Source organism: Nocardia sp. (genome assembly GCF_025465275.1).
Taxonomy (GTDB): Bacteria; Actinomycetota; Actinomycetes; order Mycobacteriales; family Mycobacteriaceae; genus Nocardia.
Genome location: NZ_JAODNK010000192.1, coordinates 1 through 57671, shown reverse-complemented (window position 1 = coordinate 57671; position 57671 = coordinate 1). Strand labels below are relative to the sequence as shown.

Genomic DNA, 57671 nt, shown 5'->3' with positions numbered 1-57671 from the left:
CCGCCGACTGCGACGCAAGCAGCGCATGTACATCGAAGAATGGGTGCATCTGCTCGACGAGTTGCGCGAGGATCTGTCCGATGCGGACGCTCGAGCCGTCGTCCATGCCGCGATCGGCGCGATCCAGTCGACGCTGTTCCACAACACCGGTCTGCCCGAGGATCGCCTGCGCCGGCTCCTGGCCGACGCGGCCCGCGCGGTGCTGGGCGTGTGAGGAGTTCACCGCGGGCCCGCGCCGAGGAGCGGCAGCACCGCGCGACATTCCACCGCGCCCGCGTGCGCGGGATCGAGAGCATTGCGCACCAGGCGAATCACATTCTCGTCGTACGAGATTTCATTTGTGATCGGTCAGATCGGCAGCACAGCTATCCTGCACGACGGCATCGGTCACACCCGGCCCCGCAGGCAACTGTGATTCGCCAACGGCGACAATAAGATCCGTGCGCGAGCTGACCGTCAGGTAGGTGACGCCGGGCCTGGTCATCCCACTCATGCCCGTCTCCCGAACGAAGGCTGAACCCGAGGTTCCATCTGCCACAGCGGGAATCACGGCACCGACCGCATCACGCACGGCAGGGTTGGTGGCAATCGCGTTCAGCAGTCCGTAGGCACTGATCCCGTTGGTGATCGGGGCCAGCCCGACCATAGTGGCGACCTTGTCCGACCCGCCGAGCTGATTGATGAAGTACAAGCCCACCAGGCCGCCTTCGGAATGCGCGACAAGATCCACTTTGGCCGCCCCGGTCGCGCTCCGCACCCGATCCACGAATGCGCCCACTTCACGGGCGGATTCGCGCAATGGCCCGACTTGGTGCAGCCCACCGACGGTGCCGTAGTCGAGTCCGAACACGCAGTATCCCTCTGACCGCAGCAGTGGGGCGAGCATCGACCAGTTGACGTACATGCTCTCGAATGCCCCATTGACCAGCACGACCGGATTAGGATGCGCGACCGCCGGCGTGCACGAAAAGTCGTTGATCCCCTGGGGAACTGCCGCAGGATTCAGCACGGAGTACGCGAGCGCCGCCGACCAATTGTCCTGGACAGGTCCGATAGCCGGCTCGGCCGAGGCTGCCACCGGACCGAGTAGCGCCAGGCATACACACACAACGAACACCACCAGCGCGCCGCAATGTGAACGGACGGACATCTCTTCGCCTCCCGATTCGTCCGACGAACTCAGCTGGGCCGCAGTCGGTATCACCGCGCTCTGCGGACCACCTCGATATCCTTGCGAGCGAGCGCGCGGCCGAGCCAATCCACCAGGTCGGCCGTGACCTCGGCGCGATTGACCTCGTTGAACAATTCGTGCCGCGCATCCGGATAGACCCGCAACGTCACATCCTCTACACCGGCGTCTCGCAACCGCTGCACCAGCACCTCGACCAGGACCAACTCGGCGTTCACCGGATCCTTGGATCCGACCGCGATGTAGATCGGCAGGTCGAAGCGAATCTTCCCAACTTGCGCGGGATCGCCCAATCTGCGTGCGCCCGCGAACATCGCCTTGGTCGACGCACGATCGATTCCGAAGCCGCACAATGGATCTGCGAGATACGCGTCCACGGCCACATCATCGCGCGACAGCCAGTCGAAGTCGGTCCGGGCGGGTTCGAAAGGAACGTTGAACATCGCCAGATCGAGGTCCCGTTCCAGATCGAGGGCAGGTTCGAGCAGGTCGAGCGCCGCCGTTCCGGTCAGTGCGACAGCGTCGACGGACCAGCTGTTGTCGAGTAGAAACTGCTGGGACGCGAACGACCCCATACTATGGGCGATCAATACGATTGGAAGCCCGCGACTTTCGGCACGGACATGGTCAACGAACACTCCGATGTCCGCGACCAGGGCCGACCAGCCGCCGGGGCCCAGATCTCCCCGCGCGCCGGGATCCGCTGTCGCGCCGTGCCCGCGGTGGTCGTAACCGTAGACGACGTACCCCTGCCCGGTCAGCTTCGCAGCCAACTCGGCATATCGCAGACCATGCTCACCCATGCCGTGCACAAGCACGACCGCGGCAACCGCCTGCCCCTCCGGATTCCACCGATAGCCGGCCAGGCCGATGCCGTCGCTGGCGCGAAATACGAACTGGTGGTGTGACATTCGATTTCCTTTACTAGACATATTGCTCACGCAACTGGGCCTTCAGCAGCTTGCCGGTCGGGGTCCGCGGCAACTCGGTCACGAAGTCGATACTGCGCGGCACCTTGAAGTGCGCGATCCGCTCCCGCACGAACTCGATCAATTCGGCTTCGAGCTCCGGCCCCGGTTGCTCCCCCGGGGCGGGCTGTACGACGGCCTTCACCTGTTCACCGAATTCCGCGTCGGGAATGCCGATCACCGCGATGTCGAAGACCTTGGGGTGCAGGGTGAGAACATTCTCGATCTCCTGCGGGTAGATGTTCACCCCACCGGAGATGATCATGAACGCTTTGCGATCGGTGAGGTAGAGGTAACCGTCGTCGTCGACTCGACCGATGTCGCCGCTGGTCGTCCAGTTCGGGTGCGCGGGATGCTGCGCGGACTTCGTCTTCTCGGGGTCGTTGTGATAGGTGAACGGCAGGGTCTCGCGTTCGAAGTAGATGGTGCCGACCTCACCCACCGCGACTTCCTTGCCGGCGTCATCGCAGATACGCAGAATGCCCATGCCTGCCTTGCCCACCGATCCCGGTTTCGCCAGCCATTGCGGCGAATCGATCAGGGTGATGCCCATGCCCTCGGTGCTGGCGTAGTACTCGTGCAGGATCGGCCCCCACCAGTCGATCATTGCCTGCTTGACCTCGATCGGGCACGGCGCGGCGGCGTGAATGGCGACCTGCAGGCTCGATAGATCGAACCGCGAACGTTCCTCTTCGGGCATCTTGAGCATGCGCACGAACATGGTCGGCACCCACTGACTGTGCGTGACCCGGTACTGCTCGATCGTCCGCAAGGCCGCTATCGGATCGAAGCGCGGCATCACGACGACCGTGCCGCCGAGCGCATGCACCCAGCCACCGAACCGGAAGGGGGCCGCGTGGTAAAGCGGTGCGGGACAAAGGTATACGGTCTGTTCGTCGAAGCCGTACATCTTGCCGAAGACCGAGACGTAGGGATCACCCCGCTCAGCCAGGCGTCGCTCCGGCAGGGGCTGTTTGATGGCCTTGGGCAATCCGGTGGTTCCGGACGAGTACAGCATGTCGCCGCCGACTCGATCGTCCGGGACCGGAATCGCCTCGGTCCCTGCCAGTTCCGCCTCGAGGTCGGCGTAGCCCGGAATCGTGCCGTTGAACGCCAATCGTCCTTCGACGTGTGGGGTCAGCTCGACGATCGCCGTCGCTGCGGCCGACTTGTTTGCCGAAACGATCAAAACCCGCGCACCGCAATCATTCACGATGTAGGCAATTTCATCGGGGCTGAGATTGTGGTTGATCGCTGTGATGTACAGACCACTGCGCCTGGCCGCCCAGTAGGCCTCGTAGTAGCGCGGACCGTTCTCCGCGAGCAGTGCGAAATTGTCTCCCCGGCGCAGCCCCCGCTCGTGCAGGAGCCGGGCCAGCCGGATCGAGCGTTCCTCCAGTTCGGCGAAGGTCAGCGTTTCACCGGTATCGGACATGATCACCGCGGGCCGATCGGGTGTTCGCTCGGCATAGACGCCCGGATACATGGGACCTCCTCATGCACTTCCCAGCGCGTGCCTCATCGCCGCGCCGTGGATAGAGCGTGCCGCACATCACAGCAAGAGTCAATGCTGACTGTCGCTCAAGTCAGCGTTGACTGCAGAGCGCGGGAGGCCTACTCGCCCAGTAGCACACGCGCCATATCGCGCCACTGCGCCAGATGCGGATCACGCGAGGGGGTGCGCGGATCGAATCCGTAGGCCAGCGAAACCCCCCGCATGCTGGATAGCAGGATGTCAGCCATTTGCCGGTAGCGCGGGCGGGCCGCCCAGACCGACCCGAACATGACCTCCAAGGTTTCGTAGATCGCCCTTTGCAGATGATGTTCGGAGGGCCGCAACGCATCCCGGAGTGCTTCGTTGTGCCGCGCGGCGACCCAGAGTTCGATAGAGGCCCAGAAGAAGGGCTGATGGAAATTGGTCCACATCGCCCCGACCGCTTCATCGATGCGCGCCGGATCGTCGTCGGCCGCGACGATCGTCGCCCCTACCTCCTCCCGCAGTTCCGCCACCCGGGTGGATGCCAGGTGCTGCACCGCCCCGACCAGCAGTTCGTCTCGGGAGGGGAAGTGGTGCAGTAGCCGACCACGAGAGATGCCTGCCAACTCCTGGATCCGCAGCGTCGACGCCCCGGCATAGCCGTTCTCGACCAGGCACTGCACCGCCGCATCGAGGATCTGCTGACGGCTGGCTCGACTGCGCTTCTCCTGCAGTTGCAGATAGTTCTCGGCTCGTGAGGCGGTCATGCCCCGATCCTACGGCCCGCCGCCGATGTACAGTCAGAACTGACTGTTGTCTGTCGTAGAAGGAACGGTGCACATGCTGGTCGACGGAAACATCGGCGGCTCGATCGATGGAACGGGCGGTGGCGATCTGACCGTCATCAATGATCAGGTCGATTTCGCCGACCGCTTGGGATACGACGGACTCTGGTCGACGGAGGTTGCCCGGGACCCGTTCCTGCCACTGCTCGCTGCCGCGCAACGTTCGCCGCGGATCCAGGTGGGCACCGCCGTCGCGGTGGCCTTCGCGCGTAACCCCATGACGATGGCGATGGCGGCGAATGACCTGCACGCCTTCAGTTCCGGGCGTTTCATCCTCGGCTTGGGCTCGCAGATCGAGGCCCATATCGTGCGCCGGTTCAGTATGCCGTGGTCCGCGCCGGCGGACCGTATGCGCGAGTTCATCGGGGCGCTGCGTGCGATCTGGCGCAGTTGGGAGTTGGACGAGCGGCTGGACTTTCGTGGCGACTTCTACCAGCACACGCTGATGACTCCGATGTTCCGCCCCGAGCCCAACCCTTGGGGCACCCCGCCGATTCTTCTTGCCGCGGTGGGACCCAAGCTCACCCGCGTCGCTGCCGAAGCAGCCGATGGCCTGGTCCTGCACGGATTTACCACCGAGCGCTACCTGCGCGAGACCACACTGCCCATCATCGAATCGGGCCTGGCCGCCTCCGGACGCTCCCGCGCCGACTTCACCATCAGCTACCCGGGGTTGCTCGCCACAGGCACCGACGAGCAAGCCCTGCAGGAGGCTGTGGCCGCGGTCAAAGCCCAATTGGCCTTCTACGGAGCCACTCCCGCATATCGCGGCGTACTCGATCTGCATGGGTGGGAAGGTCTGCACACCGAACTCCATCGCCTCTCGAAGGCGGGCGACTGGTCCACCATGGCCGGCCTGATCGACGACGAGATGCTCGACACTTTCGCAGTCGTCGGCGAACCGGCGACCATCGGCCCCGCGATCGAACGCCGTTTCGGGGGCATCGTCGACCGATTCACCCTGTACACGCCCTACCCGTTGGAAGAGTCAGTGCGGCGCGTCATCATCGACGATCTGCATGCTTCGGGCTCACCGGCGCTTCGGCCGGAGTGACCGGCCCGGAAGCCAACGGCAGCAATGACGCGGCCGCGCGGATCAGCACCGCCGCCGCGACAATGCTGGCCACGGCGCCGAGCCTGATGAGAGTCTCCGAGACGTGATCCAGGTGTAGCGCAATGATTGTGGGCGCACCGGCTCCGAAGTTGGCCATGAAGAACGTGCAGGGGAAAAGCACGAACAGCCCGAGCAGCTGCCAGGGATTCGTTGCCCGCTTCCGCAGTAGCGCCGCCGCCACCGCGAAACAGATCACCTGCGCCGCCTCCAGCACACCGATCACGAGCGGGTACTTGAAAATCCGGAAAACATGCGGACCCCAGTAAGCGTATGCGCCGCCATTGATTCCGACCATCTCGAAGACCGAGGACATGACCAATTCGAGACCGGCGAAGGCGTACAGCCCACGGCTGGTCAGTGTGCCGCGGTGAATCGCCTGCGCGATAAACATCGCCGCACTCGCGTAGAGGACGGCATAGCCGCTGTGCGTCCAAATCGGCTGCGGCACACCGAAGGCAGTGAAATGCGTGTACATGCCGTCCGTCGAGTAGAAATACAGGACCAGCGCGGTGTCGTAGAGCGGCTCGGCGAATGCCGCCACCATCGCGGCCAGCACCATCAGCACGTAAAAGGGCGTTCGTTCGCGCAGCCCCATTCTGATCGCGAGAGCGATCAGTACGACGGTGATACCCCAACTGCCGTAGGTCAGAACGGCTTGCATCGTGAGATTGAGCGGGTGATCGATCGGTTGCATCGGCATGGGGGGTCTCCTATCGAACACGTCGAATGTGTTCGGCCCATCGGGTGATTCACTCATCGGTTCCGATACGGAACCGGCATGAGCTCGAACCTATGCCGGACGTCACAGCTGCGCGATCTCCCTCAGGGGGAAACCTGTCCCCCAGGAGGGGGACTCGGCCGGCACCTGCGGATGCGATCAGCCCCGGACTAATCCGCCAGTTCCAGCACCTCGTCGAATCCCGTCCGCAGGCAGTCCGCGAACCCGGGTACGTCCGATATCGCCTCTGGGTCGAGATTGACAGCTACGCAGCATGTTTCGCGATAGGACACCATCGTCACCATGGCGGCGACACCAGGGCGCGGACCGACCGGATAGATGTGGGACACCCGAGCACCGGCGAGATAGAGGGTCCGGCCGACCCCGCCCATATTCGATGCCTGCACATCCGTGCCCTCGGTCATGGTGGCGGCGATATCGGTGAGCAGGGCACCCGGCAGGCGGCTCAGCAGCGGTGCGATGAGGTCGGGGAATCCGATCGCGGGTTCGGCACGCGCACCGGCGATCACGTCATGGATAGCCATGATCCGGGCCCGCGGATCGGCCTCTCCAGCGGGCGCCGCGAAACGCGCACCAGCGAATCGGTTGCCCCCCAGCGGATCACGATCGGTGCGAAGACTCACGGGGATGGCCATCGGGATATCCCCGACCACTGCGCCGACGCGCTCGTGGTAGTGCCGAACGGCACCGAGCAGCGCAGCAAGGAAGGCATCGTTGACCGATCCTCCCGCAGCCCTCCCGGCAGCCTTCAGCCCACCCAACGGCACGTTGAGGGTGAGTACCCGGTATCCGATCCCCCGGTCGCGCCAGACCGCTGAGCCCGACGCGGGCGGAGTCGCCAGTATTCGGCGCAGGGAATCCGCGAACCGAAGTGCCCCGGCCGCTGCTCCAACCGGGTCGGCCCGGAAACGCGCAGCGGCGTCGACAGAAACGCGCAGCAATTCTCCTGGGGCGGAGGCCAATTGGTCACGAAGGCCCCGCACGAGCAGTCTTGCCGGATTATCGGTCGTACCCCGCGCAGGTACAGGCACGCGGCCGAGATCCCGTGATTGCGGGCCGTGCCCATGCGTGAGGTCCAGCAGCTGCAGCATCCCGAGTCCGTCGCACAGGCTGTGGTGCAGCTTGAGTAGATAGGCCGACTTTCCCCCAGCGATACCGCAGACCAGCACGGCCTCCCACGGCGGACGACGCGGATCCCGCGGCTGCGCCGCGAAGGCCGCCACCAATTCGTTCAACTCCTCGAGCGATCCAGCACCTGGCACACGCACCTGCTGCAGGTGATAGCTCAGGTCGAAGGCCGGGTCCGCCGCCCACACCGGCATCACCAGCGGCAGCAGTGGTTCCACCACGCGCTCCCCCAGCCGGGGGATCCTCCGGATCAGCTTCCAATGCGCGGCAACCAGCCGTTCCCACTCGGGTTCGGATTCGAGCAGCTCGACGACGACACCGGCCGAGCGGGTGCGCGGACTGCCTTCGGCACGCCACATGAGTGCTTCCCAAGCGCTCAACTGTGGCGCGCCACCCCAGTCCGAGAGGGCTCGGTCCGCCGTCGCCATCGAATCGTCTTGTCTCCCCGGAGCATCGCGCATGACCGAACTATAAGGTCACTTTGTTGGATATCCAACAGTATGTGACCAAAGCTTTGTGTTACCGTTTCTGCTGTACAGAGCCTGCATCGGCGCGGGACTTCATATGTTTTGGCGGAGAATAGGAGTCGCCGTGTCCACAGTCGATGAGGCGGTCGCAAGCATCAAATCCGGACCGCCCGGTCCTCATGTAGCCGCGTTCTTCGATTTCGACGGAACAGTGATCGATGGCTACTCGGCCGAGGCGCTATACGCCCACCGGGCCCGCAATCTCGAGATCGGTCCGGATGAACTCGTCCGGACAGCCCTTGCGGCACTTCGGGGTTCGCTCGACGAATCGGAATTCGCGGATCTGATCGAGCGCGGCGTTCGCGGCTGGGCGGGCCGTACCGAGACGGAGTTGCTCGAACTGGGCGAGAAGTTGTTCTCGAGGGATATCGGCGCCACTCTGTTCCACGGCGCCTGGCGACTGGTGCGCGCGCATCAGAACCGCGGCCACACGGTGGTGATCGCCTCGTCGGCTACGCGAATGCAGATCGCGCCGATGGCCCGGGAGCTGGGAATCGAGCACGTACTCTGCACCGAACTCGAGATCTCCGAAGGCATTGCGACCGGCCGCATCTCGGGACGTCCGCTCTGGGGCGAGGGCAAATCGGCGGCGGTGCGCGAATTCGCGGCGCGCCGGCGGATCGATCTCGACGCCAGCTTCGGCTATGCCAATGGAGACGAGGATGTCCCGTTCCTGTCCTCCGTCGGACAGCCCCGCACTATCAACCCGCAGTCGGAGCTTGCCCGCCAGGCGAGCGAGAAAGGTTGGCCTCGAATCACTTTCGCCACCAAGCCAGGAAGCCTCGACCCGCTTCCAGCGCTGCGCACCACAGCAATGTTCGGCACCCTGCTGGCCACCGCAGGGGTGGGTATCGCCGCAGGGTTGCTCACTCACAGCAGGCGCGGGGGCATGGATCTGGCCACCACACTGTTCGGCGATATCGCGAGCTGGGTAGGCGATATCAATATCGTGATCACCGGCGAGGAACACGTGTGGTCAGAGCGCCCGGCCGTGTTCCTGGTCAACCATCAGAGCACCCTCATCGACGCGCTCGTCACCGCACGGGTGCTGCGGCGCGGGTACACGATGGTGATGAAGGCGGAGGTACGCGACATGCCGTTGTTCGGGCCGATTTTCGACCTGGCCGGTGTCGCGTTCGTCGATCGCTCGAGCACCGCACGAGCAGTGGCCGCACTACAGCCCGCGGTGGCGATGCTGCGCTCCGGCACTTCGATCGCGATCGCGCCGGAGGGCACCCGATCGTTGAGCCCGAAGGTCGGCCCGTTCAAGAAGGGCGGGTTCCGCCTGGCCGTTGAGGCCGGTGTCCCGATCGTTCCCGTCGTGATCCGCAATGCCGGCGAAATCATGTGGCGCAATGCGCGGGTCGCGCGGCCTGGAACGGTCGAAGTGGTTGCACATCAGCCGGTTCCGACACTCGGCTGGACACACGCCGATATCGACGAGTGGCTTTCCCGTACACACCGGCTCTATGTGGACACCCTCGACGACTGGCCGGGCATCGAGGCCGGGCAGCAGTGGTCCAAGGCAATTGCGAATGCACCCGGAACAGGACTCTGATATGACTCGACTGCTACACACGGCACTGAACACCGGACTTGCCCTGCGGCGGTTCGGGTGGCGCGACGCCGGCAAAGCCGACATCGTAACGTCACGCCCCAGCTACCTCCCCGACGGAGCCCTGGTCCATCCCGCCGAATTCCACACTGCCACCGCACAATTGGCTCAACAACTCGGGCGCGACCCCGAAAGCGTCCGCGCCGAGGCCGCCGACTATCTACGCGAGATGGCCGCCACCCACCAACCGGCAGTCGTGAAGAGCTGGCACCGCATCGCCGAGTGGCTGGTGCGCGGTTACGACGTCACCACAGACGAAGAGGAGCTGGCCGAGCTGCGCCGGCTGGACCGCAGGCACACGCTGATCTTTCTGGTATCGCACCGTTCCTATCTCGACGAGTTCGCCCTGCCCCCAGCCCTGGTCAAGGCAGGCCTCTCACCCTGCTACGGAATGGCCGGCGCCAACCTCGACTTCTTTCCCTTGGGCACGCTCGCGCGGCGCAATGGAATCGTCCATGTCCGAAGAGCTTCCGGCGATATGCCGGTCTATCGGCTCGCGCTACGAGCGTTGGTCGGGCGAATGGTCACCGACGGGAAGAACCTCGTCTGGTCGATCGAAGGCGGACGCACCAGAACCGGCAAACTACGCCCGCCTCGGCACGGCCTGCTGCGCTATGTCACCGACGCAGTCGAATCATTCAGAGCCACGAACGCTCTCATTGTTCCGGTGTCGATCATGTACGACCAACTCCCCCTGCACGAGATTCAGCTGATGGCCTCGGAATCCCGCGGATCTCGCAAGCAGCCGGAAAACTTGCGCTGGCTGGTCGAATACGCCCGCGGACTCGAAAACCGGCTCGGGCGAATCTATCTCGATTTCGGCACGCCGATCCCGCTGTACGACCGGATGTCGCAGTTGCGCGCCGAGGGTGTGGACGACCGGCAGATCGTGGAGCGCATCGCACTCGAGGCCTGCCATCGGATCAATCGGGCGACTCCCGTATCCGCCACCGCGGCAGTGTGTGTCGCGATGCTCGGCGCCGATCGGGGCCTCACCCTCGAACAGGTCTGCGCGACCGTCGCGCCGCTCGCCCGCTATCTGTCGGCACGCAAGTGGCCGGTCGCGGGCGCAGCCGATCTCACCAACCGCGCCACGATCGCACGGACCCTCCAGGATCTCGTGCGGTCCGATGTACTGACCCGATACGACGGCGGTCCGGACACGGTGTGGGCCGTCGGTGACAACCAGCACCTGGTAGCGGCCGTATACCGCAATAGCGCGGTGCATGTTCTGCTGGTCCGGGCGATCACCGAGCTCGCGCTACTGGCGATCGTCCGCACACCGAATGGCGACGCCCGCACCGGCTGGACCGAGGCACTGGCGTTGCGGGAGCTGCTCAAGTTCGACTTCTTCTTCGCCGGCCGCGCCGACTTCGCCGACGAGATATGGGACGAGGTGGGGATCATGAGCGGCGTCGGCCGACCTGCTCAGGTACGCCGGTCAGATGCCGCGGCCTGGCTGGCCGGCAGTGCGCCGCTGGTGGCGCATCTGGTATTGCGGCCGTTCCTCGATGCCTACCGGGTGGTCGCCGAGGAATTGATGACCGGAGATGCCGACGACACGTTCGACGAGGGCCGGTTTCTCGATCGCTGCCTGCGGCTGGCCACCCAGTGGGCCTGGCAGCGCCGGATCGCCAGTGCCGAATCGATATCCAGGGAGATGTTCACGACCGCGTTGAAGATGGCGAGGCACCGCGGGCTGGTGCCGGATATACCCGGAGATGCCGGAATCTTCGACGGCCGTATAGAACTCACGCAGCAGCTGGACACGCTGCTCGAGTCGGTCGAGCTCCTCGCCAGCGGCACAATCGCCCCAGTACCGCACGCTGCGAGCAACGGCCATCCCGTCGCCGCGAAATGACCCGAGGAACACCTACAGTCAGTGTTGACTGTAGGTGCCCTGTTGCGATACGTTCGGCTGACCACCGCACCCGCGTGGATATCTGACAGCTGCCCGGAGCACACGATTCGTCGTTCCTCCTCCGGGCCGCCACCGCGGCCGATGTACGTCCATCGATCCGGCCGCAGGCTGCAACAAGGAGAGCCCGATGCCGAATCAGGCAATCGTGTACGAGGCGATTCGCACCCCCCGAGGTAAGGGAAAAGGCGGTGCGCTGCACAGCGTCAAACCGATCGATCTCATAGTGGGACTGATCCACGAGATGCGCACGCGCTTCCCCGATCTCGATCCCGCCGCCCTCGACGACCTGGTGCTCGGCGTGGTCACGCCGGTCGGCGACCAGGGCGGCAATATCGCCAAGGCCGCCGCACTGGCCGCTGGACTGCCGAATACCGTTGCAGGCGTTCAGGTCAACCGGTATTGCGCATCGGGGCTGGAGGCGACGAACCTTGCCGCACAAAAGGTTCGTTCGGGATTCGAGTCCCTGGTCTTCGCCGGTGGAGTGGAATCGATGTCGCGCGTTCCGATCGGCACTGACGGCGGACCCCTGTTCAACGACCCGGCCACCGCCTACGACCTGCACTTCGTGCCGCAGGGCATCGGAGCGGACCTCATCGCGACCATCGAGGGATTCACCCGCGAGGACGTCGACGCCTATGCGGTCCGATCGCAACGTCGCGCCGAAGCCGCTTGGAGCGGTGGGTATTTCACCAAGTCCGTGGTTCCGGTGAAGGACTTCAACGGAGCCACCGTGCTCGATTATGATGAACATCGGCGTCCGAGCACCACAGTCGAGTCGCTCGCCGGGTTGAAGCCCTCGTTCGCGACGCTCGGCGCAGCCGGCTTCGATGCTGTTGCACTACAGAAGTATCCGGCTGTCGAACGAATCAACCACGTCCACCACGGCGGCAACAGTTCCGGCATCGTCGACGGTGCGGCGCTGGTGCTCGTGGGAAACGAGCTGGCGGGCAAACAATTCGGGCTGACACCGCGTGCCCGCATCGTGGCCACCGCTGTCTCCGGCGCCGATCCGACGATCATGCTGACCGGGCCGCGCCCGGCCACGGAGAAGGTGCTCGGCGTCGCTGGGCTGACCCTCGACGACATCGACCTCTTCGAACTGAACGAGGCATTCGCCTCCGTGGTGCTGAAATTCCAGCAGGATCTGCACATCCCGGACGAGAAGCTGAACGTCAACGGCGGCGCGATCGCCATGGGTCACCCGCTCGGCGCTACCGGCGCCATGCTCGTCGGCACCGTGATCGACGAACTCGAGCGGCGCGGGGACCGCCGGGCATTGGTCACGCTGTGTGTCGGCGGCGGCATCGGCATCGCGACCATCATCGAACGACTCTGAGCGAAAACGGAATTCTGCAATGACGCACACAACAACCATCGGCTGGGACCGCGGCGAGGACGATATCGTCGTGCTCACCCTCGACGATCCTGCCGCCTCGGCGAACACCATGAACAACGAGTTCCTCGTGTCGCTCACCCTGACGCTGGATCGCCTTGTCGCAGAGCGCGACTCCCTGCGCGGAGTCGTCCTCACCTCTGCCAAGAGGACGTTCTTCGCCGGTGGCAATCTCGACGACCTGATCTCCACCACACCCGCTGACACCCGGCACTGGACCGACTTCTGCAACGGGCTCAAACAGCAATTGCGGCGGCTCGAGACGCTCGGCCGGCCCGTAGTAGCGGCCATCAACGGCGCCGCGCTCGGCGGCGGACTGGAGCTGGCCCTCGCCACCCATCACCGGATCGCCTGCGAGCGCGGAGTGGTCGTCGGCCTGCCGGAGGTGGGCCTGGGGCTGCTGCCTGCCGTCGGCGGCGTCACGCGCACCGTGCGACTGCTGGGCGTGCAGCGGGCGTTGGACGAGGTGCTGTTGAGCGGGAAACGGCTCCCGGCGCGAGAAGCACTGGCACTCGGCCTGATTCACCGGATCGTCGCCACCACCGAGGAACTCGTGCCCGCCGCCAAGGCATGGATCGAGCTGAACCCGGAGGCAGCTCAGCCCTGGGATGCCAAGGGCTACACCATTCCGCAGGGCACCCCGGCCGATCCCGCTCTGGCAACCCGGCTTCCAGCACTGGCCGCACACCTGCGCAGCCGGTCGAAGGGCGCCCCCGCGCCCGCTCCGCGTGCGATCCTGGCGGCCGCGGTCGAGGGCGCCCAGGTCGACTTCGACACGGCCGCACTCATCGAGACTCGCTACTTCATTCCCCTGGTCACCGGCCAGATCGCGAAGAACATGATTCAATCGGCGTTCTTCGACCTCCAGACCGTGAAGGGCGGCGCCAGCCGACCGACCGGCATACCGAAGTTCGCGGCCCGAAAGGTCGGCATCCTCGGCGCCGGGATGATGGGCGCGGCACTCGCCTACGTCTGCGCGCAGGCCGGGCTCGAAGTGATACTGAAGGACCTCACGCTCGCCTCCGCGATACGCGGCAAGGCATATGCCGAGACGCTCGAGGCCAAATCGGTGGTACGCGGGTCGACAACCGAGGCGGACGCACAGCAGTTGCTCGACCGCATCACGCCGACGGCATCTCCCGATGATCTCGCGGGGGTGGACTTCGTTGTAGAGGCCGTGTTCGAGGACGTCGAGGTCAAACAGCGTGTGTTCCAAGAGATTCAGGACATTGTCGAGCCCGATGCGGTTCTCGGGTCGAACACATCGACACTGCCGATCACCACGCTCGCCGAAGGCGTCCGGCGCCAACAGGATTTCATCGGCATCCACTTCTTCTCCCCCGTCGACAAGATGCCGCTGGTCGAAATAATCACCGGGAAGAACACTTCCAGGGAAACCCTGGCCAAAGTCTTCGACTTCACCCAGCAGATCGGCAAGGTGCCGATCGTGGTCGGCGACAGCCGGGGTTTCTTCACCAGCCGCGTGATCCTGACATTCCTTGGCGAGGCCGTTGCCGCGGTCGGCGAGGGCGTCGATCCGGCGGTGATCGAGCAAGCCGGAATGCAGGCCGGATACCCGGCGCCGCCGCTGCAGCTGATGGACGAACTGACCCTCACATTGCCGCGCAAGATCCGCCAGGAGCAGCGGGCCGCACTCGAGGCTGTCGGCGGCACCTGGATGCCACACGGCTCGGAGGCCGTGATCGACAGCATGATCGACGAATTCGCGCGCGAGGGCCGGTCCACCGGTAGAGGCTTCTACGACTACGACAAGTCCGGCAAGCGCACCGGCTTGTGGTCCGGGATGTGCAATGCCTTCGGGTCCGGCACCACCGCGATTCCGTTTCGGGATATGCAGGAACGCATGCTGTTCGCGGAGGCGATCGAAACCGTGCGGTGCTTCGACGAAGGCGTGCTGACTTCGGTCGCGGACGCGAATATCGGTTCGCTGTACGGAATCGGCTTCCCCGCCTGGACCGGCGGTGTGCTGCAATACATCAACGGCTATGACGGCGGCCTGCCCGGCTTCGTGGCACGGGCACACGAGCTCGCCCAACGCTATGGCGACCGTTTCACTCCCCCGGACTCCCTGGTGGCCAAAGCCGCTCGTGCCGAGTCCTACCGCTAACGCAGTACCTCGGTCACGAATGCCTCCGGCAGTCCCCTGCCGGAGGCATTGTCACGTGCGACGGCCGCCAGAATCTCGAGCACCGCGGGGCCGCCGTGTCGGAGCAGTCCGCTCAGGGAGTGCTCAGCGCACTGGCGGGCGACCGGGGCCAGCGTCGCCATCGCCCGGTCATTGTCGCCGAGTGCGGCCAGGCACGTGGTCACCAACAGGGTTGCTTCCAAAAGCGCTCTCGGGCGGCCCTGCCCGGCAATGCGGTGCATTCGCGCCGTGGCTCGCTCATATGCCTTGGACGCCGCAGCAATGGATTGCCCGGCAAGAAGTTCCCGGATTGCCGAATCCTCCTCGAGCTCGGCGGTGGCAACTTCGATGCCGTTCGCCCCAGCGGCCGGGTCGAGTTGCACATAGAAGGCCGGATCTCGCTCCCCCGGTACCGGAATTCCGATCCGGATGCCCGCGTTCCGAATTCCGGCCGCGAGGCGCGGCAGTGACAGTGTGGTCGCGATACGCCAGCCCTCGTCCAATCGCTGCCGTGCCGTTTCCAGATCACCACGCAAGGCTTTGATGCGCGCGCCGGTTCCGTAGATGGCGAGCATGGGATCCACGGTGCCGCCCTCGCTGCCGAGTTGGTACCCGTCATCGAGCAAACCTTCGGCCGCATCCAGATCGCCTTTGTCGAACAGCAGGTCGCCCAGCAGCGCGCTCGCGATGCGTGCGGCATGGGCGCGGCCACCGCCGGTCTGCTCGGCGACTTGCACCGCTTTGCGGAAATCCGCTTCGGCGGTCGCGATGTCGAGTTCCTGGTTCGCGGCAAGGCCGTCGAAGCAGTATCCGTACATAACACTGAACGGACCGTGCGCGCGATGGTGATACTCGGTCGCCCACTGCTGCCAGCGGTGCGCCGACGCGAAGTCGAACCGGTGGAGGGCCACCAAGGTGGCCATGTCGGCGGCTGTGGTGACCACCCAGGGGTGCAGCTGTTCGGGATGGGCCAGTGCGCCGGACACCAACTCGTCGACACCGTCGATACGGTCGGCCGATACCCGCATGGCGGCATCGACCACCGCAGCCTCGATTTCGACCGCATCGGACGACTCATCGCCTGGGCGATCGGGGGACTCGTCGCCGCGCCTTCGGAGCAGTGAACGCACTTGAGCCAGAGCGGAGTTCGCCGGCGCGGGCCGCTGCAGTAGTAGATTCGCCCACACCGTAGCGAGCTGCAGTCGCAGACTCGACATCACCGCGGCCGGTGGGAGTTTCGCGATCAGCGCCAGCAAGGTGGACATCTGCGACTGTTCGAGCAGTCGCGTGCCGTCGGTCTCGACCAGATCGACTGCCCGTGCGGGATCCCCCGCCGCCAAGGCATGATCGACCGCCTCACTCACGTAGTGGTGGTCGGCGAACCATTGAGACGCCGTTCGCTGCAGATCCGGAACCCGCTCTGGGTGTTCGCGTTCCAGTCGGCGGCGCAGGAATTCGGCGAACAGGTGGTGGTAGCGGAACCACTCGCCATCGGCATCGATCCGGCTCAAGAACAGATCGCGCGCCTCGACCTCATCCAATAACGCTGTGCCATTGGGTATCTCGGCCAGTACCGAGGCGAGACCGCCACACAGCCGTTCGGTGACCGACGTCCGCAGCAGAAAGTCGAGCAGTCGCGGCTCCAGTCCGTCCAGCACGTTCTCGGCCAGAAAGTCGCCGATCGGCTGATGCCGCCCGGACAGATGGTCGATCAGGTAGCTCGGATCGCCGGAACCGCGCAGCGATAGCGAAGCCAGTTGCAGTGCGGCTGCCCAGCCTTCCGTCGACGCGGTCAGTCGGGCGATGTCGTCGGGAGCGAGCTCCGGACCGCCCCCGGCGAAGAACGAGCGCGCCTCGGAAACATCGAAACGTAGTGCGTCGGCGTCGATGTCGACAAGTTCGCCGTGCACTCGCAGCTTGCCGAGCGGCAGTCCGGCCCGACTGCGGCTGGTCACGATCACCTGCAGGTGGTGACAACCGTGATCGAGCAGATAACTCAGCGCGGCGATGGAGGCGGCATCGGTGACCCGATGCCAATCGTCGATCACGACAGCGACTTGCTCACCACCGGAATGGATCTCGTTGATCAAAGCTGAGAGCACATAGACGTCCGGCTCCGCATCGTGTAGCTCGAGCTGCTGGCTCAGCGTCTCGGCCAGAGTGGGTAGCGCCGTCCGCAGTGCCTCGATCAAATGGGCGAGAAACCACACCACATTGTTGTCGTCACCGTCGACGCTGAGCCATACGACCCGGGCGCCTTCCGCAACGCGGATGTCGCGCCATTGGGCGGCCAGGGTGCTCTTGCCGAAGCCGGCCGGGGCGTGGAGCACGACCAGTCGCCGATGTTTCCCGGCACGCAGCATCTCCAGCAGCCGATCGCGCACGACCAGCGGGCGCGCGGGCGTCGGCGGGCGGTACTTCGTCGATGCGGTCGGCGGAGTCCGCACGGCAGTCAGGCGTGAGGGCCGATCGGCGGTGCGGGGTGCCGTGAACGGCGTATCCGTGGCCACAATCGCGGAATCCTGCTGTTTGTCCGATTCCTCGCCGGACGGCAACATCATCCGATCGACAGGAATACCGTGCCGCCGCTGGATCTCGCACAGCTCCCGGCCGAAGGTCGCGGCAGAGGCGTGGCGGTCACCGGGGTGCTCGGACATCGCGCCTTCGATGGTCCGGCTCAGATCGTCGGGAATATCGTGAACGCGAAGGTCAGGGACCGGCTCGGAGGTAATGCGCAGGAACTGTGACACGACCTTCTCGCCGGTACGGCGTTCGAAGGCAGCGTGCCCGGTGATCAGGCAGAACAGCGTGGACCCCAGGCTGTAGATGTCCGAGGCGGCGGTCGGCGGACGCCCCCTCAGGACCTCCGGCGCGGTGAAGGCGGGCGATCCGGTTATGACTCCAGAGGTGGTGACGAAACCGCCGGAGACATGCGCGATTCCGAAGTCCGTCAGCTCGGGCTCACCGTATTCGCTCACCAGGATGTTGCCGGGCTTGACATCCCGATGCAGCACACCTGCTCGGTGGGCTGCCTCCAGCGCACCGGCCAACTTGACCCCGATCCGCACGGCGTCGCGCCACGGTAGCGGCCCCTCACGCTCGATCATGTCCTGCAACGACTTTCGCGGATGATAGGGCATGACGATGTAGGGTCGCCCGGCCGAGATCACACCGCTGAACAGAATGCTGATGATGTTCGGGTGCCCCGAAAGTTTGCCCATCGCACGCTGTTCCCGCAGGAAGCGTTCGAGGTTCTCCCGATCGAGGTCGGCGGTCAGCACCTTGACCGCCACGGTGCGGTCCAATTCCGGCTGCTGACAGCGGTACACCACCCCGAACCCGCCCTGGCCGATCTCGACGGCGCTGTCGAATCCGGCCGCCTTCAGTTCCGACGCAATGCTCGACGCGAGATCACGTTGCGTCTGCTTCGGGTCGAAGCTGACCATCGACCGGCCCAATCTCCCGGCATCCACCTCCGCAGCCCGGGGTGGGGACTCTGCTGATACCTGGCCGGGCAATCCGCTCGCCTGCCAGCTTATGGCCAGCATACCGCGCCGCATCGGCTCAAATCGGGCGATCGGGACGACTAGGGAACGGTGACGCGGCGCGAACATGGTGTACTCCGAACAACTATCCGTCCAGCGGGATGGCGGCAGCGTAGGTGCCCCTGTGGTACACCAGCGGCGCGTGCGGCGGCTCGCCGTCCTCGTCCTGGTGTATGCGTACCACCTCGCAGATCACCAGCACCGAGTCGCCGGCCGGGATCAATTGCTGTACACGGCCGTGCACCCAGGTCGGGGTTCCGTGCAGCACCGGTTCCCCGGTGTCGAGCGCGGACCACAGCGATTCGTCGGAGAACCGCTCTTCCGCACTGCGCGAAAACCGTTGCGCCAGCGGCAGTTGATGGGCACCGAGCAGGTGAACGACGACCGATTCCGCCGCCTGCAGCGCACCGATGCTCGACGAGGTGCACGTGATATTGAACGAGACGAGCGGTGGATCCAGCGACAGCGAGGCAAAAGATGTGGCGGTGAATCCGACCGGTCCGGTGCGGGCATTCAGTGTCACGATCGTGACGCCCGCCGGATGACGCCGCAATGCGGCGCGGTAGTCGGCGGCCGTCACGCTACCGAAGCCTGCTGGCAGAGGCGAGCGACCGTCGGGTTTCTCGAGCGAGCTCGACATCAATTCCTCCTGATGATTGTGTCCGAGAAGGTGGTTGGTCCGGAGAGTCGGCTGCCGGGTCACGCCCGATTTCCCCGCGGCGACGGACGGATCGGCGCGACATTGAAGCGCCTTCCCCAGAACTGCCGCCACCTGCCCCGGCGACAGCCGCGCACCAAGGGCTTCCATGAAGGGCAGTGTCTGAAAAGCGATGTGCCCGAGTACATCCGGGTTGGACAGCGGCAGCAGAGTGACGCCATCGGCACACTGCACGGCGTAGATATCGGAAATCAATACGGCCAGCTGTTCGGGTGTCCCGACATACCGTATCGACGTCGCGGGCGGGGGCTCTTCGGTGCGACTGTCCAGCTGCGCCAGGATCCGGCGAGCGGTCGGCGCGTCGTCCGCGATCATCACCTCTACGTCGACGAGGACGAGAACGTCAGCCGGATCGTGCCCAGCCCGAATTGCGCTGTCCTTGATGCCGGCGGTCCGCCGTTTGGCGGCGAGCATATCCGGGGCCTGGATGCGCACAACCTTGCGTGACCGTGAATCGATCGGGTCCGGGGCGGTCAGGTTCCACCACACGTCGAGACCGGCGGTTCGCTCGTCGCTCTCCGTAGCGGCGTGGTGACCGGCACCGGCCAGCTCGATTGCGACACTCAGTGGGGGTCTTTCCCCAACTATCAACCCGGACATAGTGATTCCTCTTCCTGTGTCGCGCGATCCCGCGCTCCCGCCCCGGATGCGGTGGTCTCCGAACTCCCTCCGGAGACCACCGCTCGCTGCCGGAGCCAGGCAGCGGCTAGCGGGCGATCGGATCGATGACGAGCGCGAACGCCTTGTTCTCGATTCCGCCCGACCGATCGAGCGAGATGAACTTCTGCTCGGTGTACTCGTCGAGCGCATCCGGGCCGCCTTCGCGCCCCAGACCGCTCTCCTTGAAACCGCCGAACGGATATGCGGGGTGGATGACGTGCCAGTCATTGACCCACACCATGCCGGCGTCCAATTGCCGGGCGACATCCAGTGCGCGATCCTCAGTGCCCCAAACTCCGGCCGACAGACCATAATTGGTGTCATTAGCGATCTTGATCGCCTCGTCGACCGAGTCATATTTGAGCACCGTCAGCACCGGCCCGAAGACCTCCTCGCGAACAATCCGCATGTCATTGGTGACGTCGACGAAGATGGTCGGCTCGACCCAATAGCCATTGTCGAACTCGGCACCCGACGGTGCGCGACCGCCCACTATCGCAGTGGCGCCCTCTTCGGCCGCGATCCGGAAGTAGTCGAAGATGCGGTCACGCTGCACCCGTGAAGCGATCGGCCCGATGTGGGTCGCCGGGTCGAGCGGGTTGCCGACCTTCAGCGTCGAAGCACGCACGATCAGCCGTTGCACAACATCGTCGTAGGTGCTCGCCGGAACCAGCAGCCGGGTACCGGCCTCGCAGGCTTGGCCATTGTTGGCCATGCAGGCGAAAAGCGCACCGTCGATGGCGATATCGAGGTCAGCGTCATCGAGCAGAATGTTCGCGCCCTTGCCGCCGAGCTCGAGGGTGACCCGCCGGATCGTCTGAGCTGATTGGCGCAGAATGCTCTTGCCGACCGCCGTGGAACCGGTGAAGGCAACCTTGCGAACATCGGGATGCCCCGCGAGACAGGCGCCGACCGGATCACCGTCACCGGTGATGACATTGAGCACTCCGGCCGGCAGTCCGGCAGCCTCGAACTCCTTGGCCAGTTCCAATGCCAGCAGCGGCGCGTGCTCATCAGGCTTGAGTACCACGGTATTTCCGGCCACCAGGGCGGGCGCGATCTTCCACACCGTGGTCAGTAGCGGGATGTTCCAGGGCACGATGGCCGCGACCACGCCGATCGGCTCGCGCCGCACAATGCCGACTGCGGGGATCGGGCCGATCTCGGGTCCCTTGCTCTCCCACTCGTAGTTCTCCGCGAGTGAGGCCAGGTACTGCATCTGCGCCACCGACAGCCCGACATGGAGCGCGCCGGTGATGCGGATGGTGGCGCCGTTCTCCTGAGTCTGCAGTACCGCGAGCTCGTCGATGCGTCCGGCGAGCCGGGTGGCGACCTCGTTGAGCAGGGCCGCCCGCTCGGCCGGCGGGGTACGACGCCAGGTGCCGTCCTCGTGCGCGGCTTTGGCGGCGGCTACGGCCTGATCGACCTCGGCGATACCGCCCTTCGCGACTGTCGCGACGAGCTCTTCGGTTGCGGGACTGCGGATTTCGTAGAGATCGTCGGTGTCGAGCCATTTACCGTCGATGAACAGTGAGTAATGGGGTGTACTCATCGGTTACTCCTTGTGCTGTGAACCGCGAGGAAGGCGCGGCCGCCTCATCCGATTTGTCGTGCTCGCCCTTGCCAATACGGCGCACGAATCGATTTCTTGTCGACCTTGCCCGCCGGATTGACCGGCACGCTGTCGGCGAATTCGATCGTCTTCGGGGCGGGAACACTGCCGAGCTCGGCCTTCACATGGTCGATCAGTTCGCGCTCACTAACTCGCGCATCCGGTTTCGTCACCACGACGGCGTGCACGGCTTCGCCCCACTTCTGGTGTGGCACACCGATCACCACCGCTTGCGCGACCGCCGGATGACCCGAGAGCACATCCTCGACCTGTCGTGGGAAGACATTGAAACCGCCGCTGACGACCATGTCCTTCTTGCGGTCGAGAATGTAAAGGAACCCGTCCTCGTCCAGTCGGCCGATGTCGCCGGTGTGCACCCAGCCCTCCCGCAGCGCCTCGTGGTTGCGCGACGAATCCAGATAGCCGAGCATCTGGCCGAGCTGCCGCGAGCAGATCTCGCCGACCTCGCCGACCGGCAGCAGACGGTCATCGTCGTCCTGAATGCTCACCCGTACCGGGAACATCGGCCGGCCCGCGGAGGCGAGACGCTTGACCCAGTCCAGCGAGTCGACCCGATGCTCGTTCTTACGCAGGCACGAGATGTATCCCTGCTCGGTGCCGGCGTAGGTCTGGATGAAGATCGGTCCCAGCACCTCCAGCGCCTCACGCAACCGTTCCGGCGCGATCGGCGACCCGGCGTACACCATGGTCCGCAGCGTCGACAGGTTGTAATCGCTGCGATGCGGATGATCCAGCAACAGGTAGACAATGGTCGGGACGACCGCAGTCGCCGTCACGCCATGGCGCTCGATGCTGGTCAGCAACCCATCGACGTCCAGTCCGGGCAGCATGACATTGGTGCCGCCGCGCACGAACGTGGGCATGACGAAGATCTGTGTGAAATGCGTCAGGGGCGCGCCGTGTGCGAACACCTCGCCGAATCGGATATCGCCGATCTCGAGTCCGGCTGAAATGCTGTACTGCGCCCAGGTGAAGTGGGAATTGACCACACCCTTCGGCTCGCCCGTGCTGCCCGAGGTGAACAAGACGTACGCCTCGTCATCCTCGAACAGATCGACCTCCGGACGTGTGTCCGGCTGAGGGTCGAAGGTCTCCGAATAGTCCTGGGCAGCATTGGGATTCGACTCCGGGGTACCGCCGAGCCGGATCAGGTTCTGCAATTTCGGCAGCCGGTCCCGAATCTCGGCGATCTTGTCGTCGAACTGCGCGTGGTAGATCAGTGTGGTGGCATCGCTCTGCGCAAGATTCGATCGGAAACCGTCCGCAGACGACCGGGTCGGCAGCTGAACGAGGACGCCGCCGGCCGCCCAGATCCCGTGCTGAGTCGGGATGAACTCCAGGCAGTTCGGCAGCAGCAGCCCGACCCGCTCGCCCTTCTGCAGACCGAGACCGACCAGGCCATTGGCCACGCGGTTTCGCCATTCCTGCAGCTCACGGTATGCGATGGAGCGTTCGCCATCGATGATCGCAATAGCGGTGGAGTAGTAGGTGCACGCCCTGTCCAGGACGTCCGGCAACGTACCCCACATGGTCAGGAACCGACGAGAGTCGACGGGTCGAAGCCTTCAACCCAGTATTCGGGGGTGATGATCGGCAGACCCAGCCCCTGCAGGATCGGGGTGTCGTTCCAGTAGGTGGTCTCGCGCGCGACCTTGCCCTCTGCGTCGAGCTGGTGCCACGTAATACCCTGGGTGGTAAGGTTTTTGCCGCCCGTAGGCACGCCGCGATAGGTGTCGAGGCCTTCGCCCGTCCAGTACCAGCGGATCACTACGGCCGGATTGCCACCGACGCCGGCCACCGTGAAGCTTTCGAAGACCTCGAAGCGGTGGATGCCGACGCCATTGCCCGCATCGGTATTCGCGAACGGCGCCAGCCGGGGCGCCAGATCGGCCTTGGTGATCGCGGTGGACAGCACGTGATCGCGATCGGCGTGGTCGTCGTAGACCAGATCATCGGCGTACAGGTCGACAGCGGCATCGGTGTCGGTGGTCAGCGCCTTGACCCAGCGCTCAGCGTGCTCGTCGTGCGTGCTCATGATTCGGAATTCCCTTCGGAGAGTGCGCGTTTCAGGCGTTGACAAACGACTTGGCGACCGAGTGCGGCTCGATCGGCAGGCCGAGCTCGGCGACCGCGGTGGCCACGTCCCAGAGACTGGCCTCCTTCACGATCAGGCCCTCGTCGTTGTAGACATGGAAGGTGATGCCGCGGGATCCGGGCACCTTGCCGTTCGTGGGTACACCCACGAAGGCGGTCGCCGTCGGCGCCTCCCAGGTCCACCGGTAGATCGCTGACTTCTCGTCGCCGACGACCTCGTCGATGCGGAAGTTGTTGATACCGATGCCGTTTTCGGGGTCCTTGTTCGCGTACGGCGCGAAAACGCGAAGCAGATCTGCCTTGTCGGTGATCGTCTGACCGAGAATGGGGTCTTCGAAAACGAAATCGTCGGCATAGAGCGCGACAACTGCCTCGGGGCTTTCCCGGAAGGCCTTCAGCCACTTGATCGCAAAAGTATGACTCATGGAACTTCGCTTTCCTCGGTTCGTCAGGAACGCATTCAAGGTATGGCCGAACGACGGGGCGAATCGCCTTCCTCTCGGAGGAAATGCACCGCTCTAAGGGGGGATACCGGGGGTAGGCGGGCGCTGGCTAGACTCTCGGGAGCCGCGCGAAGGAGGAGGATCGTGACCGACCGCGAAACGCAGGAACCGACCCTCGACTCCGATCCGATCGAGTTCGTTCGGCGAAACTGGGAACGGACCGGGCAGCGCCGGCCGGAGCAATTCGCCGCCGCCGTATCGATTCTTCGGCTGCACGAGCTCGTCTCCGCGGAGTTCATCCGTGTCTTGAGGCCCTTCGGGCTCAACCGCACCGCCTATCACGTGCTATCGGCGCTGCTCATGTCCGACGACAACACCCGTCCGCTGGGACAGTTGGGCAAGGCCTTGATGGTGCATCCGGCGACACTGACGCTGGTGGTCGATCAGTTGGAGAAACGCAACCTACTGCACCGCTCGCCACACCCGACCTCCCGACGCACCACACTCGCGATCCTGACCCCGGCGGGCATCCGCATGGTCACCGAGGCCTCCGCCGCACTCGCTGACGCCAACTTCGGTTTGGCATCCACAACCGACGAGACGGCGCGCAGGCTCAACGACTCCCTGCGCCGCGTCCGTAAGCCCCTCGGCGACGCGGTCGAGTAACGCCGGGACCGCTTTCTCCCCCTTCGTTGGTCTTAAATCCCTCTTCCGGGAGGTGTGGCGGCACTGTGCCCATTGCCAGACTGGCTGCACACGCACCCAGAGGCAAAGGGTTGATTCATGAGCACATTCAGAAATGCCGACGAGGTCTACACCTATATCGGCGGAATTTTCGAAATCGCCACCAAGGAGCAGTCGTTCATCGATGCGACCGCTGGCACCGGACTGGTCGTCAAACTGATCCAGACCGATCCCGACGCCGTACTGGTGATCGATTTCCCCGGGCAACAGGTCACCACGGGTGACGCCGCACGGGACCTGGATTCCACTGTGCAGCTACGGATGTCGTCGGACAACAGCAACCTGTTCTGGCAGGGCAGGCTCAACTTCACGCTGGCCATGGCGCAGCGGAAAGTGAAGCTGGAAGGCAAGCGCTCGGTCGCACTGAAGCTGCTTCCGCTCACCAATGGATTGTTCGGCGTCTACAAGAAGCTGCTCGTCGACAACGGTCGTGTCGATCTGCTGATCCCTTAGAAATCCCCTCTATCCCAATACATTCCACCAACGCGCTAGGAGCAGACATGCTGGTTCCGGACATGACCGACGAGGAATTCCGGCCGTACTTCGAAAAAGCACAGCAGGTGTCGGAGTTCTTCCGGGAAATCGGCCCGAAATACGATCGCGAGAACACCTTCGCCACCCCTACCATCAAGGTGTTCAAGGAGTCCGGGCTCGGCGCGTTGCCGGTGCCGAAGGCCTTCGGCGGACCCGGCGGCAATCTGCTGCAGGCCTCGAAGGTGATCAGCGAACTGTCCAGGGGCGATTCCGCCATCTCCCTCGCCTACAACATGCACTACATCATGGTCGGCATCGCCGGCAATCTGATGAGCGAGGAGCAGAACAAGTACTGGCTGGGCCGGGTCACCGAAGGTGAACTCATGTTCGGCCCGTTCTCCGAGCAGCGCGCCGGATTCAGCGGCCTGGCCGACATGAAAGCGATTCCGCAGCCCGAGGGCGGCTGGCGCCTGTACGGCAAGAAGGTCTGGGGCACGCTCTGCGAAGCCGCGGACATCGTCACCACCAATGCGACCATTACCGACGCCGACGGCAACCTGCCCGAGGACTTCCAGGAGCGGGTCAACGCCGAGAGCTTCTTCATCGGTGAATTCAAACTCGACGAGAACGGTCAGGGCGACGGCGTCCGGATCGAAAAGACTTGGGACGCTTTGGGAATGCATGCCACCGGCACACAGACCGTCCATTTCGAGGGCTATTACGTCCCTGCGGACGGGTTCATCTGCGAGTGGCGAACCGGCGCCTTCGGCGTGCTGGAGTGGGCCTCACTGATGTTCGCCAGCATCTACCTCGGCATGCAGTACCGCGTGCTCGAGGAATCGCGCGCCGTGCTGTCGAAGAAGACCCTCGGCGCCACCTTCGGTGCCATCGTCGCCGCCGACACCAAGGTCTCCGGTGTCGGCCACATCATCGACGGCATCGGCGATATGGCCTCTCGTGTCGAGCTCAGCCGCCGGGTGCTGTATCAGACCTGTCAGGAGCTCATCGATGGCAAGGACGACGACTGGCCGATCGAGCTGCGCTTCCCATACATCGGGCTGGCCAAGACGTTCATCGCCGACAATGTCATGCATATGACCCGGCATGCGATGAGCATGGTCGGCGGCGGTTCCTTCAAAAAGGGCGCTATCTTCGAACGCCTCTACCGCGACTCCGCGGCCTCGATGTTCCAGCCCCTCAATGGCGACCAGTCCCGCACCTACATCGGTGAGCAGCTGCTGCAGCCGGAACAACTCAACGACTGACCTGGTCCGCGCGCAAAAGAACCGTTCCTGATCAGTGTCCAGGAGTGCGTCTTTCGAACTCATATCCTGGTACTGCGCGGATCCCGAACAGTATTGGACGCGATGCCCGTACCCATCGCTCCGGTGGGTACGGGCATATCTCCGGTTCGCGACATCGTCGCCCGGGACTGGGCGCCGGGTGCCAGGAGTGAGCTCAGGAGCACGACCGGGTCATGAGGTCCTGGACTGCCACATAGCTGAGTGCGGTGCCGGTGCCTCGACCGTCCCGCACCGCCTCCGCCGCCTGCACCGTCGCTTCGAGGGCTGTGCGAAACAGCAATGACCCTGTGCTGATCCGTCGCACGCCGATGTCGTCCAACGTTTGAATGTCACGCTGTGCCAGGGCATTGACAAGCACGGGAACGGCCCGCACCAGCGCTTCGATTTCGCGAGCCGTGCTCAGTCCCGGAACGAAGATCCCGTCCGCACCGGCGGCGGTGTACCGCGACGCGCGATCGATGGTGCTCTCCGGGGCGACGCCGAGCCACTAGGTGTCGATGCGGGCGTAGACGAACAGGCCCGGCGCGCCATCCTTCAACGCTCCGACAATCCGTTCGTGTGTCGCCGTATCTCCAGCCGTGTCCTCCACATTGACCCCGGCAACACCGATTTCCCACAGCTCGGCGGCCAGTTCCCGTGGGTCGGCACCGAATCCGGCCTCGATGTCGACTGTGATCGGCACGGGAAGGCGGACCAGCTTGCGAACCAGGTCTAAAGTTTCGATCATTGTCGTTCCCGCCGCGTCGATCAGCCCGTGTGCCGCGGCGACGCCGAGACTGGTAGTACCGATCGCCGGGAATCCGGCTTCGACCAGCGCCGAGGCCGAGGCGAAATCCCAGGCATTGGGCAACACCAATGGCTGATCCCCGTAGTGCATGCGATGGAACTCTCCGACCGCCAACGCCAATGCGTGCGTGCGCCCGGGGCAGGCATGCCGGCCTTCGCCGAATGGTCTGCCGGTGAGGTCGACTTCGAGAACTTCGCCCGAGGGGGCGAGGCGGCCGGTGGTGGGCACCGGCGGGTTTCGTCCCTCGATCAACGCCGTGGTGGCAGCGTGGGCTTGGACGAGGACGACGATCCGGTTGGCGGTGACTTCATCAGCGACCCCGCCACACACGGCCACCAGACGAGCCACCGCGCGATCCGCCTCCGCGGTGATATCTGGTGTGTGGTTGATAGCACGCAGCAACAACGGCGACGTCCACGCCGACAGCTACCGGAAGCCCCAGTGCCGCCGCCAACTTCGCCACCGGCGTTCCCGCACCGACCCGCAATACCTCGACGTCCGCCCTCCGCAACTCGACTTCGACGATCGCTCGCCTGCGAGTGTGGGTCTCGCCCTCGCTGAAACGCACGACGTTCGCCCGCAGCCAGGCGACACCGTCCATCGCGGCGGGAACCGTGGGAACCGGATAGTTCAACATGCCCACGACACTATGTCGCGGACACTTCGGCGCTCACCGAAGTGTGCTCGACACACAATGATGATGCGATCGACCCGCTGCTCACCGAAGACACCCGGGCATACAAGCCGACAACTACACGTTCGGACCGGAAGACCCGCCGTGGTTACTGCCAAAACCTCCGCCGAAACACCCAGCTGAGCAACGACCTGTAGCACCGACTGGCGGGGCCCGGCGGTGGAACAGATGGGTGCAGGTCTACTGGCGGGGCGTTTACCGCTCATGGTTGGGCGCGGTATCGGGGCCCTGCCTGAGGCAGGGATAAGGCAGTGTGGGAACCCGGGGAGGGGTACCCGGCGTTGGCTCCCCCATCAGGCGGGAGGGTGCGGCCCCCTGACGGGGAGACTGGTTGTGGTCCGGTTTCAGAGACTGCCGAAAAGACAAAGACTCGAAACCCAAGAACCCGAAAGACCCACCCGGACAACGACCTGTAGCACCGACAGGCAGGGCCCGGCGGTGGAACAGGTGGGTGGAGATCTACTGGCGTATGCGTTTGCGTTCGCGTTCGTTGCGGGCTCGGATGCGGGCCAGGGCAGCGGCTTTCCGCTCGCCGGGGTGGTGCAGGTGGTTCACCTGCGGTGTCCCGGTCGGGTTGATGTGCGGGGGCCCGATCCACCCGGTACGCCCCGGGAATTCCGAGTCCGGTCCCATGACAACGGTTTTCCACCCGCCGGGTCCGTCGTGGACTTGGGCGTGGCAGTGGTCGCACGCCAGGGTGAGGTTGTCGATATCGGTGCACCCACCCTGGGCCCACTCATCGATGTGGTGTACTGCGCACATGGTGGCCGGGGCGTCGCAGCCGGGGCGGGTGCAGCCTTTCTCCGACGCGATGAGCGCCAATCGTTGTGCGGGGCTGGCCAACCGGGGAACCCGGTCGGCATCGACCGCACGCGGACCGTATGCGGGACCGGTGGACCGGGTGTCGTCGTCGAGGGTCGCCGACCCGGAGTCACACTCGGTGCTCGAGGAGCGGGAACCACGGTCGGGACCGGTCGAACGCGGACCACGCTCAGGACCGGCTGACTGAGCGCTGTGGCCCAGGGTCGCGGACCGGGACTCGCGCTCGGTGTTCAAGGAGTGCAGGCCCTGATCGAGGGTGGCCGAGTGGTGGCCGCGCCCCAGATACAACGGCAAACCGGCCGGGTTCAGTACCGCGAGGTAGGGGTGGGAATTCCCGGCCAACTCCACCGCGTCCGGGATCGACACGATCCCACCGGACGCGGTGGTCGCGACTCCGGCGGCGGCTTCGAGGTCGGCCAGGGGCATGGTGAGGATGGTGGAGACCGGCAGTCCGCGGTGCTTACCGAGTTTGGTCGGGCCACCGAAGTCCGGGCGCAGGAACGCCAGCAGCGCATCATGATTGCGTTGCGCGGGGGTGCGGGTATCGCGTTCGGCACACGCCGCCAACAGCTCGGGCTTGATCTTGTCGTGCGCGACCCACGGGCTTTCCGGATCTTTCGGGTTGCACATGCCCGGGCGGGCCAGTTTCGCGAACATCGGGTCCAGGACCGCCCGCAGCTTCCGGTCGATCTCACCGACCAGCGGGGACATCCCGTCCGCGCGTTCGGCACCCAGGGTGAGCCCGCGCATCCGCTCCCGATCGGTGTCGGTGCTCAACGTGCCGTCCGGGTCCAGGCCCGCCAACAACACCTCACCCATCACCGGCACCCCTTCCGGGTACCCGGTGGGGGCGAGCTCGGTCAACTGCAGTTCGGTGGCTTCACGCACGTCGAGGTCGAGGCTGCCGGGCAACCGGTTCATCACCGTCATGATCCGCCGCACGTGATCGACACCGATCACCCCTACACGATGCGCGGCGGCGACATGCGCCAAAGTGGGTTCGAGCTCCACACCGGACACGATGCGCGGCCCGGTCTCGACAGCGATATTGACCCGAGATGCCGCATCAGCGCGGGAGAGACCCAATGCTTGGCGCAGAAACACTTTCGGGCTGGCGACCCCGGCACGTTGGGCCAGACCACGGGTGGTGGTTTCGATCACGAACCGGGTCTGCACGGCCTCGATCTTGCGCTTACATGTTTCCACTTCCCGCATCACCGCAATGAATTCATCATCCTGCAACGGAATCAGGGACGCGTTCAGGAGGTGATCGACCGCCGCTGTCAGTGCGTGCGCACTGACAGCGGTTGCGGTTTCTCCCCCCGGATTCATGCTTCTATTCTACCGCCGCAGGACAGGCCCGGAAAGGCGAATCATGTTGTGATATAAGGTTGTTCAGACTGGCGGACCGTCCAGCCTCTTTCCCGTTGTTGCTCTTCTCTTGTCTTGTTCTCTTGCTCTTGTTCTTTGTCGTTTTCTCTCTTCTTGTCCGGGCGTCTTTAATCTTTTGTTCTTTGTTCCTTTTGCTCTCTATAACGGGACCACAGCCGGTCTTCCCGCTGGGGGCCTGGTCCCGGCTCCCAGGCCGGCGGCAGCGTAAGCCGGGTACGTCTCCCAGGGTTCCCACACCTCTTCTTGTCCTGCACGACACCGGCGGAGGAAACCCGAACTCGAACCACGACCCCGCAACCCCGGCGTACCGGCGTACCGGCCGGAGGTTTTCCATTAACGCTGCCAGGCTAAGCCGGGGGCAGATGACCGCGCATGAGCAGCCAGGCGATGGCGCTGACCAAGCGCTGGATGGGATCAACCAAATCTATTGTCATCGGATCTCCTTGCGGGACTTGGTATCAGGCGGACAGTTCGGCGGCCGAGACCGGCTCGAGAACTTCCTCGATGGCGAGCCGGGCTTGACGCGGGAGGGTGTGCAGAATACGGCGGACGCGCTCCTGGCGGCGAGCAGCGGCCTGGCGGAACGGCATTCCCGGTGTGGGCCGCATCTGCGGGATGATGCCCTCGATGTCCTCGGCGCCACCGGCGTGGTGGCCGGCGTCGACCATCGCCTGCTCTTGCGCCATCTGAGCCTCGTCCTTTTCTTCGCTCATGCCGATCGGGCCGACGATGCGGCCGTTGAGGAACTGCCTGACGACCGGTTCGTCGCTGGTCAGCAGGACTTCGCGCGGACCGAACATGACCAGTTCACGGCGGAACAGCATCCCGATATTGTCGGGGACCGTGCGGGCCAGATTGATGTTGTGCGTGACGATCAGGAACGTGGCATCGATCTGGGCGTTGATATCGAGAAACAGCTGACTGATGTAGGTCGTGCGGACCGGATCCAGACCGGAGTCGGGCTCGTCGACCAGGATGATCTGCGGGTCGAGCACCAGGGCGCGGGCCAGCCCGGCGCGCTTGCGCATACCGCCCGAAATCTCGCCCGGCAGTTTGTCTTCCGCGCCGGTCAGCCCGACCAGGTCGAGCTTGTCCATGACGATCTTGCGGATTTCGGACTCGGACTTCCGGGTGTGCTCGCGCAGCGGGAAGGCCGTGTTGTCGAACAGCGTCATCGACCCGAACAACGCGCCGTCCTGGAACAGCACGCCGAACAGTTTGCGGATCTCGTAGAGCTCCTTTTCCGAGCACTCCAGGATGTTCGTACCGTCCACCACAATGGAGCCGTATTCGGGCCGCAGCAGCCCGATGAGCGACTTGAGGAATACGGATTTGCCGGTGCCCGAGGGGCCCAGCAGCACACTGACTTCCCCAGCCGGCAGGGTCAGCGACACATCACGCCAAATCGTCTGGGAACCGAACGATTTCGTCAGTCCTTCGACCTGGACTTCGACACCACTCATGATGAATTCTCCTTCTGCCACGCTGTCCTGACGGTCAGAACAGCGGTTCGAATCGGTTGATCAACCAGCGACCGTCCACCTTCGCCAGGCCTACCCGCAGCGCGTTCTGTGACTGCGACGGCGAGGGATTACCTGCGACAGTGGTGATCTGGTCGATGTAGACGATGACCGTCGCCTGGTCCCGCGAGACGGACTCGACCGCCGAGCCGGTCGGTGTGGCCTGCATGGTCACCCGCTTCTCCTTTGCGGTGGGACCGACGACCGTGTCCGCCAACTTCCCGTAGGTGTCGAGAAAGTCACCGGTCAGGCGCGTTTTCGCGGCGGCGAGATCCTGGTCGACGGTCTCCGGTTTATAGGACAGGATCGACGTCGCGCCGTCGGAGGCGGTTTGGGCGACAGTAGTGCGGGCGGAGGCGAGGTCGTGGTCGGCCGGGCGCTGCACGAGCATTTGCAGCGAAACCAGCACTGCGAGAGCCACTATCGCCGGCGCAGCGGCGAACAGCAGCCGGCGGGACCTGCGCTGCCGGTGCTCCACGCGATTCCACAGCGCAAATCCGAGGGTGGCGACGATGACCAGACCACAGCCCGCCTCCGTCCACACCTGTGCACCCAGCACGAGGACGGCGGCGATCGCTGCTGCGGCGACAATGGCCGGGGGCAGTAGATCGACAGCGGCCGAGCCGATTTCGCGGCCGTATCTTCCGAAATTCTGTTTGCTGATCATTGGACGAATACCACCTTCGAAAGCTTGAACTTCCCACCGACCTCGGCGACATCGACCCGCAGCTGGTACTGCTTGGGCTCGGTCTTCACCTGCATGCCACCGGGCGAGGCCTCGGCAGGCGCCGAATTCCCTTGCGGTACTGGCACAGACGATTCACCGGTGGCTACTACCAGCACTGTTACGCTCTGGTCGTCGTTGCGGCGCTCGATACCCGCTGCGATGCCGTGGCCGGTGGTGATCCCACCGGAGGCCTGCATGGTGTCGACGACCGAACGTTTGCGAGCGTCGAACTCGTCGTGCCACTGCCCTGTCGCGTTCGCCAGCACCCGGTCGACGTATCCGTTGGGGTCGGCGGAGTTGGTCGAAATCAGCTGGGCCACCGCGTCCATCGAGAACTGCAGCATCCCCTGGTCGTGGCCGGTGCTGCGGTCGACGGCGTGGTGCTTGTCCATCGACCACGCGCCCACCGCCGCGCCGAGCACGATGATGATCGAGAGAAGCGCGATGCAGAGTCGAGACACCTTGTCCTTGAGTGTCTTCCGCACAACTTCTGCGCTGACTGCCGCGCCCTCCGGGTCATCGGATTCGATTGCGAGCGGTGCTTCGACTTCCGAAACTTCAGTGGCGCTCACAGCGGCTCCATCCGGTCGATCAGCCATTGGCCGTGCGGTTTAACGACGTGCACCCGGACGCTGCTGACCAGGTAGGTCGGATCCGGTTTTGTACTGTTGGTGGTTATCCCGCGCAGCAGAACCAGGACGACCGCAGAATCCTGGGCGGCCGAGACCAGCGACGTTCCGCTGACCTCCCACCGGGCGTCGACGTGCGATTGCCGCGCCTGCGGGATGATGGTGTCGGTCGTCAGCTTGGTATACGAGTTCAGGAAATCGCCGGTGGCATGGGTCTTGGACTGCTGGACATCGGCGTCGACAGTGTCGGCCTTATAGGTCAGTACGCCCGCTGTCAGCGGGCCCACCTGCGCGGCGACACTGCGCCGGACCTCGGCCGTGCGCTGATCGGCCGCCGCGTAATGGAAGTGCCCGACGGCCGCGCATGCCGTCGCTGAAACGGCAAGCAGGGCAAGAACACTCAGTCGCCATACCTGGTGGCACGGATGCTGCACGACGGCCGCGAGCCTGCGTATGCGGTCGAATACCCGCGCGATCACGGCACGACCTCGACCTTCGACAGCTTGTAGCCGCCGCCTGCCCGGACCACATCGATCCGCAACCTCCAGGTCCGCGGATCGTCCTTGGCCCCGGACGCATTCGTCACCTTGGAGACCGCGGTAACCAGAACCGTCGCGCCACCGTCGGCATTGTGCCGCTCGATACCGGCCCCGAGGATCTCACCGACCGACTCGGTCTTGGAATCGTTGATGGCCCCGACAAATTTGTCCTTGGTGCCCTGGAATTCAGTGAGCCACTGCCCGGTTGCGTCCTTGGCGATCCGGTCCGCGCTCCCCGCGGGATCTTTGACGCTCGGCGAGATGAGGTTGACCACCTCCTGCCGCACTGCCCCGAGCAGCGCAAGATCGTGGTCTCCCGCCCTGCCACTGTCACGATGCGCAATCGCGAGCAGCACGGCCGCCACCGACAGCCCCGCGATCGCGAGCGCTGTCAGCGCCGCGGTCACCGTGCGAAAGCGGGGACGACCGAGCGATCGCACCGCCGGGAAACGGATACGCCAGTTGCGAGCATCACCGGAATCCGATGCAGCTTCGTCGTTTTCACCATCGACCGCCGTCGGTTCGAGCTCCTCGACGGCTTCGGACGTCGAGGCGTCGGATCCTGGGGCTTCCGTCTCCGGCATATCGTCGCCGATTGCCGCGGCGCCGACGTCCTCCTCTGCCTGCACATTCGCGGTGTCCGGATGCATTGCGGTTCGGCCGATCATCAGTGACCTCCTGTCAGCAGGGATTGCAGAGTCGGTGTGCCGGTGTGGAATTCGTAGGTAGAGGGGGCTGCCGGCGGCGGGGCAATCGGCACGGGCGGGGCCGCATTGGAATCCCCGATCCACGGGTTGTTGCCCCCCGGGACGTACTGCTGGTCGCTCTTACACAGATCGACCGTCGGTGCGCGTTTGCCCGGGTTGTCCATGCAGGGCAGGTTGCGCGCGCCACGAACCGCATTGGCGTCGTCCTGCGGAATCGCGCAATAGATCGGTGCGGAGGTGCGGACCGGGGCATCGGTGGACGAACCGTCCCTGCGTTCGGATTCGGGCAGGAATCCGGTCGTGCACGGGGGCGGCGCATTGAGGTTCAATTTGAAGTCGAGGAAGTCCCGATTGGTACCGCCGGAATCCGGCACGTTAATAGTCTTCAGGGCACTCACGCTCGCGGGCAGCAGGACCAGCAATTGCTCGATCGACGCGTTGTAGGTGACCGCGACCTGGCCGAGGCTGCTGAGATTGGCGACCAGCAACGGTGCGGTCAGGTGCAATTGCCCGAACAACTCGCTCGCCTTGCGGGCGGCCCCCGGACCGGTCTGGAAGATGTCGCGGACCTGCTGATCGTTGGCCTGCGCCTGTTGCACCGAATTCGCCAGGTGCTGCGTCCATTCCCGGATTGCCGCGCTGCTGACCTGCTGAGAGTCGAGGAATGGCGCGGAATCGTTGATCAGCGTTGTCACCGCGTCCGAGTCGGTGTGCGCCTGGTCGAGTACCCGATCGGTGCCGTTCAACAAGCGCTGCAATGCGTCTCCGGTGCCGCCGAATGCCTTCTGCGTCTCGTCGATCAGCGTGGCCAGCCGGTCCTGCGGAATGGAGGTGAGGCTGGTGTTGAGCGTGTCGATCAGGGGGGCGATGTCCTGCGGCACCGTCGTCCGCTGCACCGGGATCACGTCACCGTTCTTCAAGAACGGCCCGTCCTGCGACGCGGGCACAAAATCCAGGTACAGCTCACCGATGGCGGAACGGCTGTGCACATTCGCCGTGGCGGACAACGGAATTCGCACCGCACTGTCCAGATCGAGGGTGGCCACGGCGCCGTTCACATTCGGCGCCACTCCGGTGACGATGCCGACAGTCTTGCCGCGGTACGTGACATTGGCACTGGTATAGAGCCCGCCACTAGTGGCCAGTTGCACTGTCACCCCATAGCGGCCGACACCCGCCATCGCGGGCAGCCGCATGTAGACCACGCCCATCACGGCCAGCGCGACAACGGTCACGACGGCGAAGATGATCAGCTGAATCCGGACGAATCGCGACAGAATCATTTCCCACCTCGAACAACGACGGAATCGAGACCCGCGGTCAGCGGATTCTTCGTGGACAGAGCAGGTATGCGGTCGACGGTGCGCCCCAGTGCTGTTTCGGCGTTTTCCAGCACACCTTCCAGCGGCGTGCCCTGCAGCAGTCCTCGACCCAGTCGCCCGAGCGTCAAGTCGACTGTGCCGCTCAGGTTTCCAGCGTCACCTTTGAAGAACTTGGGGATATTGGCCAGCGGCCACGGGTAGGTCGGTAATAGCCCCAGCGCCCTGGGGAGATCCGGTCCCGCATTGGCAAGTTCGCGCATGACCGGCTCGATATCGCGCAGATTCTGCTGCACATCCGCACTGCTGGCGGTGACGACGCGATCGGCCGAATCGGCGAACCCGCCGAGCGACTGCACCGTATCGGTGAGTTGCTGCCGCTGCTTCGCCAGGATCGACAGCGCTGGCGGGATGCGATCGAGGGCCCCTGCGAGCACGTCGTTCTGCTGCCCTACGGTCGCGGCCAGTCGGTCGAGTCCCGTTGCGGCGGTGATGATGTCGTCGCTCTGGGCATTGAGGTCCGCACTGAAGGTGTTGGTTTGCGACAACAGGTCGCGCACCTCGGCCTCGTGACCGGACAGACTCGCATTCAGCTGGGTGCTGATCTCCTGGACGCGAGCGAGGCCACCGCCATTGAGCACCGTCGACAGCGAGGCCAGCGTCTGTTCGGTCGTCGGGTAGGAGCCGGCCTGCTCGAGGGGAATCACGCTGCCGTTCTTCAACTCTCCGACCGGAGGGTCGTTCAGCGGCGGGGCCAGCTCGATGTGCAGCGAGCCCAGCAGGCTGGTCTGGCCGATCTTGGCGGTGGCATTCGCAGGCAGGTGCACGTCCCGGTTCAGCGTCACCGTGACCAGCGCATGCCAATCCTTCAGCTGTACGTCGGCGACATTGCCGACCGTCACATCGTTGACGCGAACCCGCGAATTGCGTTGGATGGCCATCACATTCGGCATCTCGATCTGGACCGAGTACGAGCCGGGGCCGCCGCCCTTGGTTCCGGGCAGCGCTAACGAGTTCGGGCCCTGCCAGTCACACCCGGACAGTGCCAGGGCCAGACCGCATGCCATTGCGACACCCGCCACCTGCTTCTTGCCGCGCATCAGTGTCCTCCTCCGGTATTCGCGGGGTTCGGGATTCCCAGCAACCCGGCCAGGCCACGTGCCGCATCCACCGATTCCGTGGTCGGCGGGGTCGGAGCAGTGCCGCGCAGCCACTGCTCGCTGTAGTCGATCTGCTCGGGCCGGACCGATAGACCCGACACGGCGTTGACACCGACGGGCGGGTAGTTCATCTGCAGCAGCCGTAGCACCGGAGCCAGCTGCGAGACACACAGCTTCGCGGCCTCCGCGGCACCCAGCTGACCGGCCGATTGAATTGCACCGCAGATGAATTGCACCGGATTGCTGAATTGGGTGACCGCCAGCGCGCCGGTGAACGAGCCCTGCGCCGGGTTGTAGATGTTGTAGAAGTTCTGAATCGCGGTCGGCGCCACGTGCAGCAACTGCTCGATATTGGGCCGAACATCATTGAGCGACTTGGTGACCGCCGCAAGGTCCGATACCGACTTGGTAGCCCCGTCCTTATTGTCCGCGACGAATTTCTCGAGCCGGCTCGACATCGCGTCGACACCCTGCAGTGCCTGGGCGAGCGCCTGGTCGGTCCCGTCGAGCGCGCCGGACACCGATGCGACGTTCTGGTTCAGCCGGACGATCTCGCTGTCACTGGCCGACAATGCGGTCATGAATGCCTGCAGATTGCGAATCGTGGCGAACAGGTCGTCGCGACCGTCGGACATTGTCGTCATGGCGTTCGACAGCTTCGTGAGCGTGTCATTGATCTGATCGCCCTTGCCGCTCAGCGCATTTGCCGCGGAGTTCACGAAGTCGCCCAGCGCCCCCGCCTTATTGTCCGGTGTGGGGTTGATCGACTCGGCCAACGACTGCAATTGCTTGCGCAGGTCGTCCCATTCGACCGGCACCGCGGTCCGTTCCAGCGGAATCTCGCCGCCGTCGGCCAGTTCCGCTCCCCCGGTATAGGCCGGGGTGAGCTGGATTGCGCGCGCCGAGATCAGGCTCTGCGACAGGATCACCGCCTTCGCCCCGGCGGGCAGCCGGTACTGCGAGTCGTAGTGGAACTTCACCCGCATCCGGTCACCGTGCGGATCGATCGAGTCGATCGTGCCGACGTCTACGCCCAGTATCTTCACCCGGTCTCCGGCGAACAGACCGTTGGTGTTCTCGAAATAAGCGACCGCGTTCTTCGTGGTGGCCCGCTGGTAGAGCTGCCAGCACACACCGGCTGCCACTACCCCGACGATCAGGCAGACGATGGCGAGCCGACCGCGCATCGACCGGATTTTCGGCATGGATCGCAACACGTTCATCCTCCTAATCCAGGAAGCGGGGGTAGGCCCGGCAGCGACGGCAATCCGGGCAGCGCGGGAGCTGGCGACGGTTCCGGCGCGGGCGCTGAAACGGCCGGCGCAGGCTGGGTCAGCGCGCTCGGATCAAGTCCGGCATCCTTGAAGGCCGCGTCGATGAACGGCTGCAGGTACTGTCCCGGCACCAGATTCATGATGTAGGCCTTGAAGAACGGGCCGGAGGCCACCGATTCGCCGAGCGAGGTGATGTATTGGCTGGCCGGCAGCATGGCTTTCGCGAGATCGTCTTTGCGCTGGTTCAGCATGTCGGTGACGCTGTTGAGCTGTTTCAACACCGGCTGCAACTGCTGCTGGTTGTCATCGATGACCGCGGCGATATTCGACGTGACCGAGGACAGGTTGGTCAGCAGCGTCTGGATCGCCTGACGGCGGTCGTTCAGAGCCGAGAACAGCGTATTGCCGTCCACCAGTAGCTTGTTGATCTGATCGCTGCGGCTACCGAGCACCTTCGTCAGTGACTCGGCATTGTGGAACAGGTCCTGCACCATCTTGTCGCGTGAGGCCACCGAATCCGACAAGCGCGCAACACCGCTCAGTGCAGCGCCCAGATTCGGAGCGGTCTGGTCCAGGGTGTGGCTGAGCGTGCCCAGCGCGTCGGTCACCCGCCCCAGGTCGAGGTTGCTTACCGTCGTCGACAGATCGCCGAGGGCATCGGTGAGCAGATACGGCGTTCGGGTGTGTTCGATCGGAATGGGCCGCGACGGTGGCAGCTTCTTATCGCCGTGGTTGGTGACGTCGAGGAACTTCCGGCCCAAGACGGTCAGGGTCTTGATCGAAACCTCGGTATCGACCCCCAGCGCGGGACCGTCGACCCCGAATTTCAGCAGGACCTTATCGCCTTCCAGAGAGATCTTCTCCACTTTTCCGACCTGGACGCCTGAAAGAAACACCTTGTCGCCCAGCACGATTCCGCCGGAATCTCCGAAATACGCTGAGTAGGTGGTGGTCGAGCCGAACCAGGAAGCGATGGTGTCGAAACCAACCGCGACCACTACGAGCACGACGACAACCAGAATGCCGATGAGGCCGGTGCGGGCAGTGTGAGTCTTCTTTATGTTGCTCTTCTGCGGGTTGCTCATCAGGGTGTGCACCTTCCTGCCCTCTGCCCGATGATCGGGATGTAGACCGGATTGCCGTCAGGGCCGTTCACCTTGAGCTGCACGTCGCACAGATAGAAGGTGAAGAAATCGCCGTAGAGGCCCAAGCGGGAGAGACGGTTGTAGGCATCGGGCAGACTGCCCAGCGCCTGGTTGACGTAGTCCTTGTCGTTGTTGATCACGCCGGCGAGCCGTCCGGCCTCGGTGATATCGGACTTGATGGTGGGCCGGGCATTGGTCAGCAGCTCGGCCACCGACCGTGACGCGTTGTTCACGTGCACGAGCGCGTCGCCGATCGGATCCGACTGTGCGGCCAGCCCGCTGATCAGCTGTTGCAATTTGTCGATGCCGTCGTCGAATTGCTGCTTGCGCTGATCCACAGTGCCGAGCACGGTGTTCAGATTGGTGATGACCGAGCCGATGAGCTGATCCCGGTCGGCCAGCGTCGAGGTCAGCTGCCCGGCCTGCTGCAGCAGATCCGATATGGTGCCGCCCTGCCCCTGCAGCACAGCGACCAGCGAATTCGACAGCCGGTTGACCTGATCGGGTTGCAGCGCCTTGAAGAGCGGCCGGAATCCGTTGATCAGCGCATCTAGATCGAGGGCGGGCACGGTGCGACTGCGCGGAATGATGGATTTCAAGGGCTGCGGAGCCGTTGAGCCCGGACTGTCCAGCAGCTCCAGATAGTGTGCGCCGACCAGATTCTCGTAGCGGACCGCCAGCTTGGTCGACTCGGTGAGCGGAACGTCGCGGGTGAGCGCGAATTCGACCACCGCGGTGCTCGTACCGCTCAGATGGACCGACTTCACCTTGCCGACCTCGACGCCGGCGACCCGCACGAACTCCGCGGTCTTCAATCCGGAGGCGTCGGTGAACTCCGCGCGGTATACCCGCTCGGATCCGAATCGCATCTGAGAGAAGACGATGATCACCGCGGTCGTGAAAAACAGCATGGTCACCGTGAATATGGCGAGCTTGATGATGGTTCCGGAAATCTTCATCGGCGCGGACCTCCCAGAATGTTTCCGAACAAGTAGTCCACGAAGTACGGCGAGGCGAGGCGGGGAGCCGTCGCGTCCGTGATGTTCGCTCCGGTATCGGTGACCAGCACCGGTGACGGGTACATGTCCTTCGTGATCATCGGATAGCACCCGGGCGCCCCGCCGGGCCCGCCCGTAGCCGCCACCTTCGGCAGGTTCTCCGGGTATCGATACGGATCCGCACCACCGAGTAAGCCGATATCGAGGTCGAGCGAGTATCCGGTGTTGTCACCGAACGAATGCGACAGCACGTTGTTCGTATCGACGGTCTGATGCAGCAGGCAGGTGAGCTCCGGACTGTATTTCGCCAGCAGCCCCGCAGTCGGGACCAGCAGTCGCATGGAATCGACCAGACCGTGTTCGAGATCGTTGGTCAGGCCGGCGCCCTCATTGCCGAAGGTCACCGCGGCCTGCAGCATCGACACCAGTTCGGATTGCTGCGCGACAACGGAATCCGCGGTCGTCGAGGCGTACGCGAGCATATCGAGCAGCCGTGGTGCGGCATCGGCGTAGACATTGGTGACGGTCGCCGCGTCGTGCAGGTCCCGCTGCAGCTGGGGCATCACCGGATGTAGTTGCGCCAGCGTGGAATCCGTCTTGGTCAGGGTCTCACCGAGCTGCTGTCCGCGACCGCGCATGCCGTCGGCGACGGCGGACAGGGCGGAGTTGAGCTTGGCTGGATCCACGTGCCGCATTACTGCCTCGAGGTTTTCGAAGACAGTGTTCACCTCGGTGGTGACATTCTTCGATCGCACCTGGGATCCGGCCCGCAATCTGGTGTGCGTGGGATCCGCGGAGGTCTGCAGCGCAACGTATTTCGAGCCGAAGGCGGTCGTGGCCTTGATCTCCGCACTGGTGTCGGCCGACAGCAGCGCGAACCGGCCGGCGTCGATGTCGAGATTCAACCGCGCCTGCCCGGCGCCCTGCGCGACATTGCGCACGTGGCCTATCACGACGCCGTTCAGCTTGACCTTGGCGCCCGGTTCCATCACCAGTCCGGCGCGGTCGGCGACCACTGTGAGCGGCACCGTCCGTGTCAGGTCTCCGTGAAAGGACAACGTACAGAACAGGACTGCTGATACCACACCGGCGGTCAGCGCCAGCCCGGCACGCACCAGCGGCGGCTTGTGGTAGTGATTCTTATCCGCACTCATGACTCGCCTATCCCGCCAGATCGAAGTTGCCGGAAATGCCGTAGATGGCCAGTGAGGCGAACAGCACCACCATCACCACTGCGGCCAGTGAGGTGCGTACCGCGCGGCCGACCGCCTCCCCCACTCCGGCCGGGCCACCCGCCGCGTTGTAGCCGTAATAGCAGTGGATCAGCATGACGACACTCGCCATGATCAGCGCCTGCAGGAAGGACCAGGCAAGATCGCTCGGCCGCAGGAAGGTGAAGAAATAGTGGAAGTAAACGCCCGCTGACTGGCCATACACGTTCACCGTGATCACTTGCGCCGCAAGGAAAGACATGATGACCGCGACGGAGTAGATCGGCACGATCGCTACCATGCCCGCCACCACCCGCGTCGACACCAGATACGACATCGATCGAATTCCGGTGACTTCCAGCGCGTCGATCTCCTCGCTGATGCGCATCGCACCCAATTGCGCGGTCGAGCCCGCACCGATGGTGGCCGACAATGCGATCCCGGCGGTGATGGGCGCCATGATCCGGACATTGCAGAATGCCGCGAAGAATCCGGTCAGCGCGTCGACACCGATATTGCCGAGCGAATTGAAGCCCTGGATGGCGGCCAGGGTGCCGCCGGCGAAGGTCATGAAGCCGACGATCACGAGGGTACCGCCGATGACAGCGAGATTGCCTGTGCCCATGCCGATTTCGGCAATCAGGCGAAGCGTCTCCCGCTTGTAGGCGCGCAGCGCATGCGGCGCATAGCGCACGGCTTTCCAGTAGAAGAGTGCCTGATCTCCCAGGGACTCCAGGATTCTGCGTGGGGCAGCGGCAACTGTCGATACCGTGGTCATTTCTACTTTCCCGTTCCGTATTTCACGCCGACGGCGGTGGCGATGACATTCACCGCGAACAGCGCCATGAAGGCATAGACGACCGTTTCGTTCACCGCGTCGCCGACGCTTTTCGCGCCGCCCTTCACCGTCAGTCCGCGGTGACAGGCAACAAGTCCCGCGATAAGTCCGAAGATGCAGCCTTTGGCTTCGGAGATGACGACCTCGGGCGTGCCGGTGACGAAGGTCAGCGACGACACGTAGGCGCCAGGTGTGACGTTCTGGAAGAACACCGAGAACAGGAAACCCCCGACGATGCCGATCGTGATGACAAGTCCGTTCAGCAGCAGCGCGATCAGTGTCGAGGCCAGCACCCGCGGCACCACCAGCCGATGGATCGGATCGATGCCGAGCACCCGCATCGCGTCGATTTCCTCGCGAATAGTGCGAGCTCCGAGATCCGCGCAGATCGCTGTCGCGCCGGCGCCAGCCACCACGAGAACGGTGACCAGTGGCCCGATTTGAGTGACAGCACCCAGAGCGGCACCCGCGCCGGAAAGATCTGCGGCGCCGAATTCCACCAGCAGCACATTCAGCGTGAACACCACCAGCACCGTGAACGGCACCGCGACCATCAGTGTCGGAACCAGCGACACCCGCACGATGAACCACGACTGCAGCACGAATTCTCGCCACTGGAACGGCCGCTTGGCCATCGCCCGGAATGTCGCCGCACACATCTCGAAAAAGGCTCCGATCGCGCGCAGGCCGTTGTCGACCAACTTCGGCGTCCGCGCAGACCCCGACGATTTCGGTATAGCCGGTGGAGATTCCGCGGAAGTTGTCATAGTTCTTCTCCTCTGTGCTGCCCGATAACACTCACGCCATAGAGAACCCACCCAACGTATGGCGCGAATCACGTGGTGCGCGATGTACCCCGGGGGGAAGCGGGTCATCCGATCGGGGGAGATTCCGATTCGCAAATAATCTCCGGTCACCGCACTGACGTCGGATTTTCCGTTGAATACCACGCGGATTCGCGTGCCGGATATCGATCTGCTCCGGCTGCCACGCTCTGAGGGCTCCCACCATCCCCCCATAGGGAGGGGATATCGACTCTCACCGGAGGATGTGGTGAAAGCGGCTGCTCAGCAAGATTGGTTTACGGGTAGCTATCTCTGCGGCGTATCGCCGACCCGAAGAATCCGATCCAGAAAGGGTGTGCCACTATGCCTGATCCGATTTCAGTGATCGCCACCATCGTGATGGCCGCGACGGGCGCGATCGACAACTCCGATCTTCCGAACGACGCCAAGGTGTCGGCACAGGCCGCGGTCGAATCCGGTGGTGAGGCAGCGAAGTCACTGGTAGTCCAGCTGGACAATGCCGTCGCACAGTTCGCGCCGTTGACAGCGCCGAGTGCACCTGCAACGCAACCCGATACAGAAGCTCCGGCAAGCACGCCACCGCAACACGACGAGCATGCCTCATCGCCGCAACCCGCACAGGACACCCGCGCCCCAAAGTCCCACGGCGACGAATACGCGGTCAGCCCAACCCGTTTCGACTCCTTGCCGGTGACCGAGGCGGCCGCGGTACCGGCGGTGAACAGCGGGAACATCGCAGCGTTCGTGCCGTGGTTCCAGAAGGCCGGTGCGCTGTGCTCCGGTATCAAGGCACCGACACTGGCGGCCCTCTATGCCGCCGAGAACGGATTTCATTACGGACCGAACGCTCCGGTATCACCGGCCGGCGCCCTGGGACCGGGACAGTTCATGCCGGGCACCTGGGCGGTCTATGGCAAGGATGTGCACGGCACCGGCGTCGCGGACGTGTTCGACATCGGGGATTCGGTCATGGCCTCCGGGCATCTGCTGTGCGACAGCTACCAGCAGATCGAATCGTGGAAGGCTCAAGGCCTGGTCACCGGCGATACTGTCGATCTGACCATCGCCGCGTATAACGCCGGTGCGGGAGCCGTCCTCCGCTCTGGCGGAATGCCTTCCGGCAGCCCCGATTACGAGAACCAGACCAAACCCTATGTCACCCGCATCCGCGCTACCGAAGGACGCTACGACTGGATCGATGCGGCAGCGGACATGCTTCGACCCGCGACGGCCACCGGCGCTCGCATTGTCGCAAGGGCGGTCGAATACCTTGACACTCCCTATGTTTGGGGTGGCGGCGGCAGCGACGGGCCCAGCGGCGGCGGTTTCGACTGCTCGGGGCTCACTGCCTTCGCGATACACGCGGCGACGGGTGGCGCGGTAACCTTGCCGCGCACCTCGCAGGGCCAATGGCAGATCGGCACCGAGATTCCGTTCTCGGACGCGGCACCGGGCGATCTACTGTTCGGTAACTGGGGTCCCGACGGTCCCGGGCATGTCGCGATCTATCTCGGCGACGGGCGGATGATCCACGCACCCACCCCCGGTGACGTGGTTCGCATCAGCCCCGTCATGACGGGCATGCTCGCCCGGCGCATCAGCTGAACGTTTGGACGTCGCGGCACCACCGGGAAGAATCATCCGGGGGTGCTGCGACATATCAATGAAAGCATTTGGCGGACAGTACTTACGCCATACCACGGTGGGATATCGATAGCTCGGAAGAGGTAATTGCCACTACTCGCCGCGCAACGACCACGCAATGGCCTGAGCTCGGTTGGCCGCACCGAATTTCCGCAAAATATGCTTCACATGCGATTTCACGGTGCCTTCGGTAATGACCAACTGTTCGGCGATGGCGCGATTGGTGGCGCCCGCGACCATCAGTTGAAAGACATCCGACTCACGCTCGGTGAGATCGCCCACGCTCCCATAGGCGGAAGAAACGAGAATCGGTGCGGATTCACGATTTTCGGCATGCCCCAGCCTGGCCATCTCGATTCCCGACTCGCAGAGGTCGTCCATCCGATCGACTGCGACCGCGACGAGATCCCGGACCTGATCACGCTGCCGCCTCAACCTTTCCAGCAGCACCGTGCGCTCGTAGATATGGCTGAAACCATCGGTGAAGGCCCACAGCACATCCCGGTCGCCTTCATCGGTGCGCCTGGTCAGTGGAAAGTGATCGGCGTGCACGAAACCGACGACCGCCTCACCATGCACGATCGGCGCGACGACGTACGAGCTCGACCGCCCGGCATCGACGATAATCGGCCGGTACACCGGCGCGTCGGAGGTGTCGTACACCAGCGATGGGCGGCGCTTGGTCAGCAGCTGTGCCTCGGGGGCACGGGAATCGAGCGGAATGCTCTGGTTGATCCAGTCGACGAACCACGATTCCGATTCCTGCTCAGTCGAGAAGTGCGCCAGCCACGGACGCCATGACTGTCCTTCCACCCGCGACAGAACAGCGCGCTGAAAACCACACCGCACAACAATTTCCTCACATGCGACATCCAGCAGCGCGGTGGTGTCCGGAATAGCACGCAATCGGCTGAGACCGGCAGCGCACTCCGCCAGCCGCTGACTGCGCTGACCCGTGTCGTGAAGGTAGAGATCCATGGCGAGATGCTGAAGCTCCATGATCAACCCGCACAGCCGCTCGGCGGTCTCGGTGTCTGTCCCCCTGACGTTTTGCAGGCGGGCAATGCAGAAATGGATCAAGGTGGCCACGACCTCCGCCGACCGCCAGGGGCCGTCCCACTCCACGCGAGGCAGCGGTGTGGCCGCACCGGCCGTGTCGAACACCGCGTCGCGCAGGATCGTCAGCCGCACAACAAGATCACCCTCGCGTCGCCGCCACCCCTGACGAATGCGGCCCGCAGGGCTACAGGCGGTGATATCGCTCGCCATTGCTATCGCCATGGTTAAACCCGCCGTTCGTTGTTCCTGGCTCGCAGGTAGCGCGTAATGGCACCGGCCCGGTTGGGTGCGCCCATCTTGTGCAGAATGTGTTTGACGTGGGATTTCACAGTGCTCTCGGCTACGGTGAGCCGGTCTGCCACTTGCGCATTGGTCGCCCCGCTGGCCAGCAGCGCCAGCACCTCCCGCTCACGGGCGGTCAGCTGGGCCAGGCCTTCGGGCTGGTCCCGCGCGGCACTCTCGGACCCGGGCAGTATTCCGGTCTCGCACGACCGGACCAGCACGGCGGTGCGAATCGCCGGACCGGGCAACTGAACTGGCAGATCGGCGGGAACGTCCAGGATCTGCTCGGCCGCCCGGAACGCCTCGGACATCCAGTCGTGCTGGCGAATCAGGCGCGATTCGAGCACGGCCCGTTCGTAGATCAAGCCGACACCTTCGGCGAAGGTGCGCAGGCTGTCTCGATCCGCCACACCGAGCGGGCGCTGGGAAAGATGGGTATCGGCATGCAGCAGGCCGATCACCGAACCTCCGGCCATGATCGGCGCAACGACGTATTCCTTGGTGAACGAGGCCTCCATGAGGGGACGGAAGGTCCGCGGCTCCCGCTGTGCATCAGAGACGAGGGCAGGCAACCGTCGCCGCACGATTTCCGCTTCCACCATCGGCGACGCCAATGGGATCTCCAGTTCGGAGATGAATTCGCTCAGTTCACGATTGAAGCCGCTGTCGTTGCCATCGGAGAGAAACAACAGCCGCGGCGCCCACACCGAACCGCGTATGCCTGAGATCATGGCGCGATCGAAGCCGCCTGCGGTACATAGTTCCGCAGGCGCGACGTCGAGCACATCCTCAGCAGTCGTTCTTCTGCGGAGACGCGCCAGCGCCTCGAAGATTCGCCCGGGCGCGTAGCTCGGCTGAGTCAGGGAGTGCTTGCGCAATGTCGACTGCACCGCACTGACATCGGTCAGCAGCTCACACAGGTCCGCGGTATCGGCCGTTCCTGCGTGCACGGCGGCCAGCCGGCGGTTCATACGCTCCAGGGTCGCGTCCAGCAACTGCAGATACGGCCGGTTCGCGCCACCGCCCGCGGCGTGCGCAGCCAGCTCGCTCACCCGCGCGTTGAGCTCCGAGATCCGTGACACCGACTCGGCGAATGTTTGCCCTGGTGCTGCTGTCGATGCCTTCATAGAACCTCACGCTGATGTAAACAATGTGTTTCTAGATTTACTTACGACCACATGATCGGTGATCCACATCACCATGTCAAGCAGGGGCTATGAGCGAACTGTGTAGCTTTCAGTTCATAGCTGCAGGCCGTGGGGGATGTTCACCTAGGGCAAACGACTCACTGTCAGCACCTATGTGACTCGTGATTTACTTTTGTGATGGCATTGCCCGAAACTCTCGCGAACCGACTGACCATCCCCGCTATCGCCGCGCCCATGACGGGCGTGTCCGGGCCCGAGCTGGTTATCGCGGCCTGCCGCAACGGCGTGATCGGATCCTTCCCCACCCACAACGCCGCCACCACCGGCGAACTCGACTCCTGGCTACGCGACATCAACTCAGCCCTCGAGAGTGCTGACCATACGGGGCCGCTCGCACCCGTAGCCCCGAATCTGGTGGTCCACAAGACGAATGACCGGCTCCGCGATGATCTCGACTGCCTCGTCCGGCACGGCGCCGAATTGGTGATCACCAGCGTGGGATCGCCGAAACCAGTGATCGCCCCGCTACATGACATCGGCTGCCGGGTCTTCGCGGACGTATCGAGCATGGCGCACGTGCGGCGCGCACTCGACGCCGGCGTCGACGGTCTGGTGCTGCTCTCCGCAGGCGCCGGCGGACAGACCGGGTGGGCCAACCCGCTGGCGTTCGTACGGACGGTCCGGCCACACTTCGACGGGCCGATTGTGCTGGCAGGTGGCATCTGTGACGGCATCTCCATGCTCGCCGCCCAGGTTCTCGGGGCCGATCTGGTGTATCTCGGCACCAAGTTCATCGCGACCGACGAGAGCATGGCAGACGACGCCTATCAGACCGCGCTGATCGAATCGACGATCGACGACGTGAAACTGTCCACCAGAGTCGGCGGCATTCCGGCCAGCCTGCTCGCCAGTTGGCTGGCGCTCGACGGCGCGTCCGCAGTCGGCACGGCGAGTTCGGACGGATTCCGACAGGACCGATTGCTGAGCAATCGCACCGCCTGGAGCGCGGGACACAGCGTCGCCGGCGTCGATGCCATCACCTCGGTCGCCGAAGTGATCGATGCGATCGCCCAGCAGTACGAGCGCGCACAGGAGCAGATGTTCGGGCAACTCGCCACTTCTCGCTCGCGCCGACGAGCCGCCGGTACCGAACCAAATCCGCAGATAGTTACTCGTTGATCACTTGATCTGAGCGGACATGAGAGCCCACCGGCGAGGAAGCATGTTCTATTGCAACTTCTCAGGTCTTCCATCGGCGGTTTGCGTGAGTTAGTGTATGGCCATTCACTAACTCGGCCGGTGGACTGAACCCGCGGGGAGTGATCGCGACATTCGAATCGAAAGGCGTACGGATGCCCGTACTCAAGTCCGAGGTCGACACCGCATCGTCGACATATCTGGAGAATCAACGCGTGCAGTCGGCTGCTGTGGCCGCCCTGGACAGGCAGTTGACGCAAGCCGCGGCGGGCGGTGGGGAGCGGTACGCCCAGCGCCACCACGATCGCGGCAAGAAGCTGGCCCGGGAGCGAATCGAGCTACTCATCGATCGTGACGCCCCACTCCTGGAGCTGTCGGCGCTGGCCGCCTGGGGCACCGAGTTCAATGTCGGGGCCGCTATCGTCACCGGCGTCGGTGTGGTTTCGGGTATCGAGTGCATGATCATCGCGCACGATCCCACCGTGCGCGGCGGCACGATGAACCCGTATACGCTGCGAAAGAACTTGCGCGCGTTGGAGATTGCCCGCATCAATCGGCTGCCGGTGGTCTATCTCGTCGAATCCGGCGGCGCCGACCTGCCGACCCAGGCCGAACTGTTCGTGCCTGCGGGCCGGATCTTCCACGAGCTGACCGAGATGTCATCGATGGGCATACCCACCATCGCGCTGGTATTCGGCAACTCGACCGCCGGCGGGGCCTATGTGCCGGGTATGTGCGACTACGCGGTGCTGGTCGACAATGCGGCGAAGGTCTTCCTCGGTGGCCCGCCGCTGGTGAAGATGGCCACCGGCGAGGACGCCGACGACGAGGCGCTCGGCGGTGCGGACATGCATTCGCGGGTATCGGGTCTGGCCGACTACTTCGCGGTCGACGAGACCGATGCGATCCGCATCGGCCGGGATATCGTCGCTCACCTCAACTGGCGCAAGCTCGGCCCGGGGCCCACCGTCCCGGCTGACGAACCACTGTTCGATACCGACGAATTGCTCGGCATCGCTTCCGGCGATTCGCGCATTCCGTTCGACCCGCGTGAGGTCATTGCCCGCATCGCGGACGGTTCGCGCTTCTCCGAGTACAAGCCGCGGTGGGGCACCAGCATAACGACCGGCTGGGCCTCGATCCACGGCTTCCCGGTCGGAATCCTCGCCAATACTCGCGGCGTGCTGTTCAGCGACGAGGCCAAGAAGGCAACGGAATTCATCCTGCTGGCGAATCAGTCGGACACTCCGTTGATCTTCCTGCACAACGTCACCGGATTCATGGTCGGCACCGAATACGAGCAGGGCGGGATCATCAAGGACGGGGCGAAGATGATCAATGCCGTCACCAATAGCGACGTCCCGCACATCAGCATCAATATGGGCGGTTCGTTCGGCGCGGGAAACTACGGAATGTCCGGCCGCGCATACGATCCCCGCTTCATGTTCACCTGGGCCAATGCCAAGTTGGCCGTGATGGGCGCGCAGCAGTTGGCCGGCGTGATGTCTATTGTCGGCAAGGCAGCCGCAGCCGCCTCGGGACGCGAGTTCGATACCGAAGCCGATGTGCAGCGCACCGCCTCCATCGAACGGCAGATCGAGGCCGAGTCGCATCCATTCTTCATTTCGGCGCGCCTCTACGACGACGGTGTGATCGATCCGCGCGACACCCGTTCGGTACTCGGCATGTCGCTGTCCGCTGCCCATTCCGCCAAGGTCGCCGGCCGTCGCGGCTTCGGCGTCTTCAGGATGTGAGTCCCTCGATGATCACCAAACTCCTCATCGCCAACCGCGGCGAGATCGCGTCGCGGATCATCCGCACCGCGCGGCAGATGGACATCGCCACGGTGGCGCTGTACTCGGACGCCGATCGCAACGCACCGTACGTCCTACAGGCGGACGAGTCCGTCCATCTGCCCGGCACCGCGCCCGCCGACACCTACCTGCGGGCTGATCTCGTCCTCGGCGCGGCCCTGCGCACCAGCGCGGACGCGGTCCATCCCGGATACGGATTCCTCTCGGAGAACGAACAATTCGCACGGGAGTGCGCCCGGGCGGGGATAGTCTTCGTCGGCCCGAGCCCGGAGGCGATTGCCGCGATGGGCTCGAAGATCGAAGCGAAACGGATGATGGCCGCCGCCGGAGTACCGGTGTTGCCGGGCGTGACGGTGGCGAACGAGTCGGACATCGACGCCGATCGCCTGGGTAAGGCAGCGGAGAAAATCGGATTTCCGATTCTCGTGAAGGCGGCATTCGGCGGGGGCGGGCGCGGCATGCGCATCGTGTCCGAGCAGGTCGAACTGATCGAAGCGGTGCGCAGCGCGCAGCGGGAGGCAGCCTCCGCGTTCGGTGACGGCACTGTGTTCCTGGAGAAGTTCGTGCAATCGCCGCGGCACATCGAGGTCCAAATCTTCGGTGACCGCTACGGGACAGTCGTTCACCTCGGTGAGCGCGAATGCTCCATTCAGCGGCGGTATCAGAAGATCATCGAGGAGTCGCCGTCGACTGCCGTCGATGACGCACTGCGCGACGAACTCGGTCGCGCTGCGGTCGCGGCCGGAAAAGCGCTGTCCTACGAGGGCGCCGGTACGGTGGAATTCGTTATGGCGCAGGATGGTTCGTTCTACTTCCTAGAGGTCAACACGCGGCTGCAGGTGGAACATCCGGTCACCGAGCTCGTCACCGGAATCGATCTGGTACGCGGCCAGCTACTTGTCGCCTCGGGCGCCCCGCTCCCGGAGGAAATGCTGGATGTGTCGCCGCGAGGCCATGCGGTAGAGGTGCGCCTCTACGCTGAAGACGTTGCGGCAGGCTTCATTCCGGTCTCGGGCACGCTGACGACCCTGGAGTTCCCTGAGCTGGAAGGCGTCCGTGTCGATGCCGGATTCGGATCCGGCTCACTGGTGAGCACCTACTACGATCCGATGCTTGCCAAGGTGATCGGCTTCGGCGCCGACCGCGATGCTGCCTGCGACCTGGTGTCCCGAGCGTTGCAGGAGACCCGCATACACGGTGTAACCACGAACCGCGACCTGCTCATCGGCATCCTGCGGGAGCCTGAGTTTCGCTCCGGCGCAATCGATACCGGCTACCTCGAGCGCCACGATCCGGCAGCACTCATGGTGCGCCGCGGGGACACCGCAGCGACGGTGCCGACACACGCGCTCGCCGCCGCGCTGGCCGCCCAAGCCGATCGGCGCGGTCGTTCTACGATCCTGCCGGGTCTGCCGTCCGGCTTCCGAACACTGCACAGTGCCCCCCAAACAGTGTCGTTCCTGCATGGCGACGAGCAGATCGATGTCGAATATCGCTTCGATCGGGCCGTCCTCACCGCCCGGGCCGGTACGTGGCAGCCTCACTCCGTCGAGCTGAACGAGGCGACCGGCGAACTTGTCGATGCCGTCATCGACGGTGTCCGGCGGCGGTATCGGATCACCCGCGCTGGGGCGCTGTACTTCGTCGACAGCGCCCTCGGCTCGACCGAACTGCGCGAAACCGAGCGCTTCTCGGACCCCACCGATCTGCAGGAGGCTGGGTCACTGCTGGCGCCCATGCCAGGAACCGTGGTGCGCATCGAAGTCTCCGAGGGCCAATCCGTTTCGGCCGGTGCGGCGGTAGTCGTCCTGGAGGCCATGAAGATGGAGCACACAATCCGCACCCCCGCCGCGGGCGTGGTCATCAAGATCCCCGTCTCGGTGGCGACACAGGTCGACTCCGGCCAGGTGCTGGCGATCGTTCAGGACGGGGACGCCTCGTGAATGACGCAGTGCTGTACGAGGTTCGCGACAATATCGCCTGGCTGACCATCAACCGTCCCACCGCGCGCAACAGCCTCAACAAGGCGGTCCGCGAAGGTCTCTTCGCAGGAGTGCGGAGGTTCAACGAGGACGACCGAGCGGCGGTGCTCGTGCTGACCGGTGCAGGCAACAAGGCGTTCTGCGCCGGCGGCGATCTCAAGGAGATGGCTGCCGAGCAGCTGGCGATTCCGCCGATCGATTTCGTGCCGCAGTTCGGACGCAATATCGAGGTGTCGAAACCTACGATCGCGGCGGTCAATGGCGCAGCCATGGCCGGTGGCTTCCTGCTCGCCCAGACCTGCGACCTCTGCATCGCCTCGACGACCGCGACCTTCGCCATTTCGGAGGTGAAGGTAGGGCGTGGATCACCCTGGGCCGCACCACTTCCGCTGATGATTCCCCGCCGAGTGGCGATGGAGATCGTACTCACCGGCGCTCCGATGACCGCCGCGCGCGCCCACGAGATCGGGTTCGTCAACCAGTTGGCCGAACCCACCGAGTTGCACGCGCGTGCACAGGCGCTGGCCCAGCAGGTCGCGGCGAACGCGCCGCTGTCGGTACTGGCGGGCAAGCGGACCATGGCACTCACCGCGGAACTTCCGCTGGGCGAGGCCTACGAACACGCCGAGAAGATCTGGGCGCCAGTGTATTCGAGCGAAGACGCGCAGGAGGGCATGCTGTCCTTCGCCGAGCGGCGCGCACCGAAATGGCAGGGAAAGTAATGGCACTCGACTACCCCGCGCTGCTGCACGATCTCGAGGTTGAGACCGACTTGCTGATCGACCTGCTGTTCTCTTCGTCCGAAGAGGTGTGGGAGACACCGACACCCGCTGCCGGATGGTCGATCCGGGACCAGGTGTCGCATCTGGCCTATTTCGATGATTTCGCCCATCTGGCACTGACCGATACCGAGCAGTTCCGAATCGATGCTGATCGACTGACGGCACGTGGTCCGAATTTCCCCGACCATGTGGCCGCGGCTCATCGGCACCTCGCTCCGGTCGAGTTGATGAACTGGTTCTCCGAATCCCGCACAAAGCTGCTGGCTGCCTTCACTGCCGACGATCCGCGCCGACGGCTGCCCTGGTTCGGCCCGGATATGAGCGTGGCCTCGTCGGTCACCGCACGACTGATGGAGACCTGGGCCCACGGCCAAGACGTCTACGACGCCCTGGGCCTCGGTCATCCACTGACCCCGGCATTGCGCAGCATCGCCCACCTCGGAGTGAGCACCTTCGCATTCGCCTATCGGCTCAACGATCTGGTGGTCCCCACCGAGCCCGTGCGCGTCGAGCTGGATGCGCCGGATGCCGACGAACAGTGGACCTGGGGGCCCGAGGACGCGGCCCACCGGGTAGCCGGGCCTGCGGAGGATTTCGTGCTGGTGGTCACCCAGCGCCGCAATGTGGCCGACACCGAGTTGGCCGTCACGGGCGACGTCGCCTCCTCGTGGATGGCCATCGCGCAGGCCTTCGCCGGTGCGCCCGGCCGTGGGCGAAACAGCCGAACCGTCTCTCGTTGAAGGGGATCGACCGATGACAGACACAACGACTCCGCGTCGGCCGGTGCGTATCGGCAATGCCTCGGCCTTCTACGGCGACCGGCTCGGGTCCTTGAAGGCAATGGTGGAGGGTGGACCGGTGGACGTGGTGACCGGCGACTACCTCGCCGAGTTGACCATGCTGATCCTCTGGAAGGCCAAGCAGAAGGATCCTGAAACCGGTTATGCGCGAACATTTCTCACGCAGTTCGCACAGGTCGCCCGGACCTGCGCCGAGCGCGGTATCAAGATCGTCGTCAATGCCGGCGGACTCGAGCCCGCCGGTCTTGCCGATCAGGTCCGCGCCATCGCCCACGCGGCCGAGGTGGAGCTGTCGGTCGCGCACATCGAGGGCGACGACCTCGTGCAACGGCTACCGCAATTGCAAGCCGCAGGCAACTGGTTCCGTCACCTCGACACGGGTGTGACTCTCAAAGACTCCGGCGCCCAGCCGATTTCGGCAAATGCGTACATGGGCGGCTGGGGCATCGCCGCCGCACTGACCCGTGGTGCCGATGTGGTGATCACACCCCGCGTGACCGACGCGGCCCTCGTACTGGGCGTCGGCGCCTGGTGGCACGGCTGGGAGCGCACCGACTTCGATGCCCTCGCCGGGGCGGTGGCCGTGGGCCACATCATCGAATGCGGGCCTCAGGCAACCGGCGGAAACTACTCCCAGATCCACGAGGTCACCGACCGCCGGTACCCCGGTTCACCGATTGCCGAACTCGCCCATGACGGCAGCTTCGTCATTACCAAGCATGACGGCACCGGCGGACTGGTGTCTCCCGGAACGGTCACCGCACAGCTGCTCTATGAGGTCGACTCTCCGGTGTATCTGAATCCCGATGTCGTCGCCCATTTCGACACGCTGCAGCTGACTCAGGAGGGCGTCGACCGGGTCCGCGTGACCGGCGCCACGGGGTCTCCCCCACCCCCGAACCTCAAAGTGGCGATGAACTACATCGGCGGCTATCGGAACACCATGACGCTCGTGCTGACCGGACTCGATATCGAGGAGAAGGCACGGTGGGCAACCGATCAGCTGTTCGAAATACTCGGCGGGCGTGCGTCTTTCGATGATGTGGACGTGCAATTGCTGCGCTACGACCGGACCGCGCCGGCCCGTTTGAGCGAGGCGAGCGCCCACCTGCGGATCACCGTCAAGGACCGCGACAGAAAGAAGGTAGACCGAGCCTTCTCGAACGCGGTACAGGAGCTGGCGGTCGCAGGTTACGCGGGCTTTCACACGACGACCCCGCCGTCGTCCGCATCCGAGTTCGGCGTGTACTGGCCGACCGTCATTCCAGCCACGGTCATCGAACAGGTGGTCGTGTACGAGGATGGCTCCCGCGAAACGATCGCGGACTGTCCGTGGACCGACGACCGTTACTTCGGCGTGATTCCGAGCGTGGAACCAACCTCTTCCAACGATGATTTCGGTCCGACTACGCGGCGGCCTCTGGGAGCGGTGGTGGCAGCGCGGTCGGGCGACAAGGGCGGCAAAGCGAACGTCGGTGTCTGGACCGATACCGAGGAACGCTGGGATTGGCTGCGGAAGCACCTGACGAGTGAGAAGTTCACCGAATTGGTCTCCGACGCAGCAGGACTCGAAGTTCGCCGATACGAGTTCCCGAACCTGCGCGCGTTGAATTTCGTCGTCGTCGGGTTCTTGGGCGAGGGTGTGGCGTCGTGCACTCGGACCGATCCGCAGGCAAAAGGACTCGGCGAGTTCCTGCGCGCCACTTACACCGACATACCAGACAAGCTCACAGGGGCGTTCTGATGGACTTCACCGAATCGGCCGAACAGCAAGAACTCCGGAGAGCGGTCGGCGCGATCTCCGACAAGTACGGACCGGCCTATTACGCCGAGCGTGCAGTTGCGCACGAGCCGACCAGCGAACTCTGGCAAGACCTGGCCGATCACGGCTTCATCGGGATCAACCTGCCCGAGCAGTACGGTGGTGGGGGCGCCGGCATGAGCGAACTGGCGATCGTCTGCGAGGAATCCGCTGCGCACGGATGCCCGCAATTGCTGCTTCTGGTCTCCAGCGCGATCTCGGGTGAACTGCTGACAAAGTACGGCACCGAGCAGCAACGCCAGGAATGGTTGCCGCGCATGGCAACCGGCACCAAGGTGGTCTTCGCCATCACCGAACCGGATGCCGGATCCAACAGTCACCGGATATCAACCACCGCGGCCCGCACGGGCAGCGACTACGTACTGAATGGGACCAAGTACTACATCTCCGGCGTCGACGAAGCCGCCGCTTTGATCGTAGTGGCTCGGACCGGACGTGATGAATCCACTGGGGCGGCACAGATGTCGCTGTTCGTGGTACCGGCCGATGCACCCGGTCTCATCAAACATCCACTGCCCGTGGGTATCAGCCTCCCCGAGAAACAGTTCACTCTCCACTTCGACAATGTGCGACTGCCGGCCGACAGCCTCCTCGGCGTCGAGGGCGAGGGCTTCCGGCAGGTATTCGACGGCCTCAATCCCGAACGGATCACCGGTGCGGCGGTATGCGTCGGCATCGGTCGCTTCGCCATCGATCGCGGCGCTGCCTACGCACGAACCCGATCGGTGTGGGGATCGGCAATCGGCGGGTACCAAGGGATCTCGCATCCGCTGGCCAAGGCCAAAATCGAAGTCGAGCTCGCAGCGATGATGACGGCAAAGGCCGCATGGTTGTACGAGAACGGAATGCCGGCCGGTGAAGCGGCCAATATGGCGAAGTATGCGGCGGCGGAAGCGGCCGTGGCCGCCGCTGATCAGACCATTCAGATCCACGGTGGCAACGGGCTCAGCGCCGAATACGGGCTTCTCCCGCAATGGGGACTGGCGCGACTTCTCCGGATTGCCCCGGTGAGCCGCGAGATGATCCTCAATTACGTCGCGCAGCACAGCCTTCGGCTTCCGAAGTCCTACTGATGGAGGCGAAGATGACCGAAACCGCCGCCGACCATCCGGATGCGTATCCACCGAGCGCTGACTTCGCCGCCTCCGCCAACGCCGACGCCTCTCTCTACGAACGAGCCGCCGCGGATCGCGAGGGATTCTGGGCCGAGCAGGCGCAAAGGCTGCACTGGGAACAGCCGTGGACCCGCGTCCTGGACTGGGACAACGCGCCCTTCGCCCGCTGGTTCACAGGCGGCAAGCTGAACGTCGCCTACAACTGCGTCGACCGGCACGTGCTCGACGGATACGGCGACCAGGTCGCCATCCACTGGGAGGGCGAACCCGGCGATTCCCGCAATATCACGTATCGGGAGCTGCTTTCCGAAACAAGCCGTGCCGCAAACTATTTCACCGCTCTGGGCCTTCGGGCGGGCGATCGGGTGGCCATCTACCTGCCCATGGTGCCCGAGGCCATCGTATCCATGCTGGCCTGCGCACGTTTGGGGCTGACGCATTCGGTGGTGTTCGCGGGCTTCTCGCCGGGTGCCTTGCGGCAGAGGGTGGATGACGCGTCGGCACGCCTGGTCATCACCACCGACGGGCAGTGGCGGCGCGGGAAACCTGCACCACTCAAGGACGCGGTGGATGCCGCCCTCGCAGACGGCGATTCGAGCGTCGAGCATGTTCTAGTGGTCAACCGCACCGGGCTGAATGTGTCGTGGACCGCATGCCGGGATCTGTGGTGGCACGAGACCGTCGCGCACGCCTCACCCGAGCACGAGGCCCAGGCCTTCGATGCCGAGCACCCGCTGTTCATCCTCTACACCTCCGGCACCACCGGCAAACCCAAGGGCAT

At 64.4% G+C, this 57671-nt stretch carries 47 protein-coding genes and 1 pseudogene (1 of these 48 running past the window's edge); 18 read left to right on the top strand and 30 right to left on the bottom strand.

Going from position 1 to position 57671, the window contains the following annotated elements:
- Nucleotides 1-214, top strand: partial view of a TetR/AcrR family transcriptional regulator gene (locus JWN03_RS39590; RefSeq protein WP_297626657.1) — the end only. 416 nt of this gene lie to the left of the window's left edge; 214 of the gene's 630 nt are visible here — the last part of the coding sequence; its start codon lies off the left edge, out of view; the stop codon is at nucleotides 212-214.
- A gap of 120 nt (nucleotides 215-334) precedes the next feature.
- On the opposite strand, the gene JWN03_RS39585 is transcribed toward JWN03_RS39590, so the two are convergent.
- The 4 genes from JWN03_RS39585 to JWN03_RS39570 form a co-directional block, all read right to left on the bottom strand.
- Nucleotides 335-1150 carry an esterase/lipase family protein gene (locus tag JWN03_RS39585; protein ID WP_297626654.1) on the bottom strand — a complete coding sequence of 272 codons (816 nt, stop codon included), beginning with the start codon at nucleotides 1148-1150 and terminating at the stop codon, nucleotides 335-337.
- Nucleotides 1151-1200: 50 nt separating this feature from the next.
- Complete coding sequence (locus JWN03_RS39580; RefSeq protein ID WP_297626651.1) at nucleotides 1201-2100, bottom strand: alpha/beta fold hydrolase; 900 nt, start codon at nucleotides 2098-2100, stop codon at nucleotides 1201-1203.
- Nucleotides 2101-2113: 13 nt separating this feature from the next.
- Nucleotides 2114-3643, bottom strand: coding sequence for an acyl-CoA synthetase (locus tag JWN03_RS39575; RefSeq protein WP_297626648.1), 1530 nt, complete (start codon nucleotides 3641-3643; stop codon nucleotides 2114-2116).
- A gap of 128 nt (nucleotides 3644-3771) precedes the next feature.
- On the bottom strand, nucleotides 3772-4401 hold the full coding sequence (locus JWN03_RS39570; protein WP_297626646.1) for a TetR/AcrR family transcriptional regulator: 630 nt from the start codon (nucleotides 4399-4401) through the stop codon (nucleotides 3772-3774).
- Nucleotides 4402-4474: 73 nt separating this feature from the next.
- Between JWN03_RS39570 and JWN03_RS39565 the strand changes: the two genes are divergently transcribed.
- Complete coding sequence (locus tag JWN03_RS39565; RefSeq protein ID WP_297626643.1) at nucleotides 4475-5533, top strand: LLM class F420-dependent oxidoreductase; 1059 nt, start codon at nucleotides 4475-4477, stop codon at nucleotides 5531-5533.
- Here JWN03_RS39565 and JWN03_RS39560 read toward each other — a convergent pair.
- Nucleotides 5484-6293 (bottom strand): hypothetical protein, encoded by an 810-nt coding sequence (locus JWN03_RS39560; RefSeq protein ID WP_297626641.1) that lies wholly within the window; start codon nucleotides 6291-6293, stop codon nucleotides 5484-5486. The genes JWN03_RS39565 and JWN03_RS39560 overlap by 50 nt on opposite strands.
- Nucleotides 6294-6481: 188 nt before the next feature.
- Complete coding sequence (locus JWN03_RS39555) at nucleotides 6482-7921, bottom strand: wax ester/triacylglycerol synthase domain-containing protein (protein WP_297626638.1); 1440 nt, start codon at nucleotides 7919-7921, stop codon at nucleotides 6482-6484.
- Between the two features lie 130 nt (nucleotides 7922-8051).
- On the opposite strand from JWN03_RS39555, the gene JWN03_RS39550 reads away from it, so the two are divergent.
- The 4 genes from JWN03_RS39550 to JWN03_RS39535 all read left to right on the top strand — a co-directional run bounded on the left by JWN03_RS39550 (nucleotide 8052) and on the right by JWN03_RS39535 (nucleotide 15044).
- A complete protein-coding gene (locus tag JWN03_RS39550) occupies nucleotides 8052-9545 on the top strand; it encodes an HAD-IB family hydrolase (protein WP_297626635.1) in 1494 nt (497 codons plus the stop codon).
- Nucleotide 9546: 1 nt separating this feature from the next.
- Entirely contained in the window at nucleotides 9547-11463 is a 1917-nt protein-coding gene (locus JWN03_RS39545; RefSeq protein ID WP_297626633.1) for a 1-acyl-sn-glycerol-3-phosphate acyltransferase, read from the top strand.
- Between the two features lie 187 nt (nucleotides 11464-11650).
- Complete coding sequence (locus tag JWN03_RS39540) at nucleotides 11651-12859, top strand: acetyl-CoA C-acetyltransferase (protein ID WP_297626631.1); 1209 nt, start codon at nucleotides 11651-11653, stop codon at nucleotides 12857-12859.
- Between the two features lie 19 nt (nucleotides 12860-12878).
- Nucleotides 12879-15044, top strand: a complete 2166-nt coding sequence (locus JWN03_RS39535) for a 3-hydroxyacyl-CoA dehydrogenase NAD-binding domain-containing protein (RefSeq protein ID WP_297626628.1) — start codon at nucleotides 12879-12881, stop codon at nucleotides 15042-15044.
- Here JWN03_RS39535 and JWN03_RS39530 read toward each other — a convergent pair.
- From JWN03_RS39530 to JWN03_RS39505, 6 genes are all read right to left on the bottom strand, one after another.
- Nucleotides 15041-18508, bottom strand: a complete 3468-nt coding sequence (locus JWN03_RS39530) for a serine/threonine-protein kinase (RefSeq protein WP_297626625.1) — start codon at nucleotides 18506-18508, stop codon at nucleotides 15041-15043. The genes JWN03_RS39535 and JWN03_RS39530 overlap by 4 nt on opposite strands.
- A 184-nt stretch (nucleotides 18509-18692) precedes the next feature.
- The gene (locus tag JWN03_RS39525; RefSeq protein ID WP_297626670.1) at nucleotides 18693-19247 is read right to left on the bottom strand and encodes a flavin reductase family protein; all 555 of its coding nucleotides are present in this window, start codon (nucleotides 19245-19247) and stop codon (nucleotides 18693-18695) included.
- A 784-nt stretch (nucleotides 19248-20031) separates the two neighbouring features.
- Entirely contained in the window at nucleotides 20032-21537 is a 1506-nt protein-coding gene (locus JWN03_RS39520; RefSeq protein ID WP_297626622.1) for an aldehyde dehydrogenase family protein, read from the bottom strand.
- Between the two features lie 44 nt (nucleotides 21538-21581).
- On the bottom strand, nucleotides 21582-23147 hold the full coding sequence (locus tag JWN03_RS39515; RefSeq protein ID WP_297626619.1) for an AMP-binding protein: 1566 nt from the start codon (nucleotides 23145-23147) through the stop codon (nucleotides 21582-21584).
- Nucleotides 23148-23149: 2 nt separating this feature from the next.
- Nucleotides 23150-23653 carry a ketosteroid isomerase-related protein gene (locus JWN03_RS39510; protein WP_297626616.1) on the bottom strand — a complete coding sequence of 168 codons (504 nt, stop codon included), beginning with the start codon at nucleotides 23651-23653 and terminating at the stop codon, nucleotides 23150-23152.
- A gap of 31 nt (nucleotides 23654-23684) precedes the next feature.
- Nucleotides 23685-24137 (bottom strand): ketosteroid isomerase-related protein, encoded by a 453-nt coding sequence (locus JWN03_RS39505; protein WP_297626613.1) that lies wholly within the window; start codon nucleotides 24135-24137, stop codon nucleotides 23685-23687.
- Nucleotides 24138-24299: 162 nt separating this feature from the next.
- Between JWN03_RS39505 and JWN03_RS39500 the strand changes: the two genes are divergently transcribed.
- From JWN03_RS39500 to JWN03_RS39490, 3 genes are all read left to right on the top strand, one after another.
- Nucleotides 24300-24821, top strand: a complete 522-nt coding sequence (locus JWN03_RS39500; protein ID WP_297626611.1) for a MarR family winged helix-turn-helix transcriptional regulator — start codon at nucleotides 24300-24302, stop codon at nucleotides 24819-24821.
- A 117-nt stretch (nucleotides 24822-24938) separates the two neighbouring features.
- Complete coding sequence (locus JWN03_RS39495; protein WP_297626608.1) at nucleotides 24939-25352, top strand: SCP2 sterol-binding domain-containing protein; 414 nt, start codon at nucleotides 24939-24941, stop codon at nucleotides 25350-25352.
- A gap of 47 nt (nucleotides 25353-25399) precedes the next feature.
- Nucleotides 25400-26638, top strand: a complete 1239-nt coding sequence (locus JWN03_RS39490) for an acyl-CoA dehydrogenase family protein (protein ID WP_297626605.1) — start codon at nucleotides 25400-25402, stop codon at nucleotides 26636-26638.
- Between the two features lie 193 nt (nucleotides 26639-26831).
- Here JWN03_RS39490 and JWN03_RS39485 read toward each other — a convergent pair.
- The 16 genes and pseudogenes from JWN03_RS39485 to JWN03_RS39410 form a co-directional block, all read right to left on the bottom strand.
- Nucleotides 26832-27554 (bottom strand): annotated as a pseudogene (locus tag JWN03_RS39485) (isocitrate lyase/PEP mutase family protein).
- 220 nt (nucleotides 27555-27774) lie between these two features.
- On the bottom strand, nucleotides 27775-28101 hold the full coding sequence (locus JWN03_RS39480; RefSeq protein ID WP_297626603.1) for a hypothetical protein: 327 nt from the start codon (nucleotides 28099-28101) through the stop codon (nucleotides 27775-27777).
- A 516-nt stretch (nucleotides 28102-28617) separates the two neighbouring features.
- Nucleotides 28618-30312, bottom strand: coding sequence for an HNH endonuclease signature motif containing protein (locus tag JWN03_RS39475; protein WP_297626602.1), 1695 nt, complete (start codon nucleotides 30310-30312; stop codon nucleotides 28618-28620).
- A 518-nt stretch (nucleotides 30313-30830) separates the two neighbouring features.
- Nucleotides 30831-31835: an ABC transporter ATP-binding protein gene (locus JWN03_RS39470; protein WP_297626601.1), complete on the bottom strand. Its 1005-nt coding sequence runs from the start codon at nucleotides 31833-31835 to the stop codon at nucleotides 30831-30833.
- Between the two features lie 34 nt (nucleotides 31836-31869).
- Nucleotides 31870-32559: a hypothetical protein gene (locus JWN03_RS39465; protein ID WP_297626600.1), complete on the bottom strand. Its 690-nt coding sequence runs from the start codon at nucleotides 32557-32559 to the stop codon at nucleotides 31870-31872.
- Complete coding sequence (locus tag JWN03_RS39460) at nucleotides 32556-33191, bottom strand: hypothetical protein (protein ID WP_297626599.1); 636 nt, start codon at nucleotides 33189-33191, stop codon at nucleotides 32556-32558. The genes JWN03_RS39465 and JWN03_RS39460 overlap by 4 nt, the downstream gene beginning before the upstream one ends.
- Nucleotides 33188-33727: a hypothetical protein gene (locus tag JWN03_RS39455; RefSeq protein WP_297626598.1), complete on the bottom strand. Its 540-nt coding sequence runs from the start codon at nucleotides 33725-33727 to the stop codon at nucleotides 33188-33190. The genes JWN03_RS39460 and JWN03_RS39455 overlap by 4 nt, the downstream gene beginning before the upstream one ends.
- Entirely contained in the window at nucleotides 33724-34455 is a 732-nt protein-coding gene (locus tag JWN03_RS39450) for a hypothetical protein (protein WP_297626596.1), read from the bottom strand. The genes JWN03_RS39455 and JWN03_RS39450 overlap by 4 nt, the downstream gene beginning before the upstream one ends.
- Nucleotides 34455-35777: an MCE family protein gene (locus tag JWN03_RS39445; RefSeq protein ID WP_297626595.1), complete on the bottom strand. Its 1323-nt coding sequence runs from the start codon at nucleotides 35775-35777 to the stop codon at nucleotides 34455-34457. Before JWN03_RS39445 ends, JWN03_RS39450 begins: the two co-directional genes overlap by 1 nt.
- Nucleotides 35774-36913 carry an MCE family protein gene (locus JWN03_RS39440; protein ID WP_297626594.1) on the bottom strand — a complete coding sequence of 380 codons (1140 nt, stop codon included), beginning with the start codon at nucleotides 36911-36913 and terminating at the stop codon, nucleotides 35774-35776. Before JWN03_RS39440 ends, JWN03_RS39445 begins: the two co-directional genes overlap by 4 nt.
- Entirely contained in the window at nucleotides 36913-38160 is a 1248-nt protein-coding gene (locus JWN03_RS39435) for an MCE family protein (protein WP_297626592.1), read from the bottom strand. The genes JWN03_RS39440 and JWN03_RS39435 overlap by 1 nt, the downstream gene beginning before the upstream one ends.
- A 32-nt stretch (nucleotides 38161-38192) precedes the next feature.
- The gene (locus JWN03_RS39430; protein ID WP_297626591.1) at nucleotides 38193-39332 is read right to left on the bottom strand and encodes an MCE family protein; all 1140 of its coding nucleotides are present in this window, start codon (nucleotides 39330-39332) and stop codon (nucleotides 38193-38195) included.
- Complete coding sequence (locus JWN03_RS39425; protein ID WP_297626590.1) at nucleotides 39332-40351, bottom strand: MCE family protein; 1020 nt, start codon at nucleotides 40349-40351, stop codon at nucleotides 39332-39334. Before JWN03_RS39425 ends, JWN03_RS39430 begins: the two co-directional genes overlap by 1 nt.
- Nucleotides 40348-41544, bottom strand: a complete 1197-nt coding sequence (locus JWN03_RS39420; protein ID WP_297626588.1) for an MCE family protein — start codon at nucleotides 41542-41544, stop codon at nucleotides 40348-40350. The genes JWN03_RS39425 and JWN03_RS39420 overlap by 4 nt, the downstream gene beginning before the upstream one ends.
- 7 nt (nucleotides 41545-41551) lie before the next feature.
- Nucleotides 41552-42379 (bottom strand): MlaE family ABC transporter permease, encoded by an 828-nt coding sequence (locus JWN03_RS39415; protein ID WP_297626587.1) that lies wholly within the window; start codon nucleotides 42377-42379, stop codon nucleotides 41552-41554.
- Nucleotides 42380-42381: 2 nt separating this feature from the next.
- On the bottom strand, nucleotides 42382-43176 hold the full coding sequence (locus tag JWN03_RS39410) for an MlaE family ABC transporter permease (protein WP_441343145.1): 795 nt from the start codon (nucleotides 43174-43176) through the stop codon (nucleotides 42382-42384).
- 411 nt (nucleotides 43177-43587) lie between these two features.
- Between JWN03_RS39410 and JWN03_RS39405 the strand changes: the two genes are divergently transcribed.
- The gene (locus JWN03_RS39405; protein WP_297626585.1) at nucleotides 43588-44850 is read left to right on the top strand and encodes a C40 family peptidase; all 1263 of its coding nucleotides are present in this window, start codon (nucleotides 43588-43590) and stop codon (nucleotides 44848-44850) included.
- A 132-nt stretch (nucleotides 44851-44982) separates the two neighbouring features.
- Here the strand turns inward: JWN03_RS39405 and JWN03_RS39400 are convergent, their stop codons facing one another.
- Both JWN03_RS39400 and JWN03_RS39395 read right to left on the bottom strand, forming a co-directional pair.
- Nucleotides 44983-46170 carry a helix-turn-helix transcriptional regulator gene (locus JWN03_RS39400; protein ID WP_297626582.1) on the bottom strand — a complete coding sequence of 396 codons (1188 nt, stop codon included), beginning with the start codon at nucleotides 46168-46170 and terminating at the stop codon, nucleotides 44983-44985.
- Nucleotides 46171-46172: 2 nt separating this feature from the next.
- Nucleotides 46173-47282, bottom strand: coding sequence for a LuxR C-terminal-related transcriptional regulator (locus JWN03_RS39395; protein WP_297626581.1), 1110 nt, complete (start codon nucleotides 47280-47282; stop codon nucleotides 46173-46175).
- A 273-nt stretch (nucleotides 47283-47555) separates the two neighbouring features.
- Between JWN03_RS39395 and JWN03_RS39390 the strand changes: the two genes are divergently transcribed.
- The 8 genes from JWN03_RS39390 to JWN03_RS39355 all read left to right on the top strand — a co-directional run.
- Entirely contained in the window at nucleotides 47556-48557 is a 1002-nt protein-coding gene (locus tag JWN03_RS39390; RefSeq protein ID WP_297626579.1) for an NAD(P)H-dependent flavin oxidoreductase, read from the top strand.
- 173 nt (nucleotides 48558-48730) lie between these two features.
- Entirely contained in the window at nucleotides 48731-50329 is a 1599-nt protein-coding gene (locus JWN03_RS39385; protein ID WP_297626577.1) for an acyl-CoA carboxylase subunit beta, read from the top strand.
- Nucleotides 50330-50337: 8 nt separating this feature from the next.
- Nucleotides 50338-52332, top strand: a complete 1995-nt coding sequence (locus JWN03_RS39380) for an acetyl/propionyl/methylcrotonyl-CoA carboxylase subunit alpha (protein WP_297626574.1) — start codon at nucleotides 50338-50340, stop codon at nucleotides 52330-52332.
- Complete coding sequence (locus JWN03_RS39375; RefSeq protein ID WP_297626571.1) at nucleotides 52329-53093, top strand: enoyl-CoA hydratase-related protein; 765 nt, start codon at nucleotides 52329-52331, stop codon at nucleotides 53091-53093. The genes JWN03_RS39380 and JWN03_RS39375 overlap by 4 nt, the downstream gene beginning before the upstream one ends.
- A complete protein-coding gene (locus JWN03_RS39370; RefSeq protein WP_297626567.1) occupies nucleotides 53093-53893 on the top strand; it encodes a TIGR03084 family metal-binding protein in 801 nt (266 codons plus the stop codon). Before JWN03_RS39375 ends, JWN03_RS39370 begins: the two co-directional genes overlap by 1 nt.
- A 13-nt stretch (nucleotides 53894-53906) precedes the next feature.
- Nucleotides 53907-55697 carry an acyclic terpene utilization AtuA family protein gene (locus JWN03_RS39365; protein ID WP_297626564.1) on the top strand — a complete coding sequence of 597 codons (1791 nt, stop codon included), beginning with the start codon at nucleotides 53907-53909 and terminating at the stop codon, nucleotides 55695-55697.
- Nucleotides 55697-56848, top strand: a complete 1152-nt coding sequence (locus JWN03_RS39360) for an acyl-CoA dehydrogenase family protein (protein WP_297626562.1) — start codon at nucleotides 55697-55699, stop codon at nucleotides 56846-56848. Before JWN03_RS39365 ends, JWN03_RS39360 begins: the two co-directional genes overlap by 1 nt.
- A gap of 11 nt (nucleotides 56849-56859) precedes the next feature.
- Nucleotides 56860-57671: AMP-binding protein (locus JWN03_RS39355; RefSeq protein WP_297626559.1), on the top strand; the 812-nt coding region annotated here is incomplete at its 3' end.

What these genes read in the sequence shown, in the direction of transcription:
- JWN03_RS39565 (WP_297626643.1), top strand. Translation starts at nt 4,475, where the DNA reads ATGCTGGTCGACGGAAACATCGGCGGCTCGATCGATGGAACGGGCGGT.
- JWN03_RS39405 (WP_297626585.1), top strand. Translation starts at nt 43,588, where the DNA reads ATGCCTGATCCGATTTCAGTGATCGCCACCATCGTGATGGCCGCGACG.
- JWN03_RS39530 (WP_297626625.1), bottom strand. Translation starts at nt 18,508, where the DNA reads ATGGTCAGCTTCGACCCGAAGCAGACGCAACGTGATCTCGCGTCGAGC.
- JWN03_RS39440 (WP_297626594.1), bottom strand. Translation starts at nt 36,913, where the DNA reads ATGCGCGGCAAGAAGCAGGTGGCGGGTGTCGCAATGGCATGCGGTCTG.
- JWN03_RS39560 (WP_297626641.1), bottom strand. Translation starts at nt 6,293, where the DNA reads ATGCCGATGCAACCGATCGATCACCCGCTCAATCTCACGATGCAAGCC.
- JWN03_RS39580 (WP_297626651.1), bottom strand. Translation starts at nt 2,100, where the DNA reads ATGTCACACCACCAGTTCGTATTTCGCGCCAGCGACGGCATCGGCCTG.
- JWN03_RS39555 (WP_297626638.1), bottom strand. Translation starts at nt 7,921, where the DNA reads ATGCGCGATGCTCCGGGGAGACAAGACGATTCGATGGCGACGGCGGAC.
- JWN03_RS39490 (WP_297626605.1), top strand. Translation starts at nt 25,400, where the DNA reads ATGCTGGTTCCGGACATGACCGACGAGGAATTCCGGCCGTACTTCGAA.
- JWN03_RS39400 (WP_297626582.1), bottom strand. Translation starts at nt 46,170, where the DNA reads ATGGCGATAGCAATGGCGAGCGATATCACCGCCTGTAGCCCTGCGGGC.
- JWN03_RS39425 (WP_297626590.1), bottom strand. Translation starts at nt 40,351, where the DNA reads ATGAAGATTTCCGGAACCATCATCAAGCTCGCCATATTCACGGTGACC.
- JWN03_RS39415 (WP_297626587.1), bottom strand. Translation starts at nt 42,379, where the DNA reads ATGACCACGGTATCGACAGTTGCCGCTGCCCCACGCAGAATCCTGGAG.
- JWN03_RS39570 (WP_297626646.1), bottom strand. Translation starts at nt 4,401, where the DNA reads ATGACCGCCTCACGAGCCGAGAACTATCTGCAACTGCAGGAGAAGCGC.
- JWN03_RS39465 (WP_297626600.1), bottom strand. Translation starts at nt 32,559, where the DNA reads ATGATCAGCAAACAGAATTTCGGAAGATACGGCCGCGAAATCGGCTCG.
- JWN03_RS39430 (WP_297626591.1), bottom strand. Translation starts at nt 39,332, where the DNA reads ATGAGCAACCCGCAGAAGAGCAACATAAAGAAGACTCACACTGCCCGC.
- JWN03_RS39420 (WP_297626588.1), bottom strand. Translation starts at nt 41,544, where the DNA reads ATGAGTGCGGATAAGAATCACTACCACAAGCCGCCGCTGGTGCGTGCC.
- JWN03_RS39505 (WP_297626613.1), bottom strand. Translation starts at nt 24,137, where the DNA reads ATGAGTCATACTTTTGCGATCAAGTGGCTGAAGGCCTTCCGGGAAAGC.
- JWN03_RS39360 (WP_297626562.1), top strand. Translation starts at nt 55,697, where the DNA reads ATGGACTTCACCGAATCGGCCGAACAGCAAGAACTCCGGAGAGCGGTC.
- JWN03_RS39450 (WP_297626596.1), bottom strand. Translation starts at nt 34,455, where the DNA reads ATGATCGGCCGAACCGCAATGCATCCGGACACCGCGAATGTGCAGGCA.
- JWN03_RS39535 (WP_297626628.1), top strand. Translation starts at nt 12,879, where the DNA reads ATGACGCACACAACAACCATCGGCTGGGACCGCGGCGAGGACGATATC.
- JWN03_RS39365 (WP_297626564.1), top strand. Translation starts at nt 53,907, where the DNA reads ATGACAGACACAACGACTCCGCGTCGGCCGGTGCGTATCGGCAATGCC.
- JWN03_RS39445 (WP_297626595.1), bottom strand. Translation starts at nt 35,777, where the DNA reads ATGATTCTGTCGCGATTCGTCCGGATTCAGCTGATCATCTTCGCCGTC.
- JWN03_RS39585 (WP_297626654.1), bottom strand. Translation starts at nt 1,150, where the DNA reads ATGTCCGTCCGTTCACATTGCGGCGCGCTGGTGGTGTTCGTTGTGTGT.
- JWN03_RS39545 (WP_297626633.1), top strand. Translation starts at nt 9,547, where the DNA reads ATGACTCGACTGCTACACACGGCACTGAACACCGGACTTGCCCTGCGG.
- JWN03_RS39540 (WP_297626631.1), top strand. Translation starts at nt 11,651, where the DNA reads ATGCCGAATCAGGCAATCGTGTACGAGGCGATTCGCACCCCCCGAGGT.
- JWN03_RS39495 (WP_297626608.1), top strand. Translation starts at nt 24,939, where the DNA reads ATGAGCACATTCAGAAATGCCGACGAGGTCTACACCTATATCGGCGGA.
- JWN03_RS39380 (WP_297626574.1), top strand. Translation starts at nt 50,338, where the DNA reads ATGATCACCAAACTCCTCATCGCCAACCGCGGCGAGATCGCGTCGCGG.
- JWN03_RS39480 (WP_297626603.1), bottom strand. Translation starts at nt 28,101, where the DNA reads ATGTTGAACTATCCGGTTCCCACGGTTCCCGCCGCGATGGACGGTGTC.
- JWN03_RS39575 (WP_297626648.1), bottom strand. Translation starts at nt 3,643, where the DNA reads ATGTATCCGGGCGTCTATGCCGAGCGAACACCCGATCGGCCCGCGGTG.
- JWN03_RS39510 (WP_297626616.1), bottom strand. Translation starts at nt 23,653, where the DNA reads ATGAGCACGCACGACGAGCACGCTGAGCGCTGGGTCAAGGCGCTGACC.
- JWN03_RS39390 (WP_297626579.1), top strand. Translation starts at nt 47,556, where the DNA reads ATGGCATTGCCCGAAACTCTCGCGAACCGACTGACCATCCCCGCTATC.
- JWN03_RS39475 (WP_297626602.1), bottom strand. Translation starts at nt 30,312, where the DNA reads ATGAATCCGGGGGGAGAAACCGCAACCGCTGTCAGTGCGCACGCACTG.
- JWN03_RS39385 (WP_297626577.1), top strand. Translation starts at nt 48,731, where the DNA reads ATGCCCGTACTCAAGTCCGAGGTCGACACCGCATCGTCGACATATCTG.
- JWN03_RS39525 (WP_297626670.1), bottom strand. Translation starts at nt 19,247, where the DNA reads ATGTCGAGCTCGCTCGAGAAACCCGACGGTCGCTCGCCTCTGCCAGCA.
- JWN03_RS39370 (WP_297626567.1), top strand. Translation starts at nt 53,093, where the DNA reads ATGGCACTCGACTACCCCGCGCTGCTGCACGATCTCGAGGTTGAGACC.
- JWN03_RS39515 (WP_297626619.1), bottom strand. Translation starts at nt 23,147, where the DNA reads ATGTGGGGTACGTTGCCGGACGTCCTGGACAGGGCGTGCACCTACTAC.
- JWN03_RS39520 (WP_297626622.1), bottom strand. Translation starts at nt 21,537, where the DNA reads ATGAGTACACCCCATTACTCACTGTTCATCGACGGTAAATGGCTCGAC.
- JWN03_RS39470 (WP_297626601.1), bottom strand. Translation starts at nt 31,835, where the DNA reads ATGAGTGGTGTCGAAGTCCAGGTCGAAGGACTGACGAAATCGTTCGGT.
- JWN03_RS39435 (WP_297626592.1), bottom strand. Translation starts at nt 38,160, where the DNA reads ATGCGCGGTCGGCTCGCCATCGTCTGCCTGATCGTCGGGGTAGTGGCA.